44 protein-coding genes (2 of these 44 cut by a window edge) are annotated in these 57,671 nt (G+C 38.2%); 29 read left to right on the forward strand and 15 right to left on the reverse strand.

The window, feature by feature from the left end:
- Positions 1–96, forward strand: partial view of a DEAD/DEAH box helicase gene (locus IPK35_12710; GenBank protein MBK8054096.1) — the final stretch only. Its footprint begins 1,173 nt before the window's first position; the window shows 96 of its 1,269 coding nt (coding positions 1,174–1,269); its start codon lies off the left edge, out of view; it ends in the stop codon at positions 94–96.
- 154 nt (positions 97–250) lie between these two features.
- On the opposite strand, the gene IPK35_12715 is transcribed toward IPK35_12710, so the two are convergent.
- Complete coding sequence (locus IPK35_12715) at positions 251–3,211, reverse strand: insulinase family protein (protein ID MBK8054097.1); 2,961 nt, start codon at positions 3,209–3,211, stop codon at positions 251–253.
- A gap of 276 nt (positions 3,212–3,487) precedes the next feature.
- On the opposite strand from IPK35_12715, the gene IPK35_12720 reads away from it, so the two are divergent.
- Positions 3,488–4,153 (forward strand): hypothetical protein, encoded by a 666-nt coding sequence (locus tag IPK35_12720; protein MBK8054098.1) that lies wholly within the window; start codon positions 3,488–3,490, stop codon positions 4,151–4,153.
- 5 nt (positions 4,154–4,158) lie between these two features.
- The gene (locus IPK35_12725) at positions 4,159–4,755 is read left to right on the forward strand and encodes a hypothetical protein (protein MBK8054099.1); all 597 of its coding nucleotides are present in this window, start codon (positions 4,159–4,161) and stop codon (positions 4,753–4,755) included.
- Positions 4,756–4,921: 166 nt separating this feature from the next.
- Here the strand turns inward: IPK35_12725 and IPK35_12730 are convergent, their stop codons facing one another.
- The 3 genes from IPK35_12730 to IPK35_12740 all read right to left on the reverse strand — a co-directional run bounded on the left by IPK35_12730 (position 4,922) and on the right by IPK35_12740 (position 6,895).
- The gene (locus IPK35_12730; protein MBK8054100.1) at positions 4,922–5,665 is read right to left on the reverse strand and encodes a pseudouridylate synthase; all 744 of its coding nucleotides are present in this window, start codon (positions 5,663–5,665) and stop codon (positions 4,922–4,924) included.
- A gap of 65 nt (positions 5,666–5,730) precedes the next feature.
- Positions 5,731–6,201, reverse strand: coding sequence for an SRPBCC family protein (locus IPK35_12735; GenBank protein MBK8054101.1), 471 nt, complete (start codon positions 6,199–6,201; stop codon positions 5,731–5,733).
- Positions 6,202–6,208: 7 nt separating this feature from the next.
- On the reverse strand, positions 6,209–6,895 hold the full coding sequence (locus IPK35_12740; GenBank protein ID MBK8054102.1) for an SDR family oxidoreductase: 687 nt from the start codon (positions 6,893–6,895) through the stop codon (positions 6,209–6,211).
- A 386-nt stretch (positions 6,896–7,281) separates the two neighbouring features.
- Here IPK35_12740 and IPK35_12745 point away from each other — a divergent pair, with 386 nt between their 5' ends.
- The 6 genes from IPK35_12745 to IPK35_12770 all read left to right on the forward strand — a co-directional run bounded on the left by IPK35_12745 (position 7,282) and on the right by IPK35_12770 (position 12,611).
- A complete protein-coding gene (locus IPK35_12745; GenBank protein ID MBK8054103.1) occupies positions 7,282–7,800 on the forward strand; it encodes a Uma2 family endonuclease in 519 nt (172 codons plus the stop codon).
- Between the two features lie 119 nt (positions 7,801–7,919).
- Positions 7,920–8,426, forward strand: coding sequence for a hypothetical protein (locus IPK35_12750; GenBank protein ID MBK8054104.1), 507 nt, complete (start codon positions 7,920–7,922; stop codon positions 8,424–8,426).
- Positions 8,427–8,595: 169 nt separating this feature from the next.
- Positions 8,596–9,048, forward strand: coding sequence for a hypothetical protein (locus IPK35_12755; protein ID MBK8054105.1), 453 nt, complete (start codon positions 8,596–8,598; stop codon positions 9,046–9,048).
- Between the two features lie 30 nt (positions 9,049–9,078).
- Complete coding sequence (locus IPK35_12760) at positions 9,079–10,068, forward strand: alpha/beta fold hydrolase (protein ID MBK8054106.1); 990 nt, start codon at positions 9,079–9,081, stop codon at positions 10,066–10,068.
- A 60-nt stretch (positions 10,069–10,128) separates the two neighbouring features.
- Positions 10,129–12,447 carry a carboxypeptidase-like regulatory domain-containing protein gene (locus tag IPK35_12765; protein ID MBK8054107.1) on the forward strand — a complete coding sequence of 773 codons (2,319 nt, stop codon included), beginning with the start codon at positions 10,129–10,131 and terminating at the stop codon, positions 12,445–12,447.
- Positions 12,444–12,611 carry a hypothetical protein gene (locus tag IPK35_12770; GenBank protein ID MBK8054108.1) on the forward strand — a complete coding sequence of 56 codons (168 nt, stop codon included), beginning with the start codon at positions 12,444–12,446 and terminating at the stop codon, positions 12,609–12,611. Before IPK35_12765 ends, IPK35_12770 begins: the two co-directional genes overlap by 4 nt.
- A gap of 411 nt (positions 12,612–13,022) precedes the next feature.
- Here the strand turns inward: IPK35_12770 and IPK35_12775 are convergent, their stop codons facing one another.
- From IPK35_12775 to IPK35_12785, 3 genes are all read right to left on the reverse strand, one after another.
- Positions 13,023–13,700: an ATP-binding cassette domain-containing protein gene (locus tag IPK35_12775; protein MBK8054109.1), complete on the reverse strand. Its 678-nt coding sequence runs from the start codon at positions 13,698–13,700 to the stop codon at positions 13,023–13,025.
- 421 nt (positions 13,701–14,121) lie between these two features.
- On the reverse strand, positions 14,122–15,114 hold the full coding sequence (locus IPK35_12780) for a hypothetical protein (GenBank protein ID MBK8054110.1): 993 nt from the start codon (positions 15,112–15,114) through the stop codon (positions 14,122–14,124).
- A gap of 21 nt (positions 15,115–15,135) precedes the next feature.
- Positions 15,136–15,927 (reverse strand): OmpA family protein, encoded by a 792-nt coding sequence (locus IPK35_12785; GenBank protein MBK8054111.1) that lies wholly within the window; start codon positions 15,925–15,927, stop codon positions 15,136–15,138.
- 249 nt (positions 15,928–16,176) lie between these two features.
- Here IPK35_12785 and fbp point away from each other — a divergent pair, with 249 nt between their 5' ends.
- From fbp to IPK35_12815, 6 genes are all read left to right on the forward strand, one after another.
- Complete coding sequence (fbp, locus tag IPK35_12790; GenBank protein MBK8054112.1) at positions 16,177–17,175, forward strand: class 1 fructose-bisphosphatase; 999 nt, start codon at positions 16,177–16,179, stop codon at positions 17,173–17,175.
- Between the two features lie 17 nt (positions 17,176–17,192).
- Positions 17,193–18,587, forward strand: a complete 1,395-nt coding sequence (locus IPK35_12795; GenBank protein ID MBK8054113.1) for a T9SS type A sorting domain-containing protein — start codon at positions 17,193–17,195, stop codon at positions 18,585–18,587.
- Between the two features lie 521 nt (positions 18,588–19,108).
- The gene (gene panB, locus IPK35_12800; protein ID MBK8054114.1) at positions 19,109–19,927 is read left to right on the forward strand and encodes a 3-methyl-2-oxobutanoate hydroxymethyltransferase; all 819 of its coding nucleotides are present in this window, start codon (positions 19,109–19,111) and stop codon (positions 19,925–19,927) included.
- Positions 19,928–20,037: 110 nt separating this feature from the next.
- Positions 20,038–21,063: an endolytic transglycosylase MltG gene (gene mltG / locus IPK35_12805; GenBank protein ID MBK8054115.1), complete on the forward strand. Its 1,026-nt coding sequence runs from the start codon at positions 20,038–20,040 to the stop codon at positions 21,061–21,063.
- A gap of 18 nt (positions 21,064–21,081) precedes the next feature.
- Positions 21,082–21,756, forward strand: a complete 675-nt coding sequence (locus IPK35_12810) for a ribulose-phosphate 3-epimerase (GenBank protein MBK8054116.1) — start codon at positions 21,082–21,084, stop codon at positions 21,754–21,756.
- A gap of 84 nt (positions 21,757–21,840) precedes the next feature.
- Positions 21,841–24,369 (forward strand): TonB-dependent receptor, encoded by a 2,529-nt coding sequence (locus IPK35_12815; GenBank protein MBK8054117.1) that lies wholly within the window; start codon positions 21,841–21,843, stop codon positions 24,367–24,369.
- A 7-nt stretch (positions 24,370–24,376) separates the two neighbouring features.
- Here IPK35_12815 and IPK35_12820 read toward each other — a convergent pair whose 3' ends face one another.
- Entirely contained in the window at positions 24,377–26,011 is a 1,635-nt protein-coding gene (locus tag IPK35_12820; protein MBK8054118.1) for an acyl-CoA carboxylase subunit beta, read from the reverse strand.
- A 76-nt stretch (positions 26,012–26,087) separates the two neighbouring features.
- Positions 26,088–27,257, reverse strand: a complete 1,170-nt coding sequence (locus tag IPK35_12825) for a DUF4105 domain-containing protein (GenBank protein MBK8054119.1) — start codon at positions 27,255–27,257, stop codon at positions 26,088–26,090.
- A gap of 117 nt (positions 27,258–27,374) precedes the next feature.
- On the opposite strand from IPK35_12825, the gene rsmG reads away from it, so the two are divergent.
- On the forward strand, positions 27,375–28,004 hold the full coding sequence (gene rsmG / locus IPK35_12830) for a 16S rRNA (guanine(527)-N(7))-methyltransferase RsmG (GenBank protein ID MBK8054120.1): 630 nt from the start codon (positions 27,375–27,377) through the stop codon (positions 28,002–28,004).
- A gap of 3 nt (positions 28,005–28,007) precedes the next feature.
- Here the strand turns inward: rsmG and IPK35_12835 are convergent, their stop codons facing one another.
- Complete coding sequence (locus tag IPK35_12835) at positions 28,008–28,784, reverse strand: sulfite exporter TauE/SafE family protein (GenBank protein ID MBK8054121.1); 777 nt, start codon at positions 28,782–28,784, stop codon at positions 28,008–28,010.
- A 29-nt stretch (positions 28,785–28,813) separates the two neighbouring features.
- Positions 28,814–30,685, reverse strand: coding sequence for a metallophosphoesterase (locus IPK35_12840; GenBank protein MBK8054122.1), 1,872 nt, complete (start codon positions 30,683–30,685; stop codon positions 28,814–28,816).
- 276 nt (positions 30,686–30,961) lie between these two features.
- Between IPK35_12840 and IPK35_12845 the strand changes: the two genes are divergently transcribed.
- From IPK35_12845 to IPK35_12860, 4 genes are all read left to right on the forward strand, one after another.
- Positions 30,962–31,171, forward strand: a complete 210-nt coding sequence (locus IPK35_12845; protein MBK8054123.1) for a hypothetical protein — start codon at positions 30,962–30,964, stop codon at positions 31,169–31,171.
- A gap of 3 nt (positions 31,172–31,174) precedes the next feature.
- A complete protein-coding gene (gene hypA / locus IPK35_12850; GenBank protein MBK8054124.1) occupies positions 31,175–31,519 on the forward strand; it encodes a hydrogenase maturation nickel metallochaperone HypA in 345 nt (114 codons plus the stop codon).
- Between the two features lie 21 nt (positions 31,520–31,540).
- Complete coding sequence (gene hypB / locus IPK35_12855; GenBank protein ID MBK8054125.1) at positions 31,541–32,278, forward strand: hydrogenase nickel incorporation protein HypB; 738 nt, start codon at positions 31,541–31,543, stop codon at positions 32,276–32,278.
- 81 nt (positions 32,279–32,359) lie between these two features.
- The gene (locus IPK35_12860) at positions 32,360–32,611 is read left to right on the forward strand and encodes a HypC/HybG/HupF family hydrogenase formation chaperone (protein ID MBK8054126.1); all 252 of its coding nucleotides are present in this window, start codon (positions 32,360–32,362) and stop codon (positions 32,609–32,611) included.
- Between the two features lie 125 nt (positions 32,612–32,736).
- Here the strand turns inward: IPK35_12860 and IPK35_12865 are convergent, their stop codons facing one another.
- Positions 32,737–33,705, reverse strand: coding sequence for an SPFH domain-containing protein (locus IPK35_12865; GenBank protein MBK8054127.1), 969 nt, complete (start codon positions 33,703–33,705; stop codon positions 32,737–32,739).
- A gap of 746 nt (positions 33,706–34,451) precedes the next feature.
- Between IPK35_12865 and IPK35_12870 the strand changes: the two genes are divergently transcribed.
- The 3 genes from IPK35_12870 (at position 34,452) to IPK35_12880 (ending at position 47,340) form a co-directional block, all read left to right on the forward strand.
- Positions 34,452–34,589 (forward strand): hypothetical protein, encoded by a 138-nt coding sequence (locus IPK35_12870; protein ID MBK8054128.1) that lies wholly within the window; start codon positions 34,452–34,454, stop codon positions 34,587–34,589.
- A gap of 313 nt (positions 34,590–34,902) precedes the next feature.
- Complete coding sequence (locus IPK35_12875) at positions 34,903–36,225, forward strand: hypothetical protein (protein ID MBK8054129.1); 1,323 nt, start codon at positions 34,903–34,905, stop codon at positions 36,223–36,225.
- A gap of 102 nt (positions 36,226–36,327) precedes the next feature.
- Entirely contained in the window at positions 36,328–47,340 is an 11,013-nt protein-coding gene (locus IPK35_12880; protein MBK8054130.1) for a T9SS type A sorting domain-containing protein, read from the forward strand.
- A gap of 367 nt (positions 47,341–47,707) precedes the next feature.
- Here IPK35_12880 and IPK35_12885 read toward each other — a convergent pair whose 3' ends face one another.
- Complete coding sequence (locus IPK35_12885) at positions 47,708–48,073, reverse strand: hypothetical protein (GenBank protein ID MBK8054131.1); 366 nt, start codon at positions 48,071–48,073, stop codon at positions 47,708–47,710.
- A 258-nt stretch (positions 48,074–48,331) separates the two neighbouring features.
- Between IPK35_12885 and IPK35_12890 the strand changes: the two genes are divergently transcribed.
- The 6 genes from IPK35_12890 to mptB all read left to right on the forward strand — a co-directional run bounded on the left by IPK35_12890 (position 48,332) and on the right by mptB (position 55,074).
- Positions 48,332–49,402 carry a ketoacyl-ACP synthase III gene (locus tag IPK35_12890; protein ID MBK8054132.1) on the forward strand — a complete coding sequence of 357 codons (1,071 nt, stop codon included), beginning with the start codon at positions 48,332–48,334 and terminating at the stop codon, positions 49,400–49,402.
- 366 nt (positions 49,403–49,768) lie between these two features.
- Entirely contained in the window at positions 49,769–50,287 is a 519-nt protein-coding gene (locus tag IPK35_12895; protein MBK8054133.1) for a hypothetical protein, read from the forward strand.
- A 90-nt stretch (positions 50,288–50,377) separates the two neighbouring features.
- A complete protein-coding gene (locus IPK35_12900; GenBank protein ID MBK8054134.1) occupies positions 50,378–51,418 on the forward strand; it encodes a glycosyltransferase in 1,041 nt (346 codons plus the stop codon).
- A gap of 146 nt (positions 51,419–51,564) precedes the next feature.
- On the forward strand, positions 51,565–52,254 hold the full coding sequence (locus tag IPK35_12905) for a glycosyltransferase family 2 protein (protein ID MBK8054135.1): 690 nt from the start codon (positions 51,565–51,567) through the stop codon (positions 52,252–52,254).
- Between the two features lie 17 nt (positions 52,255–52,271).
- A complete protein-coding gene (locus tag IPK35_12910; GenBank protein ID MBK8054136.1) occupies positions 52,272–53,756 on the forward strand; it encodes a glycosyltransferase in 1,485 nt (494 codons plus the stop codon).
- A complete protein-coding gene (mptB, locus tag IPK35_12915; GenBank protein ID MBK8054137.1) occupies positions 53,728–55,074 on the forward strand; it encodes a polyprenol phosphomannose-dependent alpha 1,6 mannosyltransferase MptB in 1,347 nt (448 codons plus the stop codon). Before IPK35_12910 ends, mptB begins: the two co-directional genes overlap by 29 nt.
- Positions 55,075–55,425: 351 nt before the next feature.
- Here the strand turns inward: mptB and yaaA are convergent, their stop codons facing one another.
- Complete coding sequence (yaaA, locus tag IPK35_12920) at positions 55,426–56,187, reverse strand: peroxide stress protein YaaA (GenBank protein MBK8054138.1); 762 nt, start codon at positions 56,185–56,187, stop codon at positions 55,426–55,428.
- A gap of 181 nt (positions 56,188–56,368) precedes the next feature.
- Positions 56,369–57,671, reverse strand: the 3' portion of a protein-coding gene (locus IPK35_12925) for an ABC-F family ATP-binding cassette domain-containing protein (protein ID MBK8054139.1). 617 nt of this gene lie beyond the right edge of the window; 1,303 of the gene's 1,920 nt are visible here — the last part of the coding sequence; the start codon falls outside the window, past its right edge; it ends in the stop codon at positions 56,369–56,371.

Below are 57,671 nucleotides of genomic sequence, written 5' to 3' on the forward strand. Positions count from 1 at the left end.
GTTGAAACCGTTGAATTAGGCCATCCCAAATCTGCCACAAAGAAAAAATCGTATTGGAAAAACAAAAAGAAAAAATATCCGATTTCTTCTAAATGACCTTGATGTATTTTTATCAAAGATCATCAGATGAATAAAAAAAAGGGCAATATTACATTGTCCCTTTTTTTTTATTGAAAATCATGTCATGATGTGAAATGAGCTTATTAGAAACTCCCAAACTTTCTCACACACAGTTGGGTTTAAACTTACTTTAAGGTTTCAACACCTTAGACTCCACCTCATAACCAAAGATATCTTTATGGTTGAGTTCGACCACTTTGCCATATTTTGCAAGGTCGCTCATATTAAGTTTGGTTTTGTCTCCAATCACTCTGATATTCCATTTCTTATCTTTCATGTGATTACCGTGGAAATTTTTAATATCCGCCAATGTAATATTGTCTATAGACTGGTACACATCTTTTCTGGTGTCATAATTAAGGCCTCTTTTTAAAGCCGTTTGATAGTTGAACAAAATGTTCGTTTTTGTAATCCTGTTGGCTTCTAAGTTTTGCTTGATGGATGTACGCCCTATATCCCAATTTTTTTCAGATTCCGGCATATTTTCAATCAGATCGTTCATTGCATCAAAAGCCTGGGATAATTTATCTGCCTGTGTTCCTACATAAAAGCCAGTTTTATATTTATCTTCTTTTTTACCTGGAGGAGAATAAAAACCATATGTTGAATAAGCCAATGCTTTTGCTTCCCTGATTTCCTGAAATACTACTGATGACATACTGCCTCCATAATACTCGTTAAAAGCAGCGACAATAGGAGTTTTTTTAACATCGTATGCTTCATCCCATCTTTGAAGACTGATATCCGTTTGTATCATATCATAATTTACAAAGTAAATATTGTTTTCATCTGTTGTTTTAGCAGGTTCATACTTTCTTGCAGGAGGATAATCTTTGAGTTTGGGTGCTACTTTGTGTGCTTTTTTAAGTTGAGTTGTCAATGCTGGTACAGCTGTTGGGCCATAATAATACACTTTATGTTTGTATCCAAACAATGACTTGATCAGGTCAGTCATTTCATTCGCCTTGATACTTCTCATTTCCTGATTGCTCAATACATCATTGTATGGGTTCTTTGCACCATAATCCACGTAATTATTCAGAGCACTCCAGAATATAGAGTTTTTGTTAAGTGTATTGTCATTCCTTTGTTTGATCTTGGCCTCTATCATTTTGTTCAAAGCATCCTGATCAGGCTTTGGATTGCGCATCAGATCTTCAATGATAGCAAGCGCTTTTTCTCTATTTTCTTCAAGTCCTGACATACTCACATATACTTGTTCATTTGATGTAAATATATTGAAATCTACTGCAAGATTGTACAATTCTTTGTTGATTTGTTCATTAGATTTTTTTTGGCTGCCTATCAGTTTCAGATATTCGATGGCAAGGGGAAGTTTTTTTATGTTAAAGCTCCCCATATCAAATACATAGTAAAAATCAAAAAGCTTATTGTTTTTATTTGGTACTTGCCAAATCGGAACATCTTTGCTTAAAGCACCAAATTGGATATCTTTCTGATAATCCAGAAATACAGGTTTTAGAGGTGGATTTGGAGTGGCTGTGACATTTCTCAAAAACTCAGATTGGGCGGACCTGTTGATTTCAAGGGCTGTAATCTCCGGTTTGATTACTTTTTGTACAGTAGTATCTTTACCTGTCAGTTTGTACACAGTCATATGATTATTACCAAACCATTTATTGGCAAAGTTTACAATATCTTGTTTTGTTACCTTCCCCATATTGTCCACATCTCTGAGATAATTTTCCCAAGGTGTGCCTGTGGAAAATAAATCATTGAGTGTAAATGCCATCCACATAGGGTTTTCCTGCTCACGGACTTTATTAACTTTCTGATTATTGACCGTGGCTTGTATCAGACTTTCATCAAATTCACCTTTTTTAAGAGCTTCTATTTGGTCCAAAATTAGCTGCCTTACTTCTTTGAGTGTTTGGCCTTGTAACGCCTTACCACCAAAATATATCAGACCATAATCTGTAAGCAAATAGTTAAAACCATAGCCTTCCAGTACTTTTTGGGCATTCACAAGGTTTTTGTCGATCAGACCTGATTTCCCATTGTACAAAATTGCACTTGTAAGATCAGCTAAAATCGCTTCTTTATCATTTTTATCTGGCATTCTGAATCCGATAGCTACACTTTCTGCATCCGGCGTTTGGACATACATTTCTTTTGGCTCAGTGGTTGGTACTTCGGACTCAAAAGTGAACTTCGGTACGTTACCTGTCTTCCAGTCCCCAAAATACTTATCAACAAGTCCTATTGTTTCATCAGCATTGATATCTCCGGCCAAAATGACTACCATATTATTGGGTACATAATAAGTATTGTAAAAATTTCTGATGGTCTTGATGGAAGGATTTTTTAAGTGGTCCACTGCGCCAAGTATAGTTTGGGTACCATAAGGATGTTTGCTAAACAATCCTGAAAACATACCTTCAAAAACTTTGCTTTGACCATTGTCAAGAGAAATATTTTTTTCTTCGTACACAGTTTCCAATTCAGTGTGAAATAACCTAAAAACTGGATTTGTAAATCTTTCATCCTGGATATTAAGGAATTTCTCAAGATTGTTGGAAGGAATATTTTCCATATAAGCTGTCATCTCAAAGCTTGTAAAAGCGTTGGTCATGTTAGAGCCAACCGCAGACATGGCTTTATCATATTCATTGGGAATTGCAATTTTTGAAGCCAACGTCGATATGGAGTCAATTTGTTTATATATGCTCTTACGTATATCCTGGTCAGTGGTCTGTCTGTATACTTCATACAAATCGTCAATCTGATTAAGATAAATTTTTTCTTTGGCATAGTCCATAGTTCCTAAGTTACCTGTGCCTTTAAACATGAGGTGCTCCAGATAATGTGCCAGTCCCGTATTGGTAGAAGGATCATTTTTCCCTCCGGCGCGTGTAGTAATCAGAGTCATGATTTTAGGTTCATTTCTGTTTTCATGCAAAATGACCTGCAAACCATTTTTAAGCGTGTAAAATCGTGTTTGTGTGGGATCTCCTGTGACGATATTGTAGGAATATTTGCCATCAGCAGAGGTTTTTTTTACAGTTTGATACTGGGCATGCAACTTCTGTACTATAAAAAGACAAAAAACTAAAGTAATCAGGTTCTTCATAAAATTAATTTAATGATTGGATAATATTTTTATAACGATAAAAAATGTCTCTTAACTATATTATGTCAAATGGGAAAGTTAAAATTTTGCTTTATTTCAATCTTGATAGTAATGAAAATATATCATATGTGCAACATCTTTCAAAATAAAATCTATCGGTCACATGAATCTCAAAACAAGATAAACACATTGATCTTTTAAATACACTGTACCAACAACTTTAACAACATTTTAAGATAAGCCATCGTTATAAAAATAACAGTTCATCTTAGTTATATGAGGATATTACATTTTTTTATCTTTCTGATTTTCGCTACTTCAGTTGTGGCCCAAAAAAAATCTGATACTTTTTACACTTTTAAAAACCAATTGGGTATCAACTTTACCAATGTACTGGGTAATGTACTGAGTCTGAACCCAAATAATGCAAGTTCGCCATACGGCCTTTCATTTCGAAGGCATTATGCGAAATCATCGTTCAGGTCAGCTATCAATGGTGCTATAAAATCCACCAATACCACTGAATTTAATAGCAATGATTTCCTAAACAAAAAACTTAAAACAACGGAAGTGAATTTTAGGGCTGGCCTTGAAAAACATCTTCCGCTTTACTCAAAAATGATGATGACTTATGGTGCAGATATTCTTTTGGGTTATATTGAAGAGCATTCAAATGTAAGTACTTTTTTTAGTCAGGGTCAATCCAGAAATTTTATAAGCGATATGAATACATACACTATTGGCTTCGGCCCTGTTTTAAGACTCGAATTTAAAATTTCTGAAAGGTTACATTTAAGTACAGAAACTACGCTATATGGCTTGTATGGTAAAACATCGGAAACATTATCTATCAATGGTATCTTGTCAGATGAGCCGAAAAAGCAAGTAAGTAGTCTCAGACTTGAGCTTCCACAATCTTTATTTTTCAATATTTCATTTTGATAAGTATGGTAAGAATATTGAATTGGGTCGTTTGTTTTTTATGCATGTCAGTAACTATCTCTGGTCAGGTAGAATCACAAGATACAACTGCTTCTGTTTACGCTGAAGAAGACCTCTATGAAGATGACCCATACTTTTGGTCACACACAAAAGAAATAGGCTTGAATTTTACGCCTTTACTCTCAAAATTTATTCCTTTTAATCTGGGTAAGACAGATGCCGGGCTCATAGGATTAAAATACAAAAAATATTATTCTGAAAGGGCTTTTTTGGTAAATTTTGGTTCAAACATTACTTCAAGAGCAAGTAATGATGGTTCAATTTTTTTTTATCTTGGTTTTGGTTTGGAAAGAAGGAGACCAATCTCAAAAGATAAAAAATTTGCTTACACAAGCGGTTATGAAATTTTTTTCAGTGCTGATGGCGCAGATGCAAGTTCAACGGCAGCATTTGCTAAATCCTACGGTTTTGAATATCATTTTAATAAAAGACTATTTTTGTCTACCGAAGGCGCACTACAGATTGGGCTGAGTGACCCTGAACCATTTTTTATTAGATTTGCCATTCCAGTAGCTGTATTCCTGAATGTCAGATTGTATTAGGTAAATTCGTTGCATTTTGATGTTAATTTTATATTTTCTGTTGTCAATGTCTTATCGGTTTTTAAGTCATTTGTCCTGATATTTATAGTTGACAGAAAATATTTTTCGAAAAATATAAATTATAATGTATTGTAAATTGTATAATTATGATTGTAAATTTTCGCAATCAAATTTCTGTTGAGAATAACCTTAACTGTGCATTAGCTTTGGGAATGAATCCATTCTCTTCAAATCCTAAAATTTTATAAACCCTTTTAAACTCATCTTTGATTGGTGCATATATATATGTATCATGACCAGTAATCGGATGTGCAAACTGTAGTGACGAAGCTTGGAGCATCATATCTGACAAACCAAATCTCTGGAGAAAAAATCTGTTTTGTTTATTGCAGCCATGTGGTCGGTCTCCGATGATAGGATGAAAAATATGGGAAAGATGCCTTCTGATCTGGTGCATCCGCCCTGTCAATGGAACAGCCTCGACCAATGAATATCGGGAAGTGGAAAATCTGCCGGATGACTCAGGTATCTCTGTTGTCTGTAAAGTAGTAAATGTCGTTATGGATTCCTGAAGCTTGCCTTTCTCTGACATGATAGGATAATCTATTTGAAAGGTTTCGGAAGTGTAACCCCTGACTATAGCTAAATACTTTTTATGTACTTGTCTATCCATAAACATTTTGTTCATGACAGACTGTATCTCTTTAGTTTTTGCCATCAGCAAAAGACCTGAAGTTTTACGATCGAGACGATGTACAGGATACACCCTTGCACCAATCAAGTTGCGGACTTCTTGTACCATAAATAAACTAGCAGCAGGATCAATGCGGCTTCTGTGAACAAAAATACCAGTAGGCTTGTGAACTGCTATCAGGTAGTCATCTTCATACAGAATATCATAAGAATTCAATTATACAGGTTTTAAATGTCCTGTAAAAGTAGGAAGATATCCGATGTTAAGTATAAGTTTTTGCTTTATAAAACCAATTTTCCAAATTCCCACTCTACTGCCTGAAATCTGTAAGCAAATATTTCATTCAACTGCTTACGTATGATCAGCTCGTTTGCAATCTGGCCCAGAAATCCAAATGGTGGCTTATAACTGACTATATCTTTCATCAGTACACCATCAGGCACTCCTTCAATAATGTGTTGGTGATGCCATATGTTGTAAGGGCCGACGCGCTGTTCATCAACAAAATATTGATGCTCTACCACTTGTGTGATCTCTGTCACCCAATCCATTTTGATACCTAATAGAGGACTTACCTTGTATGAGATGATCTGACCGGCATACATTTTTTCAGACACAGGATCATTTGTGATCTGAAATCCCATGTATGGTGGTGTAATCTTAGCCAGATTTTTTGGCGAAGAAATAAAATCCCAAACTTTTTCCAAAGTGGAAGGAATGATTTGCTCTGTTTTTAATTGATATATTCCCATAAATAATTTAAAAGTTTATTGTTGACATTCCGCCATTGATGTGAATAATTTGTCCCGTGATCCATGATGCATCATCAGAAAGAAGAAAAGCGGCCATTTTTGATATATCTTCAGGTTGGCCGATGCGCTTCAAAGGGTGACGGCGAGCATTAGATTCAATTTTTTCTTCCGTATTGATCATTGAGGCCGCCAATGAAGTTTGAGTCAATGACGGAGCTATGCAGTTTACCCTGATGGATGGAGCCAGTTCTGCCGCAAGTGCCTTTGTAAGACCTTCTATGGCACCTTTACTTGCACTGACCAAACTATGAAAATTAAAACCTTTTTGTACAGCAACCGTAGAAAACAAAACTATGGAAGCATTGCCGGATGCTTTCAATGCTAGTAACAACTGCTGTATACAATCAACCGCACCTCCTACCTGAAGATTATAGTCTTCCAAAAAGGTCTGACGTGATATTCTTCCAAATGGTTTGAGAGAAATTGCTCCCGGACAATAAATCAGACCATGGATTACATTGGGTAGATTTTCTTTGTTTAAGGGTTGCTCGTGATTATAATGAAAATAGGTGATTTTGTCACTTACAGTCTGATTGGTATTGAATGAAGCATAAACAGTATACTGCTCAGCAAGTATCTCAGCCAATGATTTACCGATTCCGCTTGATCCACCTATGACTACAAAATTTTTCATTTTATTTGATGTTATTTCAATGGTTCTTGAAAAGTGAAAGGAAACATCATACTGCAAAAATAGTTTTGCATGTGTGTATAACAAATTGCACTTTTTCAGTGTTCTTTTTAATAAATGGTAAAAGCGTGGCTGAATTGGGCGGGTCGTCCCTTCAGAGCCTGCCAAGCTATGCTTGGAATTGAGGGTAGCGATGAAGAAAACTTGAATTCGTGCAGTTTGTTATACACACGTTTTGCATGATTTTGAAAATTTTATCTTATCTTTGCTTATCTTTGTAATGACAAATTGATTGGATTTTGGAAGAAAATATCATCAAAGAACCTGAAGCAGCATATAATAATACTCATTACACATATGCTGACTATCTAAAATTTTCCTATGATGAGATGGTAGAGATCATCAAGGGTAAGATTTTCCGTATGAGTCCGGCACCTTCCAGTGGTCATCAGGGTATTTCCAGAAATTTATGCGGTATCTTATTCAATTATTTCAAAGGTAAGCAATGCCAGTTCTTTGATGCACCTTTTGATGTCATTTTGCCTGTGAAGGGAAAAGACTTTATGCAATCTGATCGTGTCGTACAACCGGATATCGTAGTCATTTGTGATCCATCCAAAATTCAGGAAAAAGGCTGCTTTGGAGCTCCCGATTGGATTATAGAAATACTTTCACCACACACCACTAAAAAAGACATTCAGGATAAATTTGATCTGTATGAGGAATCAGGAGTCAAAGAATACTGGATTGTTGAACCCAAAAACAATACAGTTGAAGTTTTTGAACTTGAAAATGAAAAATACAGAAGGGTGAGAGCTTATGTGCAAGACGATATTGTACAATGTTGCACTATCAATGGCTTATCGATTGACTTAAAGGATGTTTTTGAAGTGTACACAACCATATAAGTTTATCAAAAAGATAAATTTTAGGTTTCGCACCAAATTCTTTTCAATACTTCTTGTAAAATTAGTAAAAATTAAAAAATACTTTTATATTTGTTTTATCTTTTAAATCTTATATGATAATGGCAAGATTTCTTTTTGTTTTAATTTTTTCCACAGGCATTGCTACCGTATCTATTGGTCAGACAAATTTTGTCACTGCAGGCACACGGGTCGAATCCAATAGCAATATTCATGGATTTCCTAAAAATAAGTATGAAATTGTGATCAATTCAGATGATTCATTTGATATTGCATATGAAAAAATAAAAAATCATATCATTGATTATGGATTTAAAATTAAAACTTCTGATAAAAATAAAGGAACAATAATTACAACCAGCGAGCAAATTAAATATTGGAGATTTGATGCTCAATTGAATGTAAGTCTTATTAAAAAAGGTAAAAGTACGAAAATTGAAATTACGGGAAAGGTTGAGAGAAATTATTTTGGCGAATTATGGGATGTGGTCGAATCAACAATTCCCCATTCAATAAAAGGTGTAAATGGTCAATTGGTTGAGATGATGCATGAATTGGTACTAACTTACTATAGGTATGAAGATGAACAAGCCCTGACAATCAGATAAATTATAAGTTCATTCTGATACAAAACATTCATAATTGCTTGCAATTAAAATTTTTCCCAACACAATTTTTCCGAAGGTACAAAGATGTTGAAAGAATCTGCAAAAAGGACTATATAAGTCCTAAATTTCAATAATTTACTTTATGTTTGTGCCACAAAATCACCTGAGTATGAAACATCATCTATTCAAAGGACTTTTTGTTCTGTTTCTTTTTTTCAATTTACAGCATGCCCATAGTCAATTTTATTTTGGTGGTGGTATGAAATTCAACTCCAATACTGATTTCAAAGCATTGGGCCTTAACGCAAAACTGGGAAAAGACATTTCTGAAAAATTTGAAATCAACACTGACTTTACTTATTACATTGCGAGCAAAGCTTCCTGGTCTTTGGATTTGGATTTGCATTACAGGCTATTCAATATCAATGACAAATTATTTATAAGTCCTATGGGTGGTCTCAATTTTACAAAAACTGCTGTGATCAACAATTCCATTAGTTTGGGAGCTTCCTTCAAAGTACCTTCAGAAAAATACACCTATTACGTTGAGCCACGATGGATACTTGACAATGCACAGTTTGTATTTAGTGTCGGTGTGATTTATCCCAATATTGAGTGGTAAATAAACTTGTTCTGAAAAACATTACTTTCTATGCCGTTAATAACAGCATCAACCCCTTACAAGCCACCTCTTTGGCTTAGAAATGGTCATATCAATACTTTTTATCCTTACTTTTTCAGAAAACGCATCCAACACAAATATACAAGAAAAAGGTATAGCACACCCGATCAGGATTTTTTTGATGTGGACTGGCTTCACATCAATAATTCAAAAAAGCTCGCCATCCTTATTCATGGACTTGAAGGATCAAGTGATTCCCAATATATAATGGGCACTACACATGCTTTGGGCCAAAATGGGTTCAATATTGCAGCCTTCAACTTCAGATCATGCAGTGGCGAGATGAATCAACAGCCAGCCCTGTATCATAGTGGGTGGACTCGTGACCTACATCAACTTATCACTCATGCTGCCAATGAGTTTGATGAGATATTTATCTGTGGATTTAGTCTGGGTGGAAATGTAACTATGAAATATCTGGGAGATGGGGTATATCCACTGAGTCATAAGATAAAGGCATCAGCAGGTATCTCCGTACCTTGTGATCTGAGAGCAGGTAGCATTAAGATCATGCATCTAAAAAATCACTTTTATGAAAATAAATTTCTCGAAACCCTACTTGCAAAAATGAAAATCAAACAACAACAATTTCCTGAAGTGGCAGATTTTTCAAAGATTTCAAAAGTAAAGACGCTATGGGATTTTGATGAATATTTCACAGCTCCCATTCATGGCTTCAGAGATGCAAAAGATTATTATGCCTGTTGTAACAGTCTCCGGTTTCTGGAAAATATCAAGTTACCGTCTTTGATTATCAATGCTCTGGATGACTCATTTTTGCCAGCTTCTTCTTACCCTTACAGTCAGGCTGAATCTAACGAAAACCTTTTTTTGATGACACCAAAGCATGGTGGACATGTTGGTTTCACTACTTTTGGCACATCTCACTATTGGGTTGAAAATGAAATTTTACGATTTTTTGAGAGATATTCTGCAATTCCAGCTGGAAATAAAAAATAAAGAATCATTTCAATACAAAAATGACCATAAACACGTTATAAAAAAATACTATTCACTTTTATGGTTTCTTTCTGCAGAAAAATCGTTTTTTTACTTTTCGTCTTTATATCCATACCTATCAGTAATGCCCAGATCAAAGGAACAATTAAAGATCAAAACAAACAACCTTTAGCTTATGCTTCCATCTATATCGAAGGTACAAGCATAGGTACAGTCACCAATGCTTCAGGAGATTATGAACTGGAACTAAAAGAAATCGGTGAGTACAATATCACATGTCAATATGTAGGCTACAAAAAGGAAACATTTACGATCAGATACGACGGAAAACCTGTAACAAAACATATCGTTCTCACAGAAGATGAAAATATACTTTCAGAACTGGTAATCACGGCTGATCGTGAGGATCCGGCTTATGCTATCATCCGAAAGGCAATTAAAAAGAGAAATTATTATAAAAACCACCTAAAAAGTTATGAAGCAGATCTATATGTAAAGGGCCTTGTAAAAATAACCCAAAGTCCAAAAAAAATTCTTGGAGAAGAAATTGGTACTATGAATGGTATTCTGGACACCACTGGACAAGGCATAGTATATTTGTCTGAATCAAAGTCAAAATTTTATTATCAGCATCCCAACAAGACTAAAGAAATCATGACTTCTTCGGTCACTTCCGGGTCCAATAGTCTTTTTTCAGCCAATCAATTTTCATGGACTCTCTCATTTGATATTTATAGTGAATATCTGAATTTTAGCCGATCCGTGGTTTCACCTATCGCAGATGTGGCGTTCTCTTATTATGATTACAAACTCGAAAAGACCATCATAGACGAAACAGGGATTGGAATCAATAAAATAAGATTGATCCCTAAGTCAAAAAACGATCCTCTACTCACTGGGTATATCTACATCACCGATGATCTCTGGAACGTTCACAGTACTGATATTGTTTTGGCTGGTTCAGCACTAAAAAATACCTTTCTTGATACTATCGCCATAAAACAAATCTATCTTCCAGTCAAGGATCCCGATGTCTGGAAGCTGTTCAGTCAGGTTATCAGTTTTAGAGCCGGACTATTAGGGTTTAAAATGGGTGGCAATTTCACTTACATTTTCTCAGATTATCAACCCGAAAAAAATGTATCCGAACACTTCGTCACCAATGAAACTTTTAAGGTAGATAAGGCAGCTCTTAACAAAGACACCCTTTTTTGGCAAAAAACAAGACCGGTTCCTCTTACTGATGAAGAAATAAAAGATTACGTCCAAAAAGACTCCTTGCAGCGTTTATGGAATACTAAATCCTATATGGACTCAGTGGACAGAAAAAATAACCGGTTACGTCCGATGAGTTTAATAAGCGGATACACCTATGCAAACACCTATAGAAAACAATCCTGGACTTACACAAGTCCGCTCAATACTTTAAGATTTAATGCGGTAGAAGGATTAAAACTTGATGCAAGTATCAAATATCAGAAATCAGACTCACTCTATAGAAGATGGATCCTTGAACCCAGACTACAGTACGGTTTCTCAGATGAGATATTAAAACCCTCTATTCATGCCGAATATCGATATGACAATTACAATCAGGGGTTTTTCACATTTGATGCCGGAAAAAGGAATATCCAGTTTGACCCTCGCGAACCCGTCAACGAACGAGGCAATTCATGGGCGTCCCTATGGTCAAAACTCAATGGGATAAGGCTGTATGAAAGTAATTTCGTTGAGGCAGGTTATCGAAGAGAAGTATTTAATGGCTTTTATATAAACCTAAAGTCCGGATATCATCACCGCAAACCGGTCAAAGTCAATTCTAACTACAGTTTCAGATTCAAAAATCAATTGTATGAAGAAAACATTCCGAGTGCTGCCCTCCCGCCGTCGTCATACGCTGAAAATAAATACTGGAAGAACAAAATAAACATACTGATCCGCCCTGCACAAAAATACAGCAGCTATCCGAATTTTAAAGACAGAGATGCTTCAGACTGGCCAAATGTAGAAATCGAATTTGAATCAGGCATACCTTTGGAATCAAATTCATCACAGTTCAATAAACTCACGCTTCGTGTCAGAGACAGGTATCTCAATCTCCGGTTGTTGGGTTACACGAGTTACAACATTGAAGGTGGAAAATACTTTGGAGCTGGTCCTTCCTTTTTTGGTGATTATTTCCATCCTATGGGCAATGAATTTCTGATGCCAATTGAACCGGATTTGAGTAGTTTCAATCTACTCCCATTCTATTCATACAGTACTGACCTCCACTATGCCCAGTTTAATTTCAGGCATCATTTCAATGGTTTTATCACCGATAAAATCCCACTGCTCAATAAAACACCACTTAAGCTTGTTTTTGGATTCTCTCAATGAGTGTTCCTGAGAAAAGTCCTTATTCGGAGGCCATAATTGGCTTTGAAAATTTTCGGATAGGACCTATAAAGTTGTTTGACATTGACTATACCTGGGCTTTTGGTGCTGAAGGATTGATAGATCATGGCATCACCATCAGACTATCTCAGGTGCTGAATAATTAAAAGTGTCTTAATTTTTATAAAAATATTAATGGTATTAAAAACAAACTACCTTTAGTCAATACTTAAATTCAGTAAAAATTAAATATGTCATTTTAACAATCAAATATATTTTATACAAAACAGAAAATTGATTGCGAAAATCTGCAATCATAATCATTTAATTTACAATACATTATGATATAATTTTTCGCAGAATATTTTCTGTCCACAATAATAGCTTTAAGTTTGGGTCCACTTTAAAAAAGTCTTTGATGTTAAAAGTGAAAAACTATTTATTTCTACAAAAATGACAATCAAACGTTTTTCTTTTTGCAAGCCTTCTTATCAGGCATAGGTGAGTAAAAAGTGGTTGATTTTTATAAAATATTTGTTATCGGAACAGACTCAAGAATGTACCTAAAGTTCCTTAAGCTAACCCACTTCTGCAAGACTTCCCGATTCGCACTTGTACACTCTTGCAGGAAACTTTTGAATCAGCCTGTAATCATGTGTAGCGATGATGATGGATGTACTGAATTCTCTTGCCAGCCTGTTCAAAAGGTATAGAATTTCATCACTTGTATCAGGATCAAGGTTACCGGTCGGCTCGTCAGCTATGATTACAGGTGGATTGTTGAGCAGTGCTCTCGCTATAACTACCCGCTGTTGCTCACCGCCGGAGAGAATAGATACATTTTTTTTTTCATGACCAGCCAATCCTACCATATTCAATACCTGTAGGACTCTTGAATGCATTTGTGCCCTATCTTTCCAGCCTGTAGCCTCCAGTATGTACATCAGGTTTTTACCAACACTCCAATCATCAAAAAGTATAAAATCCTGAAATACCATGCCTATCTTACGTCTCAGCATAGGTATATTCTTTTCTTCCAAATCGTGTAGTTGAAATCCGGCTACTGACGCCTTACCGGTGCGGATCGGCAAGCTGCCATAAATTGTTTTTAGAAAACTTGTCTTTCCACTACCTGATTTGCCAATGATATAACATGTCTCTGCTGGGGCGAGATTAAAATGTACTCCCGAAAGAACCACGTTTTCATCCTGAAGGATATCTACGTTTTCAAATGAAATTACAGAAACTTTATTCAAAATACTGATTTTGCCTAATTTGGCACAAATATAGCTTTTTTTAATATTTATACTTGATGTAAATTTGATTGTAAAAATTTTACAATCAAATTTAGACATTTTCAATGAATTAAAATCAAAATTTTTCGCTATCCAATTTCTTTTGACTCTAAATTTCTTTAACAAAATTGTACCCCATTAGAATTGCCAAAAAATAAAAAAGGGAAGCGTTTTATGTCTTCCCTTTTTATACCGACGAGAATTCATTTTTCTATAGACGATGGTACTCATGTCTTTATTTTAAAAATAATTCTGTCGCCATTATAAAGACGATAAATGTCTTTAAAGTCAAGCTTCGCTTCGTCCTTACTCAAAATGAATACATTAGTTGATAATTTTTTTTTCAAACCAATTTATTTTGAGTATAAAATAACATGATTTACTACTTTTTAGGTTTACCTGCATTGAGGGCGTCCTGCAATGCCTGTAATTCATCCCACTTTCCATCTGCTGCAAGTCCCGATTGATTCGGCCACGTGCCCGGATCTGCAAGAGCAAACCGCGGTCCTGCTGCTGTAAGTATTTCCTGAATTCTGGAAACCGGTGTTTCAGAAAGTGCCTTCCACGTCTTAATGCCTGCATTATGCAGCAATGATTCTATTTTTGGACCAATACCTTCTACTGCTTTCAGATCGTCCTGTGTCCATCTACGGATTATACCGGCTTTGATGAGCCATTTTTCGAGTTTTGAATCTGTTTGCCCATCTGTAACTGTATCACTTCTTCCAGTGTCTAATGTTTTTTGAAGACTTATCAAATCATTCCATTGTCTGCTGTCAGCAAGCGCAGCCTGTTGAGGCCATGTGTTGGGATCAATGATTCTGTACTTATCTCCGTATTTATCCAAAACAGCTCTTAATGACTGTGGTGTTGCCATTGCAAGTTTACCAAAATCGTTTATGCCGTTTTCTTTAAGGACTTCTTCCATTTTAGGACCGATGCCTTCTATCACTTGTAATTTATCTCTGCCAATAGCAGTAGACCAAGCATCCCCGCTACCTGCAGAGCCTGCAGCAACATTTAAGGACTCGCTGGCAGTAGTTGCAGATATTGCGGCCGGAATGGAAGCGGAAGCAGTAGCCTCAAGCTTTACAGCTCCCGATTTGGCTATTCCGCTTGCTTCTAATTCTCTCATACGTCCACGAAGCATGGAAACATTGCCATCAGCCTCAGCTCGGGCAGCTTTACAAGTAGCGAGGTCTGCCAAAAGTCCCTCAATTCTTATGTTCAGGTTTTTATTTTCAGCGACTAAGCTTTCGACCATGTCTTTGTATTTGCCCCATAATAACCACCCGAGCCCCAAGCCCATTAAAGGTAGTAACAGCCAAGCTAACCACCATGAATCACAAAATGAAAATGAAATTAATGATATCATAATTTTTTATTTTTTAATGGATTATTTAATAATTTGCAGTTCAGTTCTTCGGTTTTTTGACCTGCCGACTTCAGTACTATTGTCTTCGATCGGTTGCTCTTCTCCTTTTGAATCAGAAGATATTTTAGTTGCATCAACACCTTTGGTGATAAGGTATTTTTTAACAATATCTGCACGTCTCTGACCCAAAATTTTATTCTTGTCAGCATCACCTATCGCATCTGTATGACCTGTCAGGACTACAGATTCGCCTGTTTTCATTAGCCTTGCGGCAACATCGTTGAGGTAGGTTTCCACTTCAGTGCTGTTGAGCTTTTGAGTTGAATTGGTCGGGAAATAAATCAGGGTTCTATCGTCAATCTCCTTGATCACTTCAGTCCTTTTACGAATATTAAATTCTACAGACTCAAATAAGGAAGATTGGTTTGATGAGTCACAATCTCGACCTTTGGCCAACAAAATAATCCGTTCATCCTGTATTTCAGGGAAAAGTTTTCGAGTATCTGCGGCTCTTGACAATCCTAATTTTTCAGTTTCTTCAGGAATCGCATTATTACAGTAATATCCTGTAATTTCCAGTGCAGTGGTGTCAGTGGCAAGTGCTGCCAAAGAATCTCTCATACGCGGCCAACCATCTCCAAGGACAGGATCGCTGCTACCCCAATTAAAAAGTATGGGACCTGATTTTACACCACTTAAGGCTGCTTCCGGAACCACATCTTTTGGTAAACAACATTTTTGATAATCCTTGTAGAACAGCCAACCCAATATGAGCCACATTAATACTAAAAGTGCTATTAATAATATTCTCATAAAAAAAGTTGGTTTAAAAAATTTTTAATAAGGGTGAAAGTTAAATAAATTTTGCAATTACTCCTTTTTTTCAATATTATTTTTAAAGTTATTTATAATTTTCTTATTGAATGCTCAATAAATCATTGATTGTTCCAAATAAAAACTGTTTGCCCCAATAACTTCATTGAGTTAAATAAATTTCCTTTTAACTGGTTTTTATCATGAAAAATAGTAATTTTACTGCACCTAACCAAATATTTTCATTGTATGAACAAGATAGTAACTCTGGATGAATTTATCATCCGATCAGAGAAGGAAAACCCGCATTCTTCAGGTAGTTTCAGCCGACTACTTAGAGATATAGGTATTGCTGCCAAGATAGTAAACAGAGAAGTAAATAAAGCTGGACTGGTCAATATTCTTGGGGTAGAAGGTAGCACCAATTCCACAGGCGATGATGTCCAGAAGCTCGATGTGTTTACTAATGAAAAATTTATTGAAACATTATCTTATTCAGGTGAAGTATGTGGTATTGCGTCCGAGGAGAACCAGGATTTTATACCTGTAAAAAATGCATCCAATACCGGTAACTACGTAGTTGTCATGGATCCGCTTGATGGATCATCCAATATAGATGTCAATGTATCGGTGGGTACTATTTTTGGAATTTACAAAAGAGTCAGTGACCCCAATAAACCCTGTGTCATAGAAGATTTTTTACAAAAAGGTTCCCAAATGGTGGCGGCTGGTTATATCTTATATGGCACTTCTACACTGCTTGTCTACTCTACCGGAAATGGTCTGAACGGATTTACACTAGATCCAAGCATTGGTGAATTTTGTCTCTCGCATAAAAACATTCAAATGCCTGTCGCAGGCAATTACTATTCGGTCAATCAGGGTTATTATCTCAAATTTGATTTGGAAATGAGGCGATATATAGATCACTGTTCTGACTTAAATTATCGGTTGAGATATATAGGAAGTATGGTTTCGGATATACACCGCATTATGTTTCAGGGCGGGATATTTTTATACCCTAATACAAGAAAGTATCCCAAAGGTAAATTGAGACTGCTGTATGAATGTTATCCGATGGCTTTTTTGATTGAACAGGCCGGAGGCACAGCTATCACTTGTAAACTTGAAAGGGTACTTGATCTCGAAATCAAATCATTGCATCAGACATCTTCTATTGCAATGGGTTCGCGGGATATGGTAAGAGATATGAAAGAATTTGTTGAAAAATATGGTGTAGTAGTATAAAACCCCCAATTCTTAAAATGACGAATCAAAAGTTATTATTGTTAGCAACTTTTTTCCTTATCCTACCTTTTGTTTTGTGCAGTCAGTTGACCATCAAAATCACTTCTGTTCCGGCAAATACTCCGGCAGATGCCACTATATATTTGGCAGGGACGATGAATGGCTGGAATCCCGGAAGCATTCAGTATGCCATGACAAAATTAAGCAATACCGAATACACTCTCACATTTACGCCCTCAACAGGTAGCCACAAATTCAAATTTACGCGTGGTAGCTGGGCCACAGTGGAAGGAAATGCGCAAGGCAGTTTTATTCCTGACAGAACTGCAACTTATGAAGGCAGTCCCAAAACGGTTGAACTGACTATCGCCGGGTGGGAAGGAGCTTCCACTGCCCCATCGACAGCAAGCGCTCAAGTAAGGATATTATCAGACACCTTCCTGATACCACAATTGAACAGAAAAAGAAGGATATGGGCGTATCTGCCCAAAGATTACAATTCATCAGCAAAATCTTATCCGGTCTTGTATATGCATGACGGACAAAATCTTTTTGATAAAAAAACAAGTTTTTCCGGCGAATGGGGCGTGGATGAATCTTTAGATTCTCTCTTTGACAGAGGGGACTATGGATGTATAGTAGTAGGTATAGATAATGGAGGGAGCAATAGGCTCAATGAATACTCTCCATGGGTAAATGCACAATATGGCGGAGGACAAGGAGATGAGTATATAGATTTCATTGTAAATACACTTAAACCTTATATTGACAAAAATTACAGAACCCTTGCAGACAGAGATCATACAGGAATGATGGGAAGTTCAATGGGTGGTTTGATATCAATGTATGCCGGCATAGCTTACCCTGAAATATTTGGAAAAACCGGAGCACTATCTTCTTCCTATTGGTTCTCTCTGGACAGTTACAAACAGGTTTCGGACACTGGTGTAAAACCTCAAAGTTATTTCTACTTACTTGCCGGAGCACAGGAAGGAGGAAATCAGATAGGTGACATGGAAAAAATGAACAATACGCTCAAGAATGCAGGAGCATCAGAACATCAGGTATACAAAATAAGCCATACAGATGGCAAACACTCCGAGTGGTATTGGGCGCGTGAGTTTCCTGCCGCCTACAAATGGCTTTTCAATAAAAACACAACTGCCACTACTTCATTTGATGAAAATATACACTTTGAAGTAAAATATGAAGAGTCATTTTTGAAATTTTCAGGTCCTGAACATTTAGCCAATAAAAATATGACACTTTTTGATCTCTCAGGTAAAGAATTACTAAACAAACCTATAGGAAAAGAGATGAGAGTCGATATTTTAAATCTGAATCTTATAAATGGAATTTATTTGATTCAGGTAGGCAACAAAAGCATTAAAATATATCTGAATCAAAAATGATATGCTGCTTTGTAAATTACTAATGAATAATTTGGGTGTATCCCAAAATTGCACTATATTATATAATTTTTAAGTTTCCAATTTAGTGGATTATCATAATAGTCAAGAGTTAAAGGGTGAGATGTCTCAAGCGTAGCTTGACAGGCTCTTAAGGGAATCAGGGTTATTGGGAAGGTAATTTGGCTTTTCTTACCCCTGCCCCCTAAAGGGGAATTCAGCGCTTTTATTAGGAGAATTTGGGTGGGTCGTCTCAAGCGTAGCTTGACAGGCTCTTCAGAGCTTGCCAAGCTATGCTTGGGATTGAGGGTAGCGGGCAATTTAAAAAATTTTACTGCAAAAATGGGATACACCCATTAATTTCGAATTTCCTATGAATTTTTAAAATTATTGTTATCAGGTATCTCTCCAAAAGTTTTCTAATAATTAATTTTTAGGTTTTATATAAAGATAAAATACCCCGATCACCCTTCGAACATGAAAAATTTCGGACATTTGCTGCCACATATTCAAATCTTATAAAAATGTCAGCAGCAAAAAAAGAAGTAAAAAGAATCACAACCCACGTATTGCACGCGATGAAAGAGCAGGGAGAGAAAATTTCTATGCTTACTGCATATGATTACTCCATTGCAAAAATCCTTGATGCGGCAGGTATTGATATTTTGCTCGTTGGGGATTCTGCTTCCAATGTGATGGCCGGACATGAAACAACACTCCCTATCACACTGGAACAGATGATTTACCATGCCCAATCAGTCGTGAGAGCTGTAGAGCGCACTTTTGTCGTTGTAGACCTTCCATTCGGTTCTTATCAGGGCAATAGCACTAAGGCACTCAATTCAGCGATAGCTATCATGAAAGAATCAGGAGCACATGCTGTCAAACTGGAAGGAGGAGCAGAAATTGAAGACTCGGTCAGAAGAATACTGTCTGCTGGTGTACCCGTCATGGGACATTTGGGGTTGACACCACAAAGCATTTACAAGTTTGGAACTTATACAGTTCGGGCTAAAGAAGAAGCTGAAGCCCAAAAACTATTTGAAGATGCCTTGCTTCTGCAGGAAATAGGTTGTTTTGCTATTGTTCTGGAAAAAATCCCGGCAACATTAGGTCGTAAGGTAGCTCAGGCGTTGCACATTCCTGTTATCGGCATAGGCGCCGGCAATGGCACTGATGGGCAAGTATTAGTTGTTCATGATATGTTAGGCATAACAAAAGACTTCAACCCACGTTTCTTAAGAAGGTATCTAAATTTATTTGAAACAATCAAAGGCGCTGCAGAACAATACTCTAATGATGTCAAAGCCGGCAATTTCCCAAGTGAAGATGAACAGTATTAGAGAACAGGGAGAAAAGAGCTTGGCTCAAGGAGATCTCTGACAGTTTGCAAAAAAAAAATGGAGTGAAAGGTTGTACACCAACGAATTGAAAAATAATCATTATAATAAATATGACAAAAAAAAGATTAATCATCATTTCAGTTATCATTTTAGCATTAGGAGTTGTTGGCTATTTGCTGATAGGCAGGACTTTATGGGGCTCAAATGTGAAGTTTTCAGAAGATAGTAAAGCCATTTTTATACCAACAAATGCAACATTTGATGATTTGATGCAGATCATGACGGACTCATCTATCTTAAAGAGTAATACTTCCTTTCTCACCGTGGCCAAACTGATGAAATATGAGAAACCAAAAGCTGGACGATATTTGATCAAAAAGAACCAATCCAATAGAGAAATTATCACTAAACTCCGGTCGGGTGATCAGGATCCACATAAAATTGTAGTCAATAATATCAGAACTATCCATGACCTGGCAGGTAAAGCTTCCCGATATTTTGAAACGGATTCCTTGACATTTCTACAATACCTTACTGATGTAAATACCGCTTCATCTTTCGGATTTACCAATGAAGACTTCCTGACCATGTTTATCCCCAATACTTATGAAATGTTCTGGACGACCACCCCGGAAAAGTTCGTCGCCAGGATGAAAAAAGAATATGATGGCTTTTGGGATGACGAAAGATTGAAAAAACTTAAAAAAAATAATCTTGACAAAACACAGGCATATATCGTAGCTTCAATAGTTGAAAAGGAGTCAAATTATGATCCTGAGCGGCCAACCATCGCAGGTGTATATCTTAACAGGCTGAAAGCCGGAGAAAAGCTGCAAGCGGACCCTACTGTAGTGTTTGCGACAGGAGAATTTACGTTGCAAAGGGTTTTGTTTTCGCACCTTAAAATAGACTCTCCATATAATACATATATGTACTCAGGACTTCCGCCCGGGCCTATATGTATGCCATCAGTTTCCAGTCTTAATGCCGTCATCAATGCTGAAGATCATGAGTATATGTTCTTTTGTGCAAAACCCGATAATAGTGGTATACATGCCTTCGCCAAGGACTATGACGAACATCAAAAAAACGCATCAGCTTTTTCAGCTTGGCTTAATAGTCTGAACATCAAATAAACTCAAAATCAAATCATTATGATAAAGCATCTCGTAGCTCCATCTATGCTTGCTGCAAACTTCGGAAATATACAAAGAGATATAGAAATGATCAATGATACTGACGCAGATTGGTTGCATATAGATATCATGGATGGTATGTTTGTTCCCAATATTTCTTTTGGAGCTGACATTGTAAAAGTGATGAAAAAATATAGCCAACTTCCTATGGATGTTCATCTGATGATAGAAAAACCCGAAAGATATATAAAATCATTCAGGGATGCTGGTGCAGATAACATCTCAGTACATTATGAGGCGTGTACGCACTTGCATCGGGTCATCGAACAAATTAAAAGCACCGGAGCAAAAGCTGGTGTAGCACTAAACCCGCATACTCCAGTGTCATTGCTCGATGATGTGCTTGAAGATCTGGACTTAGTGATATTGATGAGTGTCAATCCGGGATTTGGTGGTCAGAAATTTATCTACCAGACTATCAATAAGATCAAACAACTCAAAGAAATGATCATCGTGAAAAATCTATCTACACTAATCGAAATTGATGGAGGAGTAGGTTTGCAAAATGCTGAAGCCATCCTGCAAGCCGGAGCAGATGTGCTCGTAGCCGGAAGCAGTGTATTTCACGCAGAAAACCCTAAACTCGCGGTATATGCGTTAAAAAATTTGGGGATCAAGGGTCTCTACGTCTAAATCTGTCACCATTCAGGAAGAAATATTTTAACTTACTCTTAACCAAACACACTATTGTTTTGATAATATTCGTTTGTAAAAGTTATGAGTAACAGATTATATTATATCCTGATATTTACGGCAATAGTTGCATCGATGACTGCCCAAAACAGTGTGATTTTTGGCATCATCAGAGACATAGATTCCAACCAAGGTATCGATTTTGTCACTGTATATATCGATGGAACAACCAATGTAACAGAGTCCGACAATAATGGTCAGTATAAAATCACTACTGACCCGAATAAAAAAGTTATCCTAAAATTTTCAAGGTTAGGATATACAGATCTCACTGTCAATGTCGAATCCATGCAGCCCGGACAAAAAAGGAACATCAACGTCAAGATGGTACCAAAAGCATCTGACCTGGAGATCGTAGTACGTGCCGGAAAAATCGAGGACGTCGGTATGGTAAGAGAAGAAGTGACAGAACTCAAAATTTTGCCCACTGCCTCAGGAAACTTTGAAAGCATCCTGCCACACATCGCATTGGGGGTAAGCAGTGGCGCTGGTGGAGAGTTGACTTCACAGTACAATGTTCGAGGTGGCAACTACGACGAAAACCTGATATATGTCAATGATTTTGAAATATTCAGACCTCAATTGATCAGAAGTGGTCAGCAGGAAGGGCTCAGTTTTCCAAATATTGATCTTATCAGAGACCTTGAGTTTTCATCCGGTGGCTATGAAGCTAAATTTGGTGATAAGATGTCCTCCGTACTCGATATCAGATACAAAAGGCCGGAAGAATTCAGGGCAAGTGTTACGGCCAGCCTCTTAGGAGCATCTGCCCACATAGAAGGAAGCAAAAGGATCGGTGCCAATGCCTGGAATAAATTGAGATACCTCATAGGTGCCCGATATAAAACCAATGCATACCTATTAGGAAGTTCGACCATCAAAGGTGAATATGTGCCATCATTTACTGATATCCAGGCTTTTGTCAGCTACGAGCTCAACAAAGAATGGCAAGTAGCCCTTATATCCAATTATAATGGTAGCTTATACCAATTTCAGCCTTCCTCAGGCAAAAGTAAAAAAGGAACGATTGATTTCCAATTGGAGTTAAATACCCTTTTTGAAGGTCAGGAGAAGGACAACTTTCAGTATGGTATGGGCGGACTATCATTTACATATGTGCCGGAAAGAAATAAAAATCCCTTGTATATGAAGTTTTTAGCATCTGCTTACAGGGCATCTGAAGAAGAAAATTTTGATATACTCGGTTTTTATAGACTTTCTCAAATAGAAACCGCTCTCGGGGACAATACCGGACAGGAAATTGCCGTACTTGGCACCGGAACACAGCATACTTACACCAGAAATTTTCTGTTCAATACCATTTATAATTTTGAATACAAAGGAGGACTTGAATTACAAAAAGATGGTACCAACATCAAAGGAACAAATCATTTTGTCCAATGGGGATTAAAATTTCAGGGTGAACAATTTGACGACAAAATCAATGAATGGGAAAGGCTTGATTCAGCAGGTTACTCCCTTCCTTACTCTTCTGCTGAAGTATTGCTGTCAAAGGTACTAAAGTCAGAAAATATTATTCAAAACAATCGATTGCAGGTATTTTTTCAGGATAGCTGGACTTATCGCAATGACCACTCTGAGTTTAAAATCACAGGTGGAATCCGATCCACATACAGATCAATCAGCCAGGAGTTATTGTTTAGCCCCAGAATGCAGATTTATTACAAACCGCTATCCTGGAGCAGTGATATCTCCTTCAAACTGTCAGGTGGGATTTACAATCAGGCACCATTATACAGAGAACTTCGAAGACCCGACGGCACCATCAATCCCAATCTGAAATCACAAAAATCAACACATTTGGTGGCAGGAGTTTCTTATGATTTTACCTGGGAAAAGGTCAGCAACAGGCCCTTCAGAATTATCTCAGAAGTATATTACAAAAGTTTATGGGATATGGTATCCTACGAATTGGATAATGTAAGAATACGCTATGCTGGCGAAAACAACAGTACAGGATATATCATGGGCTGGGATTTCAGGATCAATGGTGAATTTGTACCCAATGCAGAGTCATGGATCAATCTATCGTTCCTCACGGCACGCGAAAGTATCACAGGTGTCAACCATCTGAGATATGAAATAAAAGATAGTGTCAGAGTCCCCGTGATCGTTTCTGACGTGCCCAGGCCTACGGACCAGTTCATGACCATCAATATGTTTTTTCAGGACTATCTTCCGAAAAATGAAAATGTTAAGGTAAATCTCAACTTTTCGGTAGGTACAGGACTACCTTATGGTCCAAGGGAAAACAATCTTGAATTCAGAAATTTTTTCAGACTCAAACCCTATCACAGGATCGACGTAGGATTTTCAGTTCAGCTTTGGAAAGCTGAGTGGAAAAACAAAAAACCAAGGCACCCATTACGATTCTCTCAAAATAGCTGGATAAGTCTGGAGGCATTTAATCTTTTGCAAATCACCAATCAGGCATCTGTCAACTGGATTAAGACACTAACCAATGAAGAGTACGCTCTACCCAATAATCTCACGGGAAGAAGAATCAATCTGAGGATGCGGGTAGATTTTTAGTGCTTCTTCAGGTTTGTAATACTCCGGGATTAAATTTCTCCACGATACCATGATTGGCCGTTTCTATTCCTAAAGATATAGTTTCACGGGTTTTTCTCGGATCTATGATGGCATCTACCCAAAGTCTCGCAGCAGCGTAATATGGAGTAGTCTGGCTATCGTATCTGTCTTTCATGGAGTCAAATAATGCTTTTTCTGATTCCGGATCAGGTGCTTTTCCTTGTTTCTTTAACGTAGAAATCTGGATTTGGGTCAGGACTCTTGCAGCCTGAGCTCCACCCATGACCGCTAATTTTGCGGTAGGCCAAGCAACGATCAATCTTGGGTCATAAGCCTTACCGCACATGGCATAATTTCCTGCACCATATGAATTCCCAACTATCACAGAAAATTTTGGTACTGTGGAATTAGCTACTGCATTGACCATTTTTGCACCATCTTTGATGATACCACCATGCTCTGATCTTTTGCCAACCATAAATCCAGTCACATCATGCAAAAATACTAAAGGAATCTTTTTTTGATTGCAGTTCATAATGAACCTTGTAGCTTTATCAGCAGAATCAGAATAGATGACACCTCCTATTTGCATTTCGCCTGCAGCATTTTTGATGATAAGCCGCTGATTGGCAACAATACCTACTGCCCATCCATCTATACGTGCGTATCCACAAATAATAGATTTGCCATACTCTTCTTTGTATTGAGTGATCTCCGAATCATCCACTATACATTTGATGATTTCAAGCATATCATAAGGCTTAGCAGGGTTGTCAGGGAAAATGCCGGCAATGTCAGACACATTTTTCCGGGGAGTTAAAGCCTTGATCCGGTCAAATCCAGCTTTTTCTGATGCCCCGATTTTAGAAACTAATTTTCGAATTGTAGCAAGGCAGGTTTTGTCATCAGGCATTTTATAGTCAGTGACCCCAGAAACTTCACAGTGTGTGGTTGCTCCACCTAGTGTTTCCTGATCCACGTCCTCTCCTATCGCAGCCTTGACCAAATAAGGTCCAGCCAAAAATATAGAACCTGTACCTTCTACTATTAATGCTTCATCAGACATAATGGGAAGATATGCCCCTCCTGCCACACAGCTGCCCATGATAGCTGCTATCTGAGGGATGCCCATAGAAGACATTTTAGCATTATTTCTGAAAATCCTCCCAAAATGTTCTTTATCCGGGAATATTTCGTCCTGCATAGGAAGATAAACCCCGGCACTGTCCACTAAATATATAATGGGAATCCGGTTTTCCATAGCTATCTCTTGTGCCCTGAGATTTTTTTTACCTGACATAGGAAACCATGCTCCGGCTTTTACAGTTGCGTCATTGGCGACTATCATGACTATCCTGCCTTCAACCTTTCCCAATCCCGCAACTACTCCCGCAGCGGGGCATCCACCATGATCCTGATACATTTCGTATGCAGCAAAGGCCCCGATTTCAAAAAAAATACTATCTTTATCAATTAATGTTGCTATACGTTCACGGGCAGTTAATTTACCTTCTTCATGCTGTTTTTTGATCCTATCGATACCTCCGCCAAGTGATATCTTTTCAAGTTTTCTATTGACATCAGACACCGCCAGCAACATAGCATCTTCATTTCTACTGTATTCAATATCTAATTTATTCATATTTCTTTTTGACCGGATTTAGTTCATGATGATTGGCAAATTTCTTTGGTTCCCTGACATTTATAAAGGTTTCAAATCATACTTTCTCCTTATACCACCTGACCACTTTAAGCACCAAAATAGTGGAAATCAAGATGACCAATGGATGAAAGTATTGTGGTAAAAACATCAGACCCGGAATAGAGTTTAAAATACTTATTCCTAAAAGAATCAATAAAGTCCATAGTATCCATTTAAATTTTGTTCTCCTTTCTCTCAAAAAATAAAAAACCGGCACCAACGGACTGCACCAAAGCAGATTGTAATTGTATTTGGTCGGGATATGATCTGTCGCAAACCACATGATCACCATCAACAGTGCACTGAGTATAATTGTCCAAATCCAAAAACGGTCAAATATGCTCACCCAACCCATTTCTTTTCCTGATGCAAACCAATAAAAAATAATTATTTCAATCAACAAAAGCATGCCAAATACAAACCATGGCGAAAGTAAAAAATAGTTACTTACTGACGTTGTTTCAAATGTAAGTACTTGATTTTCTGTCTGCTGCAGTGATGTGTTTAAAGCTTTTTTTCGTGCATTCCCTACAGCTTTGGCAAGATAGTCCGGAATAAATGTTTCTTCGCTGAGTGTAGTGACTTTGTCTGCAGGTGCACCTATGATGAGGTCGATGCCAAAATCTGTCCAAGGCATATCCTTTTGATACTCCTTTATGATCTGACGGAAAGTTTTTGCCGATGATAAGTCAGTATTCCATAGCAAACCGGAGATATGGTTGTCCAAAATATCTCTGACTCTGGTGGCACAGTTGTCCCTAAAAAAATCATACTTATAGGTTTTGTTTTCTTCCAGCATGTTCCAATCAATAAACTGCACAATTTTCTGCTTCTCTGTTGAATCCAAGTGCAACACCTGCTCTCTGACACTCCTATTAAAATAGTTGTATTCATACAAAAATCTGTCGTATGGAGCCACACTGATAGTATATGGAAGTTTACCTCGCATAAACTTTATCATAAATCCCTTCTCTTTGAAGTCAAATGTACCATAATTATATACCATATCAGATCCCGATGATTGATTATGTATTCTGATACCGTTATGACCGTAAATGGAATAAATATCTTTGCCCGGAGCACATGTAAGAAGAGAAATGGTTACATCATCCTGACCAATTAAGTCTGAGATAGGTAATAAAACTATGACGCAAAATGAAAATAAGATACTTCTGATGAATTTCATGTCCCAAAGTTAAGGATTTATGTATTTAAAACACGGTAACGATTTTATATTTTTATTCATCGAGATTAGTTTCATTGATTATCATAACTTTACAGCTTCAATTTTAATAATAAACAAATGAGTTGTAATGTTATTTCAAAATATTTTCCTCTATTGAGTCAAGATCAGATAGGTCAATTAGCCGCTTTGGAAGGTTTGTACAGGGAATGGAATGAAAAAATAAATGTTATTTCACGTAAAGACATTGACAATTTGTATGTACATCATGTTTTGCATTCGTTAGCCATCGCAAAGTTCATCAACTTTAAGGATGGAACTAAAATCATTGACCTTGGTACGGGTGGTGGGTTTCCTGGTATTCCTTTGGCAATTTTTTTTCCGGAATGTCAGTTTTTGCTTGTGGACAGCATTAATAAAAAATTGATTGTAATTGAAGAAGTAGTCCGCACTATCGGGCTTACAAATGTAGAAACCCGTCATTCCAGAGTAGAAGACATCAAAGAAAAATGCGAATTTGTGGTAACCCGGGCAGTGGCGAAAATCGATTTACTGCTGCCGTGGGCAAGAAAAGTATTGGGAAAAACACATAAAAATACATATCCCAATGGCCTAATTGCTTTGAAAGGAGATTTAAAAAGTGAATTGGAACTGATTTCCAAACACGAATATAAGGAAATTGCCCCACTTAATAAATATTTTCAGGAACCCTATTTTGAAGAAAAATTTCTCCTGTACATTCAGGGTTAAGGTTTACAAAATACCAGAAGCAAGCCCGAAGGCTATCACCAACAAAAGTATGGCCACAGTATTTTTAACGAAGTTTATCGTTACCTTTTTCAACAATTGATTGCCAAAGACTGCGCCTGCTGCTGCCGAACAAATAGCAGCCAATAAGATATATACATTGGACATCTCTATATGACTTATCATGCCTCTCGAATACACACCAAGTCTGGTGATGTCCACCATGGTGGATACAAAAGCTGTAGTGCCAATAAAAGCGGCTTTGGACAATCCAGCCCTTATCAGGAAAGCACTTCTCAGCGCGCCTTGGGTACCTGATAGCCCTCCAAAAAAACCACTCAAAATCCCGCCAAAAGGCATCCATTTTTGACTGAATTGCAGTTTTTCAAAATAGGGAATGATCTCGATTAAAGCAAAAATCATCAGAAGTATGGCGATGATAAACTTGACAGGATATACATTCATATCACGTCCCCAAATCTGATAAGAGAAAAAAACCGGCATTTCGGATATCTGTAATAAAATCCATGCTCCGACAAAAGATGCCAGAATTGCAGGTACCCCAAATGTAATGACTACGCTTTTATTCGCATCTCTTCCTGTTAAAAACAATTTCAGTATATTGTTGATCAGGTGAACTATTCCTGTCATTGCGATAGCTACCTCTGCCGGAAAAAACAACATCATCACAGGTGCCAGTAAAGTACCAAGTCCAAAGCCTGAAAAAAATGTAAGTACCGCAGCTAAAAATGCTGTCAGGGAAATAATGAGGTAACTGGTCATTCAGCTGATTCTTTTTAAATGTGTAAGATTTATCTTAACTTCAGATAATCCAACTCATTGAGTGTGTCTGGATTAATAACCCGCATTTCAATCTTTTTACCATTGACATAGAACAGACAAAGGGCGTTTTCAACACTGAATGACTTAGTATGTGCGCTCCACGGCAATACTTCCTGAGCATAATATGGTGCTCCTGCCGCACCATTATTCACCTGATATATCGGTCGCTTGAAGCTCAGTTTTTTATGTGGATAATTTTCAGGATAGATAGGTACTTCATTAGTGATTTTCATATGATTGTAATTGTGTTCATCTCCGGTCAAAATGGCTACCACCTTGGTGCTTTGGTTGGCCAAAATATCCAGATATTCATCCCTTCTTTCTATGATCCCTTTTTCAACAGGCTTGCCTGCTACGTAAGTTCTTTTATCATTGTTTCCATGATACCACATATCGTCTCCGCTATGGCCACCATTGGGAAAAGCAGGAGTATGCTGAGTGACAAAAATATGATCTATGGTTTTATCTTTTTCCAGCTTACTGATCACTTCTTGCAGCCACTTCAACTGATTGTCCATAATATAAGCATGAAGACCACCGCTCGTACTGACATTGCCACTCAATGTAGGTGCAAACCAATAATCACTGTTCAGGACAACCATAGCCACATTCCCGTATGTGTAATAATATACATTTTCTTTGTATGAAGGAAAATCCAGATTTTGCAGATCAGGATCGTATTTGCTGCCATCTTCACCTGACGGACCATTTTCATGGTTGACAAACGCTTGTCCAAATATGGCTTCTGCAGATTCAGTATTGTATGGGAACTTGTCAATAAAAGCTACCCTGCTACCTGCTTCATCCTTAAAAATGTAACCCAACGTTTCATGGTTACCCATTGTGGTGTAATATGGTGTATAATGCCAAAACGGCTCGACAGCTTTTTTCCAGTTGGTGTACTGAAGCAGCATTTCCTCTTTATTATTGAGGTAACCATTGATCATGTCTCCCGTAAACTGCATAAATGCTACATTTTGCTGTTGTGCCAATGCTCCGATTTTTTTCATGACATATACATTGGCACCAAATATATTTCGTTCTCCGCCGCCGGTAGCACTCCGGCTGTCACTGCAATAACCAAACACAAACGGTTTTCTATCACCTGCTTTCGGAGCAGTGGTAAATTCGTATTGCTGCGAAAAATCTCCGTAAATAACTTTATAAGGGTATTTTTTTCCGGATTTTAATGAAGTGATAGTAAATACATGCGAAGTGCCTGCTTCAGGTTCAGTAATCACTTTTCCATCTACTTCTACTGTACATTTTACAGTTTTGGTCGTGTGAAACCATATGGTAACCTCCTGATCAGTTACTTTGCTGATAAATGGTCCTTCAGAAATTGCCGGAGCTATTTTAAATGGTCCTGTGCCTGTAAGCCCAACCTCGCCATCGTAAACCATACTACCGGTTTTTGAAGTCAGCCTGTATCCTATAGTCAACATCGCACGCTCTTTCCATGCTACAAAATCATATGGATAACGGAAGTCGTTTTTGATATTAACCGCGACCTTTCCGGACACAATTTCCTTTGTAAATCTGAAAATGGGCAAAGGGTGTTTCACCTGATTGTACGGGATCAGACCATAGGTGATCGTGCCTTCAAAGTCGCCAAATTCAAAGATGATACCATCATTAGTTCCTACCGGATTTCCCATCAATGCGGATATAGTGTATTTTGGTTTTACAGGGTCAGCATAGTGCCGCATACTGTCAGTCCTGTAATATATTCCATTCTCGTCATATCCGATGTTGGAATATGAGGCGGGTATTTTGATTTCCTGACAAAATAACACTGACGATACAACCAAAAAAGTCACTACCAGGTTTAATATCTTCATATCCGGATGGTTTTGAATCAAAAGCATAAAGGTAAAACAATATCATTCAATATCCATAGAAAACAATCAATAACTGTTGGTAATAACTCCATAGATGGCAAAGTATTTAGAGGGTTTGCAAAAATTATTGATTCAAATATGGTTACCTGGAAAAGAAAGAAGGACAGCAATTGTATGATACAGATTATAATACTGTATGATATTTCTCATTTTGAAAGATTATCAGAGAAGTTACCTTTGTCTGGAATCAAATTTAATTTGGTAATGATCAAGCAAATATTCTATAAGTTACTGTCCGGATTAATTCTGTTGACACCATTCGCAGTCAATGCACACCCGGGTCACGGTGACCATACTCACGATGGCTTTTCTGTGATTCATTATTTTACTGAACCCGAACATATAGCGGTTGTTGTCGCTGTATTAGTGACTGTGGTGATTGCATTGATGGTCAGAAGACAAAATGCCCGTAAAAAATTGTCCTGATTCATGCATGAACTTTCCATTGTCATGAGCATTTTGGAAATTGCTGACGCGGAAGCTCAAAAAGCAAATGCCACTCACATTGAAGAAATTGAACTTGAAATCGGTCAGTTGAATACGGTGGAAATAGATGCATTTAATTTTGCCTGGGAACAAGCAGTAAAGGATACTATTTTGAGCAAAGCAAAAAAAATCATCCACCATACTGCAGGAAAAGGGAAATGTATGGAATGCGGTCATCTGTTCTTCATGGAAAAATTGTATGACACTTGCGAAAATTGTAACAGTTATTTTGTGGAGATCACAGAAGGTAAGGAACTGAAAGTGAAGAGTATTACTATTGAAAATTGATAATTTGTAATTCATAATTTTATGTGTGCTACATGCGGTTGCGTTGATACGCACCACCATCATCTGGGAGAAGATCATACTCACCACCACGGAGAAAAATCCATTGTGGAAGTGGAAAAGGATATTTTGTATCAAAACAATCTGCTTGCCGAACGCAACCGCGGCTATTTTGATGCCAAAAATATCTTCTGTATCAACCTTGTCAGTTCACCCGGTTCAGGAAAAACAACCCTCCTGGAAAGGACACTCACTGATCTGAAAGGTGAGATTTCTTTTTCAGTGATAGAAGGAGACCAGCAAACTACCAATGATGCTGACAGAATCCACGCCACCGGTACCAAAGTCACTCAGATCAATACCGGCAAAGGTTGTCACCTGGATGCGCACATGGTGCTGCATGCCCTTCAGGGATTAAAACCACCTGCTGATTCTATCCTTTTTATAGAGAATGTGGGCAATCTGGTATGTCCTGCTATGTTTGATCTCGGCGAAAAAGAAAGAGTGGTCATCATGAGCGTGACAGAAGGGGACGACAAACCATTAAAATATCCGGATATGTTCCATACGTCAACCGTTTGTATCATCAATAAAACAGACCTGCTTCCTTATGTCAATTTTAATGTTGAAAAAGCCAAAGAATATGCTTTGAAAGTCAATCACCAATTAAAAATATTTGAGGTCAGTGCCACTACAGGTGAAGGTATGGATGTTTGGTATTCATGGCTGACGCAACATGTTCAGGCATTGCAGGAAGCATAGATCAGGTAACACATCCTGAGCTAAGCGTAGTGAATAAAAAAGTCATTTTATCAACCAACAATACATCAAAAACAATAGTCCATGTGTCTTGCTATTCCAGGTAAAATTATGAGCATGAATCCGTCTGTGGATGACCTCCTAAGAACAGCAAAGGTTTCATTCAGCGGAATCATAAAAGACGTCAACCTATCCATGACTCCGGAAGCAAAAACCGGAGATTATGTGCTGGTCCATGTCGGAGTAGCTATCAGCATTGTAGACGAACAAGAAGCCAATAAAATCTTCAGTTATCTTACTGATATGGGAGAGGTGGACGAAATTGAGCCTGACTAAAATTTAATCATTCAACTCCTTCTCAAAATTTGTAGTTTTACGTCAGTTCGATGAATATTTAGTAAATTATTCATCAAACTGACGTTAGTTTTAGTATTTTTTTTACCTCATTTATTCCCACCTATCTACTCGTCCTTGTGCCTTCCAAACTCATCCTTTTCATGAGGCTTATGAAGTCTTTTAGTGCTGTTAGCAGCCTTCATTGACTCCCCTACCTGATTACTTGCTGTAAAACTCGCTACCATGTTATTGAGCATATCCGTACCTGCTTGAGGGGAATTGGGTAACAATATCAAATTGGAGTTGGCATCTGCGCCTATTGCCTGCAATGTATCATAATGTTGAGTGACCACAATCAGTGCGGATGCTTCTTGCGAATTGATGCCCACCTGATTGAGAATATCAACACTTTCTACAAGCCCACGTGCGATTTCCCTACGTTGGTCAGCGATACCCTGACCCTGAAGTTTTTTGCTTTCTGCCTCAGCCTTAGCCTTGGCCACAATCCTGATTCTGCCGGCTTCAGCTTCATACTCTGCAGCTGTTTTTTCCCTGTCAGCTGCATTGATACGGTTCATGGCGTTTTTAACTTGGATGTCCGGATCAATATCCGTGATCAGGGTATTGATGATATCATATCCGTATGTAGTCATAGCTTCGTTGAGCTCCCGCTTGACAGCAACTGCAATGTCATCCTTTCTTTCAAAGACATCATCCAACTTAAGCTTGGGTACTTCGGCTCTCACTACATCAAAAACGTATGAAGTGATCTGGTCATGAGGGTACTCAAGTTTATAAAATGCATCGTATACTTTTTCCTGTATAACTTTAAACTGTACGGATACTTTCATCTTGACAAATACATTGTCTTTGGTTTTGGTCTCGATGATGACATCCAGCTGCTGTATGCGCAGATTGAGTCTCCCTGCTATTCGATCTATAAAAGGTATCTTCATGTGCAAACCGGAGTGCCGGATGCTGTTGTACCTACCAAAACGCTCTACAATAGCGGCTGTCTGCTGCTTGACAGTGAAAAAAGCAGATAGTAAAAGTAAAAAAAGTAGCGGCAATAGTACTATCAAACCTGGATTAATTTCACTCATGTTATTATGTTTTTTTTTTAAATAAATGTTAGTAAAATACAAATCTATGGTTTTTTCTTTACATTTCGGATGTAGGTCGGAAATAATTTTCAAAAGTGATTTTGACTTTGTTGTGATTGAGCTCAATTCTGAAATGATGTCTTCTCCATTGTAAATTACGACTGTATTCAAGAGATGTTTAGACCCTTTTTTCAATGAGTGGCTTAATCATGAAATGATTAAGTCGCCCATACAATTACGACTAATCACAGGTATCGTTTCAAGGTCAGTAACATTCTAAAAGCTTGAACTCAAAAAAGCTAACATATAGCATTTTCAAATTCAAGCCCAGACTAACTTTAGTTGTATCCAAATATCAAAATAACATGAATTCGGGTTAAAGTATTTTATGGTACTTCTTTAAATATTAAGGGCGTAGACCTGAAATCATTTTAATCAGAGTCCCAAAAAAACATAATCAGGGGCGTTAGCCCTGAAATCTTAAAACAATTTCAACATAATTGAAGATATCTGGGTTACGCCCCTTATTGTCAAATATTTAAGTCATTTTACAAAGATATCAGAGCTAATGCTCCTTCTTTTAATAAAATTATAAAATACCAAAATATCTAAAATGAGATTTGTAGTGAGAGCTGCAAATACAATCCGCCGCGGCGGAAGCACTTTTAGCGACAAATCATACTGTGTGCAGCTATGCTGTAGTCACCACTACAGCATAGCTGCACATGGCATGGTGCATGACTGAACGGTGCGACAGCAAAATGGAGTGGGAGCTCAATTTAGTGAAGGATCAGTCAGCATGCCTGACGGCATGGTCATGTTGTTTCTTAGGTCAGAATACATTATTTGGAGGTCGTAATAGATTATCATTTTAGATTTTTAGGTAATATATTAAACCATATATGCTTCAATTTTCTTATCCCAAATTCAGGTTAAGCATTATCCTACCTTCATATTTTGGCATGAAGAATTCAATTTGTTTTATAAATACGACTTGTTTTTATTCTGTTTGATATTTTGTTTAAAAAAGTCCAATTTTTCTTAACAACCAGGTGAATGCAACTCAATAATAAAATATTTCGAAATTAAACATTTGGATACTAATTTTTTATGAATTTTATTTTTTATCTTTGTAATCCGATTAACCTTCGAAATGATATTCCAAGCACCTTAAACTTAACCTGAAAAGTGAAAAATTTTAAGAATAGATGTGTATTTTTGTTATTTACTATTTCTATTAACATAGTCAACATTACAGATGCACAAATAAATGTTACCAGTGGATTGTTTACAGATACACAAGATTTTAACACCCTAGCATCAACGGGAACATCAAGCACACTTCCTCCAGGCTGGGCATTTGTAGAATCAGGATCTAGCGCAAATACCACCTACACAGCTGGAACAGGTAGTTCCACTACCGGTGACACCTATAGTTTTGGACTCGCATCAAATACAGAAAGGTCTTTGGGCGGATTACAGTCAGGTTCTTTGACCCCTTCCATTGGGGTATGCTATACCAACAGTACAGGAAGCACAATCACATCTTTGCGGATTTCCTTCACCGGAGAGACATGGCGTGTAGGGTCTGCTAATCGTACTGACAGAATCAATTTTGAGTATAACTCTAATACTACTGCAATAAATGGTTCTGGTACCTGGATAGCATTTCCATCATTGGATTATGTAAATCCCGGTCAAACCACCGGTTCTGGTTCAATGCAGCATTCAGCAATTATTACAGCTACTATCACTGGCCTAAATATTCCAGCAAATACTACCTTTTGTTTTAGGTGGGTGAGTTTTGATGCTTCAGGATCTGATGATGGCATCGCCATTGATGACTATACATTGGACAAAATAGTTCTTGCATGTCCTACATTAAACACAGCACCAGACAATGTGAGCATAACAAATAGTACATGTACTAATTGCATATTGGGTGGAGGTAATATCTCGGCACCGACTAATAATTTATGTCCATCAGGATCAACTATGCAATTTTCAACAAACGCAGGTATGATCTGGTCGACCACTTTGCCTTCTTATGTCCAATCAGGCCCGCCTCTAACCATCATAACCCGATGCATCTGTAATAGTAGCCATACTCAGACTAGCCCTATAAGTAGTGGTGTCACCACAAATCCCGGCATGTGTCCTGTTTCTTGTGTCTGTCCGGATTTTACTAATATCATCCCAAATAATGTCACAATTACCAACAGTGTTTGTTCTTTTCCTTTGTGCAATGTTGCTGGAGGATTTATCCAAGCTGCCGTAAACAATTGTCCCACAGGATCAACTATGCAATACTCAGTAGATAACGGCACAAGCTGGAGCCAGACTTTGCCTGTGTACCATCAGTCAGGGCCGCCACAGAATATAATAACCCGTTGTAACTGTAATTCCAATTCAGCCACAAGCAGTGTACCAAGCAGTGCGCAGATTACTTCGCCCGGACCATGTCCAAACACCTGCGCTTGCAATCCAAACTGCGGAACATTTCCGAGATAAACCTTAAGCCCTTACATCATATGAAATTTAAAATGCAAAATGAACATTAAGAATTTTTACAAGCTTTTCCCCAAGCCAATAATACTTTTAATAATCATATTTTTGGGTTTAGAAGCAATTGGGCAGTGCCCCACAAAACCTTCTAACCCTGTAGTCATAAATGAAGTCTCAGGTGATTCAGGACAGTCAGACGCATCAAATGATGGTATCGTAGAGCTCGCAGGAATACCGGGAACCAATATCGGCGGTATGGTAGTCACCAACGGTGAATGGGCTGTCATCATTCCTGCAGGCACACTTATGCCTGCTGATGGTGTTTATCTCATCGCCTGCTCTCAGCAATCTGTCTCTGCGGCAGGCGGAGTCGCAGGAGAAGGTATAACTAATAGCTGTGTCCCAGGCACCAATGGTCTGTCATGCCCCCAATGCGACTATCCGGGTCTTGTTCCGGATTTTGATGTTTGCAACCCTGCAAATGCGATTTACTATGATCCTGCAGCCTCAGGATTTACTATTGATAATGCAGATGCGTCGGATGGTGATCAGGTAGTATTGTTCAATAACGACGGTACCATTGCTGATGCTGTAAAATGGGGAACAACTACTACGACATCAGCCGGCGCCACTACATATGGCGGATCATCAGGGGATGCTGACAACGTGGCTCCCAGCACTTCGGGCTACACCTTAGGTACCCCCGGAATCAGAGGCGATGGTACGGCTGCCACAGGTGTCCCCTTGATGCCTGCAGGCAATTGCCCCGGTCCGGCAATAACTTATGTGATGCCAAGAACAGACGACCCCAGGTATGTCAACCTCGGGACAAATATAAAAGGCTGTAACAGCTCTTATCAGCGTAGCGGTGCCATTGCAACAGCATCGTTGGTGGGTAGTGGCACTGATGTGATGAATGCTGCGTCCCAATGGAATATCAATACTGCTTTAACACAAACCGGCATTCAGACCAACAACACATCGACTGCAGCAGTCAACAATACCAATCACCCAACCCCAGGTGTACCAAATTCAACGCCTGCTTTCGCATGGATACCTCCTTCTTCACTTAATGTCTGTAGTCCGCAAACGTTTACTTTTGGACTCGAAGTGTATAATTACCAGCATGTGTCCGGTCTTTCTTGTGCGGGTGGTTTGATCACTACTTCCGGAAATGCAGGTAGTGAGATTGGTTCTGTAGTAATTGTCAACGAAGGAGCTCCACAGACATGGACCAGCGTTACACCCAATACCACCACCGGAACCACTACCCTGTCGTTTACCACAGCAAGCCTGGGTGAAGGTACACATACGATCAGATTGCAATGGGATGATTACACCAATTGTTGTTCGGGCGCAGAGTGTTATGAATCTGTCACCTATACTGTAAAAGTATTGCCGACGTTTACACAATCCAAGACCTCCATCAGCTGTCCAACAGATGCTGTCGCCGGCTCCATTAATCTATCGCCATTTTTTAGCGGAGGAAACACACCCTATACTTATACTATTTCGTCAGATGCTGGAAATGTAAGTACTGGGGCAGGTGGAACTTTGTCAGGATCTATCATGACTCTGCCTGCAACCGCTACCGGCACTTATATCATAAAAGTAGAAGAGGCTGCACAAGCATGCGGTACCCCTAAATACATAACAGTAAACAGTAATTGTGCTGCAGCACCACCAGCCTGTCCTGTGTTTATAAACGATGCAAGCTGTAGCACACCAGACGGAGCAAAATGCCCCGGAGACATCATTCAAATGTCATTAAACCCAACATCATCCACTAATCTTCCAAATGGTGGAAGCATAGAATGGGTGCTGGATACGGACAATGATAATGATGTCTTTGATGAGCCAGCTGGTAGCGTGATAGCATCACAAACTATAAGTGTGACTGCTTCTTCTGTTGTTTATAAAGATTGTTCAAACCTTGTTGCAGGCGATGTTGTCATTGTCGATATACAATCCGATGCTGATGATAGATTTTCCTTCATACCACTTGTCAATATAGCGGCCAGTACAACCATTATTTTTACAGACAGGGGAGTAAGTGGATCTGGATGGTATGCTTCTTCAGGTGCAGCAGAATCAGGTTTTATCAGTTGGACAGCACCTTCAGGTGGAGTACTGGCTGGCAATATCATTACCATTACCGTTGCCGGTGCGTTAACTCCAGGTACGTTAACTAATCTTTCAATTTCAGGGCCTGGCACTATAAGTTATTCAGAATCAGGTGGAAGTGGAGACTTTTCATTAGCAAATGATGGTGATCAGGTATTGGCTTATTGTGGAACAGCAGGTACATATCCATCATCGTTTATATATGGTGTCACTACTTATGCTCAAAATCTTTGGCAATACAACTCAACCGAAGGGTCGAACTCTTCTGATATCCCTGAAGGCTTAACCAACGGATCCACCGCTGTGGCAGTAGGTGTAAATAATACAAACGGTAACGAATACGATAATGCAATTTGGAATTGTAATACAGGTACCATTTCAGACACTCGAAACAACATACTTTCCAATGTTTCTGATTATACAAAATGGACAGGAAATAATACAAGACAATCACTACCATCTTGTTCTGTGAATGTAACGGGGGCTACAAGTTCAACATTGACTACCCTTGCCCCAACATGCGCAACTTATACTATACCTACCTCAATGTGCAACACCACCATACGCATTAAACCAAGGATATCTCCGGATCCTGGAAGTGCAGACTGTACAGGTGACAATAACCCCACTTTACCATCAAAAATATATACCATCACTTGCCCGTCTGTAACCCTGACAGGTGGTGGTAATGCCTGCGCCCCAACAACTGTTCCTTTGACGATCACATTTACAAATCCTTCAACTGGATTTTCAGCAACAGTCAATTATAGTATCAATGGGATTGCACAAACTCCGCTCACAATAACATCCAGTCCTTACACGCTCAATGCAACATCATCTGGAACTTATGTGATCACAAGCGTGGCTTTTTCTTCACCCGCTTCAACATGTAATGCTACTATATCTGGATCATCTGAAGTTACCATATCACCATTGGTGACTGCTACTATTACAGGAGGAACATCCCCATCTACTTGTGCCGGTTCCGGGACTGTAAGTATTACATTGGCAGGTACAGCTCCATGGTCCTTTACCTTGCGCAATACCACCACAGGAGCATCATACGATCTCACTTCAGATGCATCTCCGTATACAGCAACTGGTTTGGCACCTGGAACATACTCGGTAGTATCTGTTAGGGATGACAATAATTGTGCAGGGACCACTTCTGGAATGTACACTGTTACAGCACCTGCAGACCTGCCCGTACTTGCAGTCATCCCAGCACAGACTGTTTGTTCGGACTCACCTGTTATAAACCTGACTTCATTGAACCCAACTGTCACAGGAGGTTCAGGAGGTGGTAGCTACACCTGGTACTATGATGACCCATCCCTGCCTGGAACACATATACTGGTCCCAAATCCGAATTCAGTAAACATTACTGTTAGCAGAACATTTTATGTAAGATATACAGACGCATCGTCATGTACAGCCTACGGATCTGTGATGGTGAATTTTTCAACATTACCAGCTGTCACAGGTACCCCTACAAATCAGGATTGTACTGCGGGAACACCGGCGAAGATAGATGTGTCCATTCCGGCAGCCACAGGATATGCTTATACTATTACTACTGGAACATCGGGGTCAGGAACTTTGGCCACAGCCATTGCTGCTACAAGTTCGACGCTGACGTTCACTGCAGGAGGTGGAATTTTAACCGGTACAGGAGGAGGATTACCTTCATACCCTACTACAGGAGGTACATCATATACAATAAGGGTATTTAATACGGCTTCAGGCTGCTTTACAGACATTACTAGAAGTGTTTCATCCCAAGCGTGTTTTGTTTGTCCTTCTATAGGTAACATCAGCACCATAGCACCGATATGTAAAGGTAATACTTTTAATATAACTGCAACAAACCTGGTCAACTTGTGTATCGCTAACAATACAGAACGTAATTTTGGTATCTCATTTGTCAATTTTATGGGCACCACTCCACCTTCAGATGTCTATTCTGGTGGAACATTGATGGGTACAGTACCTTACAGCGTTATCAATTCATGTGCAGGTTCTGCCACATTATCAAATTTAGGAGGAAGCTTGGATGCAGGAAGTTACACTATATGCGCTATTCTTTCTCCCACCTCGGACAATGTCACCTGCAGACCTTATCAATGTGTAACATATACAATCAATGCATTACCTACAGTTACCACTACAAGCAATGGTCCTGTGTGCACTGGTCAAACTATCAACCTGCAGACAACATCTCCTACTGGTCTGCCTGCCTCTGCCTATGACTGGACAGGACCTGGAGGATATATCCAGAACGACACTCAGAATCCTTCCAGGACAGGAGCCACTATATCCATGGCAGGAGATTACACAGTCACTGTTACAGATGTAAATAACTGCTCCGGGGTCAGCACGGTAAATGTCGTAGTACAACCTTTGCCTTCATTAATACTTGGAACTAATCCGACAGTCTGTTTGAAATCAACCACAGCCAGTTTACCTTTCACTTCAATAACAGGCGCTCCGAATCAATTTTCCATAGACTTTGATAATGCAGCAAATGCGGCAGGTATTTCAGATATTCCTTTAACCGGTCTTACATCCAGTTCAATTGGCATCACATTGCCGCCATCACTTGCAGCCGGAACTTATTATGGGACTATTTCTGTAATTAACAGCGCCTCATCGTGTACAGGAATACCAGTTTCCTTCAGTATAACTGTTTTAAATGATATCGTAATCGCTGCTGAGGCAACCTGTACAGGAGTTTCTCAGCCTATGACTGGTATGTCATTGGATATTAGTGCTTATACACCACAATACTATATCACAGTTACCAGTGTTTCAGGTGGAAACAATGCTAATTATAATGTATCAGTTCACGGTAGTACTCAGGTTTATTCAGGTAGTCCATTGACATTCGGTCCATTTAATCATTCAATCCCATTGACCGGCAATGCCCCAATTATTGTGACTGCATCAGATTATATGCCCAATTTCGGATTACCTACTTGTTCTGGTACAACCTCAGTTGATGAAACGATTTGTGCCCCAAGCGGTGTCTACTGTGATTGCTCTGGAACTGCACCTGTCCCTCCAAATGGAGGAGTAATCATTGCTCAAGCCAATCCCGGAACATATAACAATAATGGCTATACACAATTTTATGTTCTCGTCAATTCTGGTATTATCGTTACTTCCAATAGCACTGGACTGTTTACCAATCTCAGTGAAGGTACGTACCTGGTATATGCCGTCAATGTAAAAAATTCAGATTACGCAACATTGTTGGCTTCGATGAGCCAGGGCACTCCAATTGTAGGCTTTTCCGGAGGATTAAATCCTTGTTATGCCATTTTAGCTTCACCGGCTTATGTTGTAGATTGTCATCCAAACATATCTTATTCAGCCGTCCAACCTGTATGCAAGCGGGATGCAGTCACATTAAGTACTTCGGCTACAGGGGGGAAGCCCAGTTATTCCTATCTGTGGAACGCCAACTTATCAGGCACTATCAACGGAACACCTGCCGTTACAGCACCAACGTTTACTTTTCCTGCTTTAGGAAACCATCCTTCATATGGACCATATTTTGTTACTATTACAGATGCAAATGGTTGTATTACCACGGGTGATGCACTCTATGTCCCAATCAAACCATCTCTATCAAAACCTGTTATCAGTCCTATGATTACAGGTTGTGACGGTTACATGCCTGCTATTACTTCAACTTGCAGTAATGCAGTACCTGATTTTTCAAATGCGATTTTTAATTTCGACAAGGAAGATCTATTACCTATATATATTGGAACAGGAGCGGAATCAGTAGTCCGTGTAAGCAATGATGTAGGTGGACCAACTTTTTTATCAGGCAACCCATCTTCGGGTTCAAGCTTAAACACCTCATCATGGAGGACTCCAACATTAGACCCTAATAAATTCATTGAAGTTTGCATCAGACCAGAATCCGAATGTTACACTTTAAATATTACAGGATTTTCCTTTGATTATCGAAGATCAGGAACAGGACCTCAAAATTTAGAAATCCGATACTCTACTGATGGCTGGCAAACCTTTACAATTCTGGGCTCCTTCTCTGGATTTGAAGATTCACAATTTTTAAATTCAGGTATTCTTAACTTAAATCAATGTTCTAATGCTGTGTGTTTTAGAATTTATGGTTATAATGCCTCATCATCAGTTGGGACCTTACGACTAGACAATATCAAAATTTCAGGTAATTCATCGGTCGTAAGGTATAATTTTTACAAAAATAACATCAACGGCACGCTACTTGCAGCAGCTGTAGCTTCTTACACACCCACAACAAAAGCAGCGTCAGGACCCGAAATCATTTGTATTCAAGCCGTCAATACAGTACCTTGCAACCCTTTATGTGCAAGCGACTTAAGCTGTACCACCGTAATTTCCAACAATAATACACCATCCCTTAGTTGCAAAAACCATATAAATATAAGTGTGGATAAAAATTGCGAAGGCGGGTCTCTGGCAGAATTATTTACTTCTACTGCAAAAGTTCTGCCAGAATTCTATACGGTTATTGTAAAAACAAATAAAGGAAAGATTGTTTCGCCAGTATCTTACAAGGAATTCTTGGGCCAAACCCTCACTGTATCAGTTGTTGATAGATGTAATAATAATAGCTGTTGGGGAACAATGAAAATAGAAGATAAAATGCCTCCTATCATAGTCTGTAATTCGTCAATTACGGTGCAATGTGATAGTGCTGCATTATTTCTGAGGAACAATATAAGTGGAATTGATCCCAATCGAGTTTTGTTAAGACCTGCTAAGTTTGACAACTGTGGATTTTCTTCAGATTCGCTCCTGACATTACATGATTTTAGAAAGGACTGCGGGGGTATGATCGTTAGAAACTGGTCTTATACTGACTGTGGTGGCATGACAGCCAAATGCAAAGATACTGTTTTTATTGTGCCTATCAATATGGATAGAATTATGTGCCCAAATAAAGAAGTGGTTGTTGATTGTGGTGTTGACATTTCACCTGATGGTATTTATGATTTTTTTGGAAGCAATTCAACATCAAGAAGAAATGCCTATCCTTATGTTAACAGAACAGGTACAACCCCCGTGAGATTAGATAATGTCTGTTCATTTATAACTTTTTACAATGACGTTACACTTGAAGCATGTTCAGTAGGCTGTAAAGGCAACAATAAAGTGATCAGAAGATGGACAACACTTGACTGGTGTACTGGTAATCTTTATGAGTGTACACAGGTTATCAAGTCTATCGACACAGAAGGACCTACCTTCTTAGTGAACGATGAGACAGTAAGTACCAATCCATGGGGTTGTACAGCAGACTTCTGGATGCCTGAGGTATGGGAACTTCATGACAATTGTGACCACCACCCAACTATCACAGTTAAGGCAGCTGATATCGTTCATGGTTTGACAGTGACCTGGGTAGCAGGCAAAGGATGGAGAGCAGCAGGAGTACCATGCGGAGTAACCACATTTAAGTACATAGGCACTGACTGTTGTGGTAATGAGACAATACATCTTATGGATATTACTGTAGCTGACAGAACAGCACCAGTACCTGTGACTAAGCAAAATATCGTAGTAGGTCTTACTCCCGGATATGATGCACATGGTACAGCAGATGCAAGTGCTAAATTGTTTGCACCAAGTGTAGACAACGGATCAAATGACAACTGTAGTGATGTAAGAATCGAGATCAGAAGAGCTTTGAATTCTCCTTTATGTTCAAATATAGGATATTACGGACACAATAATAACAGAACATACAGCAGTATGCCTGGTATTAATTTCTCCACTAGCTCATCTCCTACAGCCAATATCACCTGGACATGGACAAGCAGTAGTGGATCACGAACAAGAGATGCCGGAGTAAGTCCAACCAATATGAACTGGAAAGTAGTATTGATAGATGAGGCACAGGGACAATGGACATGGAGAGATATGAGTGTCGTAAATGGAGCTACTGTAGTAAGACCTGAATTCTGGGACTACACAGGATCAGTAGGTGCAGGATCAACATGGAGAACATCCAGAGCTAATATTACCAGAGCAGATGCTACTAAGTTACACAACTTCTTAGATACTGACGGTGGTAAGTTTGTGAAATTCTGTTGTGAGGACATACCTGCCGGTCAGGCGTTTGGATCACATGATGTACAGATGAGAGTGTGGGATGATGGTAACAAAGACGGATGTATCGGATGTTGGGTATTAGCAACAGATGCCAATCCAAATCCACAGCAAGACAACTTCAATGAGACGTGGTCAACTGTAAGAGTTGAAAACAACAATCCACCGATCCTAGTATGTCCTAAAGATGCCACGATCTTCTGTGACTGGCCGATAGAGACAAGCGTAGGTGTTTGGAAGTCTGTGGCTGGAGTAAACTTCGACAAGACAGGAGTAGCAGAAGCTAACGGAGCTTGCGGAAATCCTGCTGTTGAATTCAGCGATGCAGAAGAACTTGATAAGTGTGATCTTGGTTGGATTAGAAGAACCTTCAGAGTACCATTCACTCCTAAAGGTTCAACAACCGTACAATACATAACGTGTAGACAAAATATCAGAGTACTTCAAAGCAACAGCACACAGGTGTGGAATTTTGCTGCAGACAGCAGATACTCTCATACTGCACCTGCAGTAAATACTAACCAAACTGTATTTTGTAATGCACCAACAGGCGCCCCTGCGCCGGTAGCATGTACCGGACCTACAGCTGCAGACATAGCTGCATGGGAACCAAGATATGTACAGGCACCATGTGATGTGATCGGATTGAACGTAAGCCAGCCTGAGCAGTTTGACTTCGAGGATGGAGTATGTAGAAAGTGGGTAGTGAAGTACAAATTTGTCAACTGGTGTGATCATAAAGAAGTATGTTACTACAAGACCTTTGTATTTGAAGATGTGATAGCTCCGGTAGTAGCATGTAAAGATACATGTATCGCAGCTGGTGCAAACTGTAAGACTACAGTGACCTTGACAAAATCAGCAAATGATGATGGTGGCTGTATTCCTAACGATCCTAACAGATGGTTGAAGTGGTATGTAGTGATTGACGAGTGGGCAGATGGTACTGTTGACTATGCTTATAGTTCATTTGTACCTACCAACTGGAACTTTGGTGGTGGACAAACACTTCAGGTTTCTCCGGGAGTTTGGGTACCTGCCAAATATGTAGCTCCGAGCAAGCCAAAAGATAATATTACAATTACATTCCCTAACATCATTGAAGGTAAGCACAGCTACCATAAAGTGACATGGAAAGTAACAGACGGATGTCATAATTTCGGTGCATGTACAGAGACCATCGAGGTGAAAGACAAAAAAGCACCAACACCTTATTGTGTACACCTTAGCACAGCACTGATGGCAACACCGGCAGGAAGCACTGCTAAGCCAATGGTAGAGCTTTGGGCAAGAGACTTTGATAAGGGATCATTTGACGGAGACCTTGCATGGCCATGTACAGCACAAAAAGACTTGTTGTTTACATTCAATGGTGAGCACCCGATATTGACAAGCTTGAATACAGAGCATTTATTCAAAGGAAAAGGACTTTCAGCTACACCTGCTGAATATGCTGCAGGAACAGCACAGAAATGGTTACCTGCCACTAAGACTTCAGGCAAAATCTGGACAAGCGACGCATTACAAGGTAAGTCTTCCAATGAAGTACAAGTAAACGTAAGCGTATGGGATTGGAATCTGAATACAGACTTCTGTATGGTCAATCTTAAGTTAGTATGTAATGGTAACGGATGTCCTACAGGTGGTGCAGGATCTAGAATAGCAGGTACAGTAGCAACTGAATCAAATCAGACTGTCAGCAATGTCACTGTGACAATAGATGCCAATATCACTGAGTACCCAGTATCAGTAACCACTCCTTCGAATGGTACATTTGAGAAGAGTGTTCCAAACGGAATCGATTACGAAGTTACAGCGAGCAAAGGTGGAGACTACATCAATGGAGTAAGTACACTTGACCTTGTGATGATTCAGAGACATATCTTGGGTATTGAGACATTATCTTCACCATACAAAATGATTGCAGCAGATGTAAACAATGATGGTAAAGTAACAGCTCAGGATCTTACAGAGTTGAGAAAATTGATCTTAGGTATCTACAATGAGTTGCCAAACAACGCAAGCTGGAGATTCCCTATATCATCTCAGACAATGAATGCAAGTACACCATTCCCTTATCTTGAGAAGATAGCAATCTCTTCTTTGGACAAAGATATGATGAACCAAAACTTTGTAGCTGTTAAGGTAGGAGATGTCAATGGTAATGTAACTACCAATGTTGCTAGCCCAGCAGTAGAAAGCAGAAGCGCAAATACAGTTGCTATGACTGTAGCAGAGCAAACTATCGCAGCAGGTGATGTAGTAGACATCGCAGTTACAGCAGCCAACTTCAATGATGTAGCAGGCTTCCAGTACACTATGAACCTTAAAGGTGCAAGCTTTGTAGGTATCGATGGTGGTGCTATAGGAATCAATGACAATAACATCGGAGTGATTGCAAATGACGTAGTAACTATGTCTTATGCATCTGACAAAGGTGTTACAGTAGCTAATGATGAAGTACTCTTTACTATCACAGTAAAAGCAGACAGAGCAGTGAAAGTAAGCGAAATGCTTTCAATCGGATCAGCAGTGACTTCAGCAGAAGCATACACTAGCGACCTTAAAGTGGGCAAAGTAAGCTTAGAAGTAAGAACAGCTCCAGTAACAGCTATCGAGTTGATGCAAAACGAGCCTAACCCATTCAAGGGTCAGACTACAGTAAGCTTCAACATGCCTGAGCCAGCAGCAGCTTCCTTAAGTGTATATGATGTAACTGGTAAAGTAGTGACAGTAAGAAACATCAACGCAAACAAAGGCTTGAACAGTGAAACATTCACAAGAGAGCAGTTGGGAGCAAGTGGTGTGATGTACTACACACTTAAGAGCGGTGACTTCACAGCAACTAAGAAAATGATCATCATCGAGTAATCGGTGCTGATGATCTGAAAATCTAAACATAAGTGGAGGTTGGAAACGACCTCCACTTTTTGATAAATCGGTTTTTGGGATGGCCTCTCTTCGAGCAATTGAAGGGGGGCTTTTTAAATTTATCCATCGACCACCAAGCTGAGCAAAGCGAAGACTGGTGAGCGATCTTGGACCCATCGACCACTAAGCCGACAAAGGAGGACTGGTGAGCGATTCATAATTCAACATATAAAAACCTGATTGTCGAAGTTTATAACTTCGATACTATATTTTAAGAATTTGCAATTCAAACATTTTACCCATCGACCACTAAGCTGAGCAAAGCGAAGACTGGTGAGCGATAACTATTTATTAAGATCTATCAACTTCAGTTATTATTTTGATGTATGATGTCAATAATGGATTTACATGCAACTAATATAATTTCCCTACCTACTGTTGATATCACCTGATCCTCATCGGGTTGAAGAGAATCTTCCACCAATGCCAGCATATCTTCCTGCTGATAGTTTTCAAAGAATGTATCAAGTGCTTTTGAAAATGAACCAGAAAGAATTGAATTAAAAACTCCCCAGTTTTTTTCTTCTGCTTCTTCAAGGTCTTGTCCTTTTAATGTGCTTATTTTACCGCACTGCTCGCTGGCACTATAATAGAGAATCATAGTCAGGTACTCAAGCATACCGGATTCTTCACTACTCAACAGACTTTGATTATCTTTGTCTATAAATGCCATCAAATCTTTTTGATCAGTAAAAGTTGCTCCAACTTTGATTTGTAAACATTTTGATCTTCAAAGATGTCAATATATTTATTAATCGTACCGTCAGTGATATAAATCATATTACAAATTAATTAGCTAAATAAATGGACAAAAGTATTTAAAAATCCTTACATTTGATGCTTGTATGGTGTTAATTGATTCTTATACCCTCAATATAAGTTTTGCTATGTATTACATGCAAAGCACTATTATATTAGTAAACAAATCTTTATGTTACGCACAGTTATAACAGGTACCGGAAGTTTTATTCCTGAAAATATTGTCTCTAATGATGACTTTATCAAAAACACATTTTATGGTGAAGACGGAAACATCATTGAAGCACCTTCACATGAAATCATAAAAAAATTTGAAGATATCACCGGTATTTCTGAAAGAAGGTATGTGTCTGAAGAATTGATGGCATCAGATTTAGGATATATCGCAGCAAAAAAAGCAATAGAAGATGCCAATATGGATCCGGAAACACTGGACCAGATCATTGTTGCACACAATTATGGGGATGTGGCCTATCACTCTGTCCAAACTGATGCTGTACCTGCTTTAGCTTCTAGAATAAAACAAAAGCTTGGCATAGTGAACCCGTCATGTATAGCTTATGATATATTATTTGGATGCCCTGGATGGTTACAAGGCGTGATACACTCTGATGCTTTTTTTAAAGCGGGGATTGCCAAAAAGATACTGGTGATAGGTGCAGAGGCATTATCCAGAGTGATAGACCCTTATGACCGAGATAGCATGATATTTAGCGATGGTGCCGGCGCGACTGTATTGGAGTACGTAGAAACCCATAGTGATTCGGGTGTAATAGCTTCAGCAGTTCAATCACACTGTGTGCAGGAAGCAAATTATATCAATTTTGGTGAGTCATACCGACCAGAGAGTGACCCGAACATCAGGTATATAAAAATGAAGGGCAGGAAAGTTTATGAATACGCTATTAAAAATGTGCCATTAGCTATGAAGTATTGTGTCGAAAAAAGTGAAGTTGACGTCAGGGCTATAAAAAAGATTTTTATCCATCAGGCAAATGAAAAAATGGATGAAGGTATAATAAAAATGTTCTACAGATTATATGGTATCAAAGATATTCCACACCACATCATGCCTATGAACATTCATAAATACGGAAATAGTTCGGTTGCGACTATCCCGACCCTTTTTGATTATGTAAAACACGGCTGGATGGATGATCATGAATTGAAGGAAGGAGATATCATTATGTTTGCATCCGTGGGTGCAGGTATGAATATCAATGCTGCGATATACAGAATGTAATTACGACTTTACTATTATTATCCAATTAGTTAATCATTATAACTATTCAAATTTTAAAATGGATTGTTGCATTTTTGACAATACCTCCATAAAAGTGGAATTTAGAGTATGTTTAAAATTTATCCTTTAGCAATAAAATGTCTTATTTTGGCTGCAAATTCGTTAAAATTTTCGTCAAATTGCCCATTCGCCGCGGCGGACTGCAAAATTTGCCTTTTTTCGCTCAAAATAAGTTCATTTTATAATCCAAAAACAAAATTTAAACATACTCTTAATCCTATAAAAACATAGGTTAGTATAAAAAAGCTATAGATAAGTAAAATTATTTCTTTAATTTTGTTCTGTAATTAAATATATACAAACGATATGGCTGCATATAAAGAATATAGGTTTGGTGGCGGCAATAGTCCATTTGGATTTTTAGGCCCATTACTCATTCTTGCTGTTTTTTTTACTGTTTTGTTTTTTATGGCGAAAGGTCTTTTCTGGTTATTGTCATGGGCAACACCGGTCTTACTTATTTTGACTTTGATCATTGATTACAAGGTAATAAAAGACTTTTTCATTTTTATTTGGAAGCTGCTCAAAGAAAATCCCTGGGCCGGAGTATTAGCAGTAGTAATGATTGTTTTTGCATATCCTTTTGTAGCTGGATATCTCTTTGTAAAAGCTTTAGGAAAGAGAAGTATTAAAAAAGCAATGGAAAAAGTAACTCAGGAAAAAACCACTTATACTGACTATGAAGAAGTAGTCGATGAAGATGATTCATTTTTAGAACTTCCGCCATTAAAGCGAAAACCGGAGCCAATCCGACAAGAAAAAGGCAATGTAAGCGAACCCGTCAAAAACGACAAAGCCAATGAATATGATGATATGTTTAAATAAACACCATTGATCTTTTTTGGCATTATAATTTTTTCAGGTTTTGTTTATATATTCGTCTTATACTGGATATATTCATACTGGAATATACCAATGGACATAGTTTCGAAAAATACAGCAAGTAAGATAAATGTCTCCATTATAATTGCTGCCCGTAATGAAGAACAAAATATTGAGGCATGCCTGCGAAGCATCATTGCAAATGATTATAAAAAAGAAAACTTTGAAATTATTGTTGTAGATGACCACAGTACAGATAATACAAAAGATGTTATTATCAGCCTTCATACTCCCAATATCAGGGTTATAAGCCTTCCGGAACATCTGCAGGGAAAAAAAGCTGCCTTATCTTATGGAATTGCAGTAGCTAATCATCCTATTATCATAACGACTGATGCTGATTGTAAAGTAAGTCCATACTGGATCGAATCACATGCAAAGGTTTACCAGAATAGCAATGTTCAGATGTGCACCTCGGTCGTACTACCGGAAGAAAGTCCATCCATCCTTAATGTATTTCAATTTTTAGATATGGTTGCAACTATGGCAACAACTATGGCCGGGATCTTATCCCAAAAATACTACTTGGCAAATGGTGCCAATCTGAGTTTTAGGAAGGAGGCTTTTGTGCAAACTGGTGGATACGTCGGTAATGAAAATATAGCTTCCGGTGATGATATTTTTCTAATCAATAAAATTGGTAACGCTTATCCTGGATCTATCAGGTTTATCTCAGATCAATCAGCTATAGCCATCACAAAACCGGAAAAATCTTGGGATTGCCTATGGTATCAGCGTATCAGATGGGCTTCCAAATCATCCAAGACCAATAATCATACACTCATGGCACTTCAGGGTTATATATTTCTGTATTCCTGCCTGCTTGTCATCGGATGTATTACAGGTATTATCCTGACATCTGAATCACTTGTATTTTCAATAATGATAGGAATACTTATCAAATACACGGCAGACTATTTCTTTCTGCGAAGATTAAGTACACATTATGGACGGCAAATTATATTGTCTTATTTTATTCCAAGCTTTTTGATATATTTCATTCACATCATAGCTTCCGGTATAGTCGCCTTATTTCCAATAAATTATCGATGGAAGGGCAGAAGCGTCAGCTGAAAAGGCTTGACGTGTGTTATAATAACAATCCAATTAAAAAATCTCCAATTATCTTCTAAATGCAATTTTATACAAAAGGAAAACGAAGAATAGCTTTCCGGATGTCCTCATTTTTTACTATATTTGCGTTGTAAAGCAATTGAAATTTGACACCAGTCATTGATGTAATTATTCCGGTATTTAACGAAGAGGATTCCATTGGGAAGGTACTTGATGAAATACCACCTTACTTGGTACGTAATATTATTGTTTGCGACAATGGAAGTAGTGATAGAACTAAGGAAGTAGCAAAAAATAAAAAAGCGATTACAGTAACTCAATCTTTAAAAGGCTACGGCAATGCGTGCCTGAAAGGAATGGATTATATATCTAAGCTTGATATTCATCCTGATATTGTAGTATTTTTGGATGGTGATTATTCTGACTTTCCGGACGAAATGCCTGAATTAGTCCGTCCCATTGTAGAGAACAACAAAGATTTGGTGATTGGTTCACGTGCGTTGGGTCAAATGGAAAAAGGGTCCATGATGCCACAACAGATTTTTGGCAATTGGTTGGCTACCAACTTGATAAGAATCATTTATAATTACCAATTCACAGATTTGGGGCCATTTAGGGCCATAAAGTATCAGCGGCTTCTGGACTTGGAAATGGAAGATAAGACCTTTGGCTGGACTGTTGAAATGCAAGTAAAGGCTGCTAAAAAACGTTTAAACGCTTGTGAAATACCAGTCAGATACCGCAAAAGAATAGGAAAGTCTAAGGTATCTGGTACGATTCGTGGCTCTATCCTGGCAGGTCATAAGATCCTGTGGACTATTTTTAAACTTATATAATATGAATAGGAATAAACATGTTTGAGATTATTGGGTATGTACTGGTCATAGTTTATTCCATCGCATTGATATACATTACGATTTACTGTCTTATGCAGCTGCATTTACTATACAGATATCTATTTTCAAAAGCTAAAATAAATAAAAACCCGCATCTTCCTGATTACCCATCTGAATGGCCATCAGTCACCATACAATTACCTCTTTACAATGAAAAGTATGTGGCAGAGCGTCTGATTGATAACATCATCCAATTAGATTATCCTAAACATGCGCTAGAAATACAAATACTCGACGATTCTACTGATGATACAACCAATATCGTTAATAAAAAAGTAGCTCAATATCATAAACTTGGCTTCAACATATGCGCGATCCGCAGAACTGCCAGAAATGGATTTAAAGCAGGTGCACTCAAGGAAGGATTGCCATCGGCGCAAGGTGAATTTATTGCAATTTTTGATGCTGATTTTCTTCCTAAGAGAGATTTCCTCAAAAAAACCATACCTGCTTTTGGGCAACCTGAAATCGGCGTTGTACAAACAAGATGGACGCATATCAATCAAAAAGACTCTCTGCTTACTGAAATGCAGGCTCTGCAACTCAATGTACATTTTACTGTGGAACAAACCGGCCGTTATAAAGCTGGATATTTTTTACAATTTAACGGTACTGCCGGAATTTGGCGTAAAAAATGTATCACGGATGCTGGTGGTTGGGAAGCAGATACACTTACTGAAGACTTGGATCTCAGCTACAGAGCACAGCTGAAGGGTTGGAAAATTCAATACATGGAAGATATCTTAGCTCCGGCAGAATTGCCGTCTGAAATCAATGGTCTGAAATCGCAACAATTCAGGTGGATGAAAGGTGGAGCAGAAACAGCCAAAAAATTGTTGCCAAAAGTTTGGTTGTCAGAAATTCCATTTATCCAAAAGATTCAGGCAACAGTGCACCTTTTGTCCAGTACAATCTTTATTTTTGTTTTCTTATTGGGTGTTTTTAGTTTCCCTTTGTTGTTTTTTATAAATCCATTGGGTCTTGACCCCGGCAAGTTTTCGTTTTTTATGATATCCATGATTGCTATCATTATGGTATACTATGTGGCCAATGTTCAGACTGCCTGGCCAAAAGAAAATAAAATATGGATGATTTTCAAATTTATATTTTTATTTCCTGTATTTCTATCATTGTCTATGGGACTTGCTTTTCACAATGCCCTTGCGGTAGTACAGGGTTTAGCTGGCAATAAATCACAATTTGTAAGAACCCCGAAATATGGAACTGCTGAAAATGCAACACCAAAATTCAGGACATCTTACTTTTCAAAAAGCTTGAGTCTGGTTTCTGTAGGTGAAGGTTTGCTAAGTCTTTATTTCATATTTGCAGTATACTATGGCTGGAAGTACCAGATGGCATATTTTCTGCTATTTCATATGATGTTGGCTTTAGGATATTTTATCTTGTTTTTATATGCAATCAGAAGTAAACTATTCAGCTGAACCATCTCGGGTTAAGATTGTGAAACATCTCATTCTCCTGTGTTTCATACTTTCTGTAGGTGCTATTGAATTTTTCTTCGATCAAAAAGATTTTTATTCTGCGTTTCCCATATTTACTATTGGCTTCGGATTGATGTTATTGATATATAAGTCAAATTACAATTTGAAAATAGTGATAGCTGCCGGCATCATCACACGTATGGCAATGTTATTTGTATTCCCCGGTTTTTCTGATGATATATATAGATTTTTCTGGGATGGCAGACTCATTTTGGAAGGTATCAATCCTTATGGTATCATGCCTAAAGATACTTTACAGCTCCACCTGCCATATCTCAACACAGAACTGTTTCATTTATTAAATTCGCCGGAGTACTACACGATATATCCACCTGTCAATCAACTTTATTTTGCTATCAGTGCCTTAGCTGGCGATATCAAATCCTGTGTTGTCATCATGAGATTGCTCATCATCACAACAGAGCTCGCAGGCATTATGTACCTGCTGAAGTTGCTGAACAGAAGAAATCTTGAAACTAAATGTGTAATCCTGTATTATTTAAATCCATTGGTAATTCTGGAATGTATCGGAAATCTTCATTTTGAAGTTGCAATGCTATCATTCATGCTTATATCTGTCTACTACATATTTGATTCAAAGTATATGAAAGGAGCTTTTTTTCTGGCATTCAGTGTAGGTATAAAATTGCTGCCATTGATGATCGTTCCGTTTTTCCTTTTCAGAATGCCTTCCAAAGACCGTTTCAGATTTTCAGGCCTTCTTGGCATCTTTTTGATGATCATTTTTATACCTTTAGTTTCTGGCTTCGCATCGTCTTCCTTTTTGAGTAGTGTGGACTTATACTTTCGTAAGTTTGAGTTTAATGCAAGCATATATTACGTGCTCAGATATGCCGGAAATTTGATTTCAGGATATAATCTCATACAATTTATCGGTCCATTATTGGCAATTGTAACATTGATGACCAATATCTATTTTGCAAATAAGTCCAAAAAATACTCAGAAACAAACTTTTGGAATTACAGTCTTATAGTATGGACTACTTATCTAATGCTATCTACAACTGTGCATCCATGGTATATCATCTCTGTAGTATTATTCGGAATACTCTCAGACAGGACCTATCCTTTAGTATGGTCATTTCTTGCTTTCATTTCGTATGTCAACTATAGTCAACTCACCTATCATGAAGATCTCTGGTTTGTGGCTGTAGAATACCTTTTGTTATGGTTTGTTTTAATATTTGAATATAAAGGATCTATTCTATTTTCTACCGTTAGGGCTAAATTACTATAGAACTATCGCCAAGAGCAAAATAACCCATGGTATAGATTTTAATATAAGAAAAGGCAAACTTTTAATTAAAGGTTGGTCACCATGTTCAAAAAATCTTTGCCTTAATCCTCTATTGTGTTCATTTCTGATAAACTTCAAGGAATGATTGCTTCTGACAATATACAATGGTGTATAGCTAGAATTAGTACTTGTTTCAGATGTGGTGTGACGTTTCATTTTGTTAAGTTCAATTTAAACAGAAAACGTAACCTATTGAAATAAAGTTATTTGCAAAAAGATTCTTTAGACAAATGCTTGTAATTTAAGGATTACTCCTAGCATTGTCCCGAAGTTGGGGTTTTACCTTTTTTACTATTTTACAAAGACAAAAGATCGATCGTCTGACAATTCCGGATGATAGCAATACCCTTCTGTGTCAAAAAGTTTCAAATCATCAGGATGAGTTATTCTATTTTTGATCACATACGCAGCCATGAGACCTCGGGCTCGTTTTGCATTAAATGATACAAAAGATCTCTTTCCACCTTTCATTTCAAAAAACTCGGCATTGATAATATTCTTGTCTAGCTTGGAAACTTTTACACTCTTAAAATACTCGTCAGAAGCCAGATTCAGGAGGTAATTTGAATCAGAAGATTGAAGAGATCTGTTGATACCAAAAGTGATTTTGTCTCCCCAAAATTGGTAAAGATTGGATCCTAGAGTTGTTTTGAATTTCAGTCCCATCTCCAATCGATAGGTTTTCATCAAATCAAGAGGGCGCAAGATGCCATAGAGTCCAGATAATATAAGCAAATACTTTTGAGCGTATTCCATATCAGATGCACTAAACGAATGCGCATTCAATCCAGAGTATACTTCCCCTGTAAAATTATAAATGGCACTTCTGCTGTTTTCTGTTGAAATATCTACCGAAAGGGAGTCTATCAATGCACAGGTATGATCTGCAAGCTTGTCACTCAAAGACATAATTGATTTTATCTCGTCTCTGTTTTTGCATTTCAAAATATTTATCAATTCGCTTGTTTCTTCAATAAAAACAGGTAACGTGAACGTCTCAGCCTTAAGTGATTTGCTTTGTGAGGATTTGGATGGAGATAGTATTATGACCATAAAAATTGTTAATTATATAAATAATATGGGCAAATTTTTCATTTCACTTCAAATATATGGTTCAATTTTATTTTTTGGCATGGTTTTGGATAGGTTACTACCTGAGATTGAGTTTATGAGTAATTAATTAAGCAAATTGTTTACTCGAGACCGGTTCTGTAGGGAGAATCGGTCTTTTTTTTTATATATAAGCATCAGCTTCCAAAGATGCCATTTCCCACTCTTCCATCTTTTTTTCCAGATTTTTTTGCAGCAGCAAATATTTATTATTGACATCCATGAAGGAGGGTTGATTATAAAAATCCGGATCAGCAAGTTTTAATTCAAGTTCTGCCAGTTCATTTTCAATTTTGGAAATATCCCTTTCAATACCAGATATCTGTTTTTTGAGTTTGCGGGATTGTTCCGGATCAGTTTTTTTACCGGAATTTGTGGTGTTCAGATCATTAATTGATGTTTCAGATTTTTGCAATTCAACAGATCGCATGCTGTCCAGTTTCTTTTTATCAAGAAAGTACTCAATATCACCAAGATACTCCTTAATACTACCGTCTTTAAACTCGATGACCTTATTTGTCAATCCCGACAAAAAGTCCCTGTCATGAGAGATGACCAAAAGTGTACCTTCATAAGATATCAATGCCTTTTTTAGCACTTCCTTACTGTAAATATCGAGGTGATTGGTGGGTTCGTCAAGGATCAGAAAATTACAGGGTTTCATAATAAGCGATGCCATAGCAAGCCTTGCTCTTTCGCCACCCGAAAGTACACTCACTTTTTTACCGGCATCATCTCCGGAAAATAAAAACGCTCCCAGGATACTTCTTACTTTGGATCTCATTTCTTCGGGTGCTCGGTCTTCTATGGTATCGAGCACAGTAGATTTCAAATCCAATAATTCAGACTGGTTTTGAGCATAGTAAGAGAGATGCATGTTGGAGCCCTCTTCCATTTTCCCGTTTGAAGGAGGTATAAGACCAGCTATAATTTTGGCCATGGTCGTTTTTCCTTGTCCATTTTGCCCTACGAAGGCTACTCTTTCTCCTCTCTCAATAGCAAAATTCAAACCACTGAATACCTTTTTATCACCAAAAGACTTGCTGACATCTAATGCTTTGACGACCTCCCTACCCGATCTGGGCACTTCAGCAAACCGGATACTCATAGTTTTACCTGATTCTACAGGAGCTTCGATTCTATCCACTTTTTCGAGTTGTTTTTGCATACTCTGAGCCATCTTGGTTTTTGTGGCCTTTGCCATAAACCTACTGATGGTCTTTTCCTTCTGAGCTATATCCCTTTGCTGATTTTCATAAGCAGATATCTGTATGACTCGCTGCTTCTCTTTTTCTTCCAGAAATTTTTTATAAGACAATTTATAATCCAGAATATCGCCATTTTCTACCTCAATGATTCTGTTACACACATTCTCGAGAAACTGAATGTCGTGAGATATCACTATGACTGTCCCGGGATAATCTTTC

This window comes from Saprospiraceae bacterium (genome assembly GCA_016713025.1).
GTDB lineage: Bacteria > Bacteroidota > Bacteroidia > Chitinophagales > Saprospiraceae > OLB9.

Coding starts and splice junctions, on each gene's coding strand:
- IPK35_12745 (MBK8054103.1), top strand. CDS start 7,282: ATGGTAGAGATCATCAAGGGTAAGATTTTCCGTATGAGTCCGGCACCT.
- IPK35_12760 (MBK8054106.1), top strand. CDS start 9,079: ATGCCGTTAATAACAGCATCAACCCCTTACAAGCCACCTCTTTGGCTT.
- IPK35_12840 (MBK8054122.1), bottom strand. CDS start 30,685: ATGAAGATATTAAACCTGGTAGTGACTTTTTTGGTTGTATCGTCAGTG.
- IPK35_12900 (MBK8054134.1), top strand. CDS start 50,378: ATGGACATAGTTTCGAAAAATACAGCAAGTAAGATAAATGTCTCCATT.
- IPK35_12860 (MBK8054126.1), top strand. CDS start 32,360: ATGTGTCTTGCTATTCCAGGTAAAATTATGAGCATGAATCCGTCTGTG.
- IPK35_12750 (MBK8054104.1), top strand. CDS start 7,920: ATGGCAAGATTTCTTTTTGTTTTAATTTTTTCCACAGGCATTGCTACC.
- mptB (MBK8054137.1), top strand. CDS start 53,728: ATGCAATCAGAAGTAAACTATTCAGCTGAACCATCTCGGGTTAAGATT.
- IPK35_12825 (MBK8054119.1), bottom strand. CDS start 27,257: ATGAAATTCATCAGAAGTATCTTATTTTCATTTTGCGTCATAGTTTTA.
- IPK35_12870 (MBK8054128.1), top strand. CDS start 34,452: ATGACTGAACGGTGCGACAGCAAAATGGAGTGGGAGCTCAATTTAGTG.
- IPK35_12770 (MBK8054108.1), top strand. CDS start 12,444: ATGAGTGTTCCTGAGAAAAGTCCTTATTCGGAGGCCATAATTGGCTTT.
- fbp (MBK8054112.1), top strand. CDS start 16,177: ATGAACAAGATAGTAACTCTGGATGAATTTATCATCCGATCAGAGAAG.
- yaaA (MBK8054138.1), bottom strand. CDS start 56,187: ATGGTCATAATACTATCTCCATCCAAATCCTCACAAAGCAAATCACTT.
- IPK35_12820 (MBK8054118.1), bottom strand. CDS start 26,011: ATGAATAAATTAGATATTGAATACAGTAGAAATGAAGATGCTATGTTG.
- IPK35_12755 (MBK8054105.1), top strand. CDS start 8,596: ATGAAACATCATCTATTCAAAGGACTTTTTGTTCTGTTTCTTTTTTTC.
- IPK35_12885 (MBK8054131.1), bottom strand. CDS start 48,073: ATGGCATTTATAGACAAAGATAATCAAAGTCTGTTGAGTAGTGAAGAA.
- IPK35_12735 (MBK8054101.1), bottom strand. CDS start 6,201: ATGGGAATATATCAATTAAAAACAGAGCAAATCATTCCTTCCACTTTG.
- panB (MBK8054114.1), top strand. CDS start 19,109: ATGTCAGCAGCAAAAAAAGAAGTAAAAAGAATCACAACCCACGTATTG.
- hypA (MBK8054124.1), top strand. CDS start 31,175: ATGCATGAACTTTCCATTGTCATGAGCATTTTGGAAATTGCTGACGCG.
- IPK35_12720 (MBK8054098.1), top strand. CDS start 3,488: ATGAGGATATTACATTTTTTTATCTTTCTGATTTTCGCTACTTCAGTT.
- IPK35_12715 (MBK8054097.1), bottom strand. CDS start 3,211: ATGAAGAACCTGATTACTTTAGTTTTTTGTCTTTTTATAGTACAGAAG.
- IPK35_12815 (MBK8054117.1), top strand. CDS start 21,841: ATGAGTAACAGATTATATTATATCCTGATATTTACGGCAATAGTTGCA.
- IPK35_12785 (MBK8054111.1), bottom strand. CDS start 15,927: ATGAGAATATTATTAATAGCACTTTTAGTATTAATGTGGCTCATATTG.
- mltG (MBK8054115.1), top strand. CDS start 20,038: ATGACAAAAAAAAGATTAATCATCATTTCAGTTATCATTTTAGCATTA.
- hypB (MBK8054125.1), top strand. CDS start 31,541: ATGTGTGCTACATGCGGTTGCGTTGATACGCACCACCATCATCTGGGA.
- IPK35_12835 (MBK8054121.1), bottom strand. CDS start 28,784: ATGACCAGTTACCTCATTATTTCCCTGACAGCATTTTTAGCTGCGGTA.
- IPK35_12910 (MBK8054136.1), top strand. CDS start 52,272: ATGTTTGAGATTATTGGGTATGTACTGGTCATAGTTTATTCCATCGCA.
- IPK35_12780 (MBK8054110.1), bottom strand. CDS start 15,114: ATGATATCATTAATTTCATTTTCATTTTGTGATTCATGGTGGTTAGCT.
- IPK35_12795 (MBK8054113.1), top strand. CDS start 17,193: ATGACGAATCAAAAGTTATTATTGTTAGCAACTTTTTTCCTTATCCTA.
- IPK35_12890 (MBK8054132.1), top strand. CDS start 48,332: ATGTTACGCACAGTTATAACAGGTACCGGAAGTTTTATTCCTGAAAAT.
- rsmG (MBK8054120.1), top strand. CDS start 27,375: ATGAGTTGTAATGTTATTTCAAAATATTTTCCTCTATTGAGTCAAGAT.
- IPK35_12740 (MBK8054102.1), bottom strand. CDS start 6,895: ATGAAAAATTTTGTAGTCATAGGTGGATCAAGCGGAATCGGTAAATCA.
- IPK35_12810 (MBK8054116.1), top strand. CDS start 21,082: ATGATAAAGCATCTCGTAGCTCCATCTATGCTTGCTGCAAACTTCGGA.
- IPK35_12725 (MBK8054099.1), top strand. CDS start 4,159: ATGGTAAGAATATTGAATTGGGTCGTTTGTTTTTTATGCATGTCAGTA.
- IPK35_12765 (MBK8054107.1), top strand. CDS start 10,129: ATGGTTTCTTTCTGCAGAAAAATCGTTTTTTTACTTTTCGTCTTTATA.
- IPK35_12895 (MBK8054133.1), top strand. CDS start 49,769: ATGGCTGCATATAAAGAATATAGGTTTGGTGGCGGCAATAGTCCATTT.